This is a genomic window from Thiorhodospira sibirica ATCC 700588 (assembly GCF_000227725.2).
In the GTDB taxonomy this organism is placed as follows: Bacteria; Pseudomonadota; Gammaproteobacteria; order Ectothiorhodospirales; family Ectothiorhodospiraceae; genus Thiorhodospira; species Thiorhodospira sibirica.
On the sequence record NZ_MU255056.1, the window covers coordinates 925,043 to 981,350 of the forward strand.

A 56,308-nucleotide genomic window follows, 5' to 3' on the forward strand; every position below is an offset into this window, starting at 1 on the left:
CGGCCTCCTCGGGTGCGAACAGCTCAATGGCTTGTTGGGGATAGTCGAGGATCAGGTTTTTGAAGTTTTGATCGTGGCTCATAGGGTGATTTAGTGGTTTTTTTAGGAGCGCCGAGCTCTGGCTCGGCACTGGGGTCATGGAACTCTGGCTCCGTGTTGTTAGGGAGAGCTGGAGCTGTGCGCCTCCAGCCGGTCGAGCTGCTCAACGGGAATGCCCACCACCTCCCGGCGTTTGTCATCCACCCCCAGAATTAACAGACTGCCAGCGGCATTGCCCATCGCAGCCAGTTCATCCGACAGCCCATCCGGATGCGGCTTAGACACCTTGCAGCCTGAATCCAGCACCAAGCCTTTCAGCTCCAGGGGCGAATCCTCGCCCATATGCCAGCACCTTCTCGGCAAAGCTGATCATATCGTCGAGATAGAAATGCCAGACGCGTTCAGACATCGATCACCTCGCGCTTAATGAAAGGCTCAAGTTCTGCGCACAGCGCCTTTTCCGTCAGCAGATCCACCGGACAGCCCGGCAGATCTTCCAGATAGAACTGCACGCCGAAATAACGCACGGCACTGACCGGGCCATCAAAAGCAACGAGCACGTCCACATCGCTATCGCTGCGCGCCTCATCACGCGCCGTGGAGCCGAACAAGGCCAGTCGCGTCATGCCAAAGCGCCGCTGCAATTCCGGTTTGGCCTCGGCCAGGATTTGGGTAGCGGTGTTACGGTTCACCGCCCGCCCTCCCGATCCAGGTAAGTTCAAGTTTTTGTTTGCGCATCAAGGGAAATCCTGTATGTCAGGCTCAGGCCCGTGCCCAGACACGGACCTGTCATAATTGTTTGCATCAAAGCATCACGCGCTGTCCTGGCGGTTCCCGCTCAATGCCCGTTTATGCGGGACGTGGTTTTGTGCTGCGCATGAAAAAGGAGACCAGCAGCGCCAAAGCAAACAGGAGGATGCAAAACAGGATGGCGTTGTGCAGTCCAACGCGCATTTGCAGCAGACCGATGCCGAGCAGGCCGATGATGGCGGCCAGTTTGCTCGCCAGTCCCCAGAAACCAAAGAATTCAGCGGCTTTGTGTTTGGGTGCTAACGCACCGACCAGGGCGCGTCCGGCGGATTGGGTGGAGCCAAGGCACAATCCAGCGAGACTGCCGACGATTAAAAAGAGGTGCTGGGCCTGCAGTGTTGTGCCCAACCACTGACTTAAGAGATTAGCCAGCATAGGCGTGAGATAGATCAGGGCAATGGCGAGTATCCACAAAAGCAGGGTGAGGTTGTACATCAGGCGTCCGCCGAAGCGGTCTTGTAAAAAGCCAAACGCTAATGCCCCGGCAGCAGCGGTAAGCTGTACAATGACGAACATATACACGCGAATGTCTTCATCCCAGCCGATGACCTGCGCGCCATAGATGAAGGTGAAGGCGATGATGATATAAATCCCCGCCATCGCAAAAAAAATCGAGCACAGCAGAATAAACAGATCACGGTAGCGCAACAGCTCACGCAAGGTCTGGCCAACGCGCCGCAGGCCCATCAGGACATAGGCCCGGGGATGTTTGAGGCGACGCGGACGCCCGCGTTCGCGCAACCACAGGAAGGTCGGAATCGCAGCCAGCAGGAAAAACACCGCCGCAAAGGGGCCAACCCAGCGGATGCGCTCAAAGTTTTCGGCGCTGACCTCGCCTAAAAAGAGCAGGGCAAAGGCAGTGGCGACCAATCCACCGATATATCCCATCGCCCAGCCAAAGCCGGAAATCCCGCCAAGCTTTTCCGGCGGGCCTAATTCTGGTAAAAAGCTGGCAATAAAGGATTCGCCGATGGAATAGGCGAAGTTTGAAAGTATAATCAGCAGCATCCCCAGCCAGATGTAGCCAGGTGCGACGAAATACAGCAGGGTTGTGGTCACGACGGTCAAGAGGTAGCTGGCGAACAAAAAGCGTTTGCGCGCCGCCGAAAAATCCATTACCGCACCGGCCACCGGGCCGATCATTACAACAAAGGCATAGCTTGTCGCCAGGGCAATGCTCCATAACAGGTTGCCGAGGCGATAGTCATTGTGGGCATCGCCGACAATGACGCGGGTGAACAAATCGCCGAAAATGACGGTGATGATCAGCAGGGTGTATGCCTGATTGGCAAAATCAAACATCGCCCAGCCGAAGATTTCTTTTTTGGATGCGTGCGACATTGTTGTAGCTTAGCCTTTTATTTTTGGATTAAAAACAGATAGAGACGAATCATGACACAAGCCCTTCGTATTGAGGATCTGGCGATCCTGTTGATTGAGCCTTCCCGCACCCAGCGTCAAATCATTACCCAGCTTTTGTATGATGGCAATATCCAGAAGATTGAAACCGCAGAAGATGCCGCCTCCGCGCTGAAACTGATGGAGTCGTATCTGCCGGATCTTTTGGTGTGTAATTTTTATATGCCGGATATGGAAGCGCCCGAGCTGTTTCAGCACATGATCAATGATCCGCGCCTGGCCGAGGTGCCCAAGATGGTGATCTCCAGCGAACAAAATCATGACAATCTGGATACGGTGCGCCAGGCCGGGGTGCTGGCCTTGCTGCCCAAACCCTTTGATCGGGCTGATCTGGAGCGGGCATTGATCGTCACGCTCAATTATCTGGAAGAAGAGGAGCTGGAGCTTGAGGATCGCGATATCGCCGACGTGCGGGTGTTGATCGTGGATGATTCACGCATGGCCCGCAAACATCTGCGCCGCGTGTTGCAGCATGTGGGCATTGAATCCATTGATGAAGTGGAAAATGGCGCGCTGGCCTTGGAACAATTGGCCATGAGCAGTTATGACCTGGTGGTCACTGACTACAATATGCCGGTGATGGACGGTCAGGGCTTGATCAATGAGATGCGTAGCAATCCCGCCTATGTGCATATTCCCATCATGATGGTGACCTCTGAATCTGATGTCAGCCGCCTGTCATCGGTCAAGCAGGCCGGCGTGTCTGCGATTTGCGACAAGCCTTTTGAGGTCGATCAAGTGCGCCATCTGCTACGCAAGATCATCTGAGTAGCTTATGTCATTTCGGCTTGCGACCTGGAATGTCAACTCGCTCAAGGTGCGCCTGCCCCAGGTGCTTGATTGGCTCGCCGCCCAGCAGCCGGATATCTTGTGTTTGCAGGAAACCAAGCAAACCGATGCGGCCTTTCCTTTCGCGGCCCTGGAAGACGCCGGGTATGTGGCCTATAGCAATGGCCAGAAAACCTATAACGGCGTTGCCATTATAGCGCGCACCCCGGCACAGGCACTGGTGCACGAGATTCCTGATTTTTCCGATCCGCAACGGCGCGTGCTGGCCTTAACCCTCAACGGGCTGCGGGTGATCTGCGCGTATTTTCCCAATGGACAGGCGCTGGGCAGTGAGAAATTTACCTATAAACTGCACTGGCTTGAGGCACTGACAGCCTGGCTTGCGCAGGAGCTGGCCAAGCATCCCCGGCTGATTCTGGCCGGGGATTTCAATATTGCCCCAGCCGCCGAGGATGTACATCCGCAATGGGACGATGAAATTCATGTCTCCTTTCCTGAGCGGGCCGCCTTTACACGGCTGCTGGATTTGGGGCTGGTCGATGCCTTTCGCTGCTTCCCCCAGGCCGAGGCCCGCTTTTCCTGGTGGGATTATCGCCGGGCGGCTTTCCGGCGTAATTTAGGGCTGCGCATTGATCACATTCTCATCAGCGAAGCCCTGCGCCCACACGCTCAAGCCTGCCTCATCGACACCGCCCCCCGAGCACTGGAGCGGCCTTCGGATCATGCACCGGTGCTGCTGACCCTGGATCTTTAGCCTATGCCATCCACTGCATGCGTCTCGTTTTTACATGGTTTTTTGGGCAGCGGCGCAGACTGGCAACCGTGGCGGGAGGATTTACAGGCCCAGGGGCTGATGGTATTGGCGCCCGATATGCCCGGTCATGGTGTCACGCCGGGGCCTTTTGAAGACTGTGCCGATTTTGACAGTACCGTGGCAGCATTGGCGCAATGGCTGGAGGCGCAGCATCCCGGGCCGGTGCATCTGGTAGGCTATTCGATGGGCGGACGCCTGGCGCTGGCGCTGGCCTTGCGCTATCCGCAACAGATCCAGAGCGCGCATATTCTGTCCGCCTCGCCGGGCCTGGAGCAGCTCGATAAACAGCTGGCCCGGCAGGTACATGATGATGCCCTGGCAGAGCGCCTGGCGCGGGATTTCCCCGGCTTTATCATGGACTGGTATCGCCAGCCGCTGTTTGCCAGTTTGCGCCGCCAGCCCGAATTTACCACCCTGGAAAAGCAGCGCCGCCAGGGTGACCCCGCCCGTTTAGCGCGAGCACTGCGCCATCTGAGCCTGGGGCGTCAACCCTCATTGTGGGACGCGCTGGAACAGCATCCCCGGCCCTTGCATATCTGCGTCGGGGATCTCGACCGCAAATACCACACCCTGGGTAAAACCTTGGTGAGCCGTTGCCCCTCCGCCCGCCTGCATGTCTTTATCGGTTGTGGTCATGCCCTGCATCTGGAAGACAAGGCCGCCTTTCGCCGCTATCTCTATCGGACGCTGGGGCTGGGCTGAGCCTTACCAGCCCAGGCGCTCCGGCAACCACAGGACAATCTGCGGAAACACGATGAGCAGCCCCAGGGCCAGCAACTGAATCAGCACAAAGGGCATCGCCCCCCAGTAAATGACCGCCGTATTGAGGTTACGCGGGGCCACGCCCTTCATAAACAACAGCGACCAGCCAAAGGGCGGGGTTAAAAACGAGGTTTGCAGATTCATCGCGACCAAAATCGCCACCCACACCATGGAAAATTCCGGATGACCGACAAGGAAGGGTAAAAACATCGGCAGGGCGATGTAGGTGATCTGAATCCACTCCAGAAAAAAGCCCAGAATAAACACCAGCAGCAGCATAAACAATAAGGTGCCGTAAAAGCCTCCCGGCACCCAGTCAAACAGCGCCTCGATCAAAAACTCTCCATCCAGCCCGCGAAAGGTCAATGCAAACACCTGCGAGGCAATCAGCACAAAAAACACCATCGCCGTGATGCGCACCGAGACGCTGATCGTCTCGCGCAGGGCCTTCTTGCTCAGGCGTCCCGCCAGCGCCGCGACAATGATGGCGCCCACCGCACCCACCGAGGCCGCCTCGGTGGGTGCCGCGACTCCGCCAATAATCGCCGCCAGCACCGCCATCACCAAGGCCAGCGGCGGCAACACCGCCAGCAGCACATCCTTGAGCAACTGCGCCCGGCTCAGCTGCGCCCGTTCAGCGGCATCAATCGCCGGCACATCCGCCGCCGACCACAGCGCCACGCCTAATAAATACAGCACATACAACCCGGCCAGCATCAGCCCCGGTACCAGCGCAGCGGCAAACAGGCTGCCCACCGACAGATTCATGATATCCGCCAGCACCAGCAGCACCAGACTCGGCGGAATGATCTGGCCCAGCGTACCAGCGGCGCAAATGGTGCCACAGGCCACACTGGGCTTATAGCCCCGGCGCAATAAGGTCGGCAAGGCCATCAGGGTTAAAGTCACAATGGCCGCCCCGACAATGCCCGTGGCCGCGCCCATCAACACCCCGACCAGGATCACCGCCAGCGCCATCCCGCCCGGCAGCGCCCCGCAGGCATGACCGATCACCTCCAGCATACGTTCGGCAATGCGGGTTTTATCCAGCATCACCCCCATGAACACAAACAAAGGAATTGCCAGCAAGGTGGGGTTGGTGATGGTGCCGAAAATGCGCGCCGCCAGCAGTTCAAAAAAATCGCCCTGAAAGCCGATAAAGCCAAAGACAAAGCCCACCCCGGCAATGGCAAAGCCCACCGGCATTCCAGTCAAGACCAGCACGAAAAACGCGATGATCATCATCAGGGCATAATATTCAAGCGCCATGGAGGGCCTCGGGATCAGCGATTATGAGTAAGTTAAGTGCATGGCTAACCAGGTTTTTTCGGTCTTATGGGCTTTTGCGCAGGCTCAAACCAGACAGACGGCGCAGGCGCACGCGCTGTGGCCAGACGCGATAATGAAACCACAGACGGCGGATACATCCCAAGGCGCGCACCATGGCCTGTGTCAATACCAGAAAAAAGCCGATCAGCATCAGACCCTTGGGGATGAAACGCCAGGGCATTCCGCCAGCATTGGGGGAGGTTTCGCCACGCAGATAAGACAGCTCGACAAAGGGCCAGGTGTAATACAACAGCAGCAGCGCCACCGGAATCGCCACCCCCAGCATGGTCAGCAGATCTAGCCACAAGCGGCCCACCCGTCTCAGGCGCTGCGAGAAAATATCCACACGCACATGATCATCATGGCGCATCGCATAGCTGATCCCCAGAAGCGTCACCAGGGCCAGCAGATGCCACTCCAGTTCCTGCAGCCACATGGTGCCCATCCCGGCGCTATAGCGCGCCGCCATATTGCCAAAGACCAGCAAAACCAGCAGCAGCATGGCCACCCCGGCAAGCCCGGCCGCAAGGCCAGTCAGCCGCGCCAGTGGGCGTTCAATCCACAGAATCAGTCGATACATGAGGCCTCGCAGACGCACACGCCGGTGCAGGCGCGTTCAAGCCGATATAAATCGGCGCAAAGGGTTGATGCTGCACCAAGGCAATCAATTGCCCCTTGACCAGTTCCAGAACCGCCAGAAAGCTGACCACTACGCCCCCGCGCCCTTCCTCCAGGGTAAATAACTGCACAAAGGGGATAAAGCCCGGCGCGGTGTCCAGCAGGGCCAGAATCTGGCTCATCCGCTCACGCACGGACAGCGGCTCACGCTCAATATGATGATGGCGATACATCGCCGCCCGCTGCAACACATCCTGAAAGGCCAGCAGCACATCCGCCAGCGCCACCTCCGGATAACGTGTAATCCGCGTTAAGGGTGGCGGCTCGGCACTGGCCAGATACACATCCCGCTCCAGCCGGGGCAAGCTGTCCAGATCCTGGGCTGCTTTTTTGAAGCGCTCATATTCCAAAAGACGGCGCACCAGCTCGGCGCGTGGATCATCCTCCTCATCCGGGCTGTCACTTTGGCGCGGTAACAACATGCGTGACTTGATCTCGGCCAGCATTGCCGCCATGACCAGATATTCCGCCGCCAGCTCCAGGCGCAACTCGCTCATTAAGGCGATATAGTCCATATACTGGCGGGTGATTTCCGCAATCGGGATATTCAAAATATCCAGATTCTGCCGCTTGATCAGATACAGCAACACATCCAGCGGCCCCTCAAAGGTTTCTAAAAACACCTCCAGGGCATCCGGCGGGATATACAGGTCTTTAGGCAAGACCAGCAGCGGCTCGCCGCACACCGTCGCCAGCGGTGTTCCCGGCAACGCGGCGGCGGGCGCTTCAGCCGGGGGCGGCGCAAGCACAGGCATGGCCCAAGGGCGTGCTCAATCCAGCCAGAGATTCACCGCCACCAGATCATCCTCGGCAAGAATCCCGGCGGCTTCCTTCAGGCGCAAGGTACTCAGCAGATAATCATAGCGGGTCTGGGCATAGTCACGCTGCGCACGAAAGACTTCACGCAGCGCCAGCAACACATCAACCGCCGTCCGGGTGCCAATCTCAAAGCCAGCCTCGGCAGCCTCAGCGGCTGCCTGTGTGGATTCCAGGGCGCGATTCAATGCATGCACCGAGGAAATTCCTGATACCACCGACAGATAAGCAGCGCGGGTCTGGCGGATTACCTGACGCTCGTTAAACTGCAAATCCTCGCGCACCGCATCAAACTGCTCACGCGACTGGCGCACCAGGGCACTCGTCCGCCCCCCGGTATACACCGGGACCGTCAACTGCAAAGCAATCTGCGCATCACGGCCATCACGCAAATTACCGGCCCGCTCTGCAGGGACGCTGCTAAACTGGGTATCGGTATAACTGGCCCCCAATCCCAGCGTCGGATAATGACCGGCGCGCTGGCGCTTGATTTCCTCGGCCTGGGTTTCCACCGCCAGACGTGCCGCCAGCAGGGAAAGATTATTATCCGTAGCCGTCTCCACCCATTGCTCAATCACCGGCGGCTCCGGGTTCACCAACGGCATCTGCGCAGACAGTGGCGCCAAATGCTCATAATGGGTGTGGGTGATCACCGTCAGGGCCTCGCGGGCAATGTCGAGTTGATTGCTGGCGGCGATTTTTTGTGCCACCGCAATATCAAATTGCGCCTGCGATTCTTTGACATCGGTAATCGCAATCAGGCCCACCTCAAAACGGCGTTCGGATTGTTCCAGCTGGCGTCCGATGGCTTCCTGTTGAGCGGTGGCAAACAGCAGATTATCCTGCGCTGCCAGTATGCCGAAATAGGCCTCCGCCACCCGCAGCGCCAGACTCTGGCGCGCCGCATCCAGCTCCGCCGCCATGCGAGCAATCTCCAGATCGGCCTGCTTGAGCGCGATGCGCTGGGCCTGATTGTACAGACTCTGATTGAGATTCAGACTCAGGCGCGTCGTCCCATAATCCATGCTGGAGGCACCTTTGGGGTTAGTATCGCTATACGCCTGCTGGGCCGCGCCATCAATCTGCGGCAATAAGGCCGAACGCGCCAAGGGGCGAGCCTCCAAAACCGCACGATAACGCGCTTCCATCGCCCTAAGCTGGGCATCTTGGGCCAAGGCCACCTGATACACCGTCAGCAAATCGACCACCGCATCCGCATCGCCACCCTCTGCCGCCTGAACCGGGAGCACCGGACTACCCAGCCAGAGCACCGCCAACGCAAATCCCAACAGCGCGTACCTTTTCATCAAAAAAATCTCCAAAAAAAACCGGCATGGGCCGGAAAACCATCATATAAAACACACCAAAACCGCCGCCTTTGCCCAGCCATCCCGCTAACTTTGCGCGCCGCGATAAAGCCCCTGTGCCGCAATATAACCAAGCACCGCATCGGGTAACAGATACCGGGGACTGTCTCCCTGCGCCAGCAGACCACGAATCTCACTGGCCGAAATATCCATCTGACTCACCGCATGAAACAAGACACACCCGGCGGGGCGCTCACGCAAGCGGGCAGGCTGCTCCGTATACACCGGCTGCACCCAATCCTCAAGCTCACACGAGGCCAGATGACCGGGGCGATGCGCCACCACAATATGCGCCAGCGACAACACCTCCTCCCAGCGATACCAGGAACGCAAGCCAGCAAAGGCATCCATCCCCATCAGCAAACACACCGGTTGGCGCGGGCCACACTCGGCGCGCACACTGCGCAGCGTATCCACACTATAGGAAGGCCCGCTGCGCCCCAATTCGCGCGCATCCAGCACAAAGCCCGGCTGATCTGCAATCGCCAGCGCCACCATCGCACAGCGTTGCGCCGCACTGGCCAACGGCGTGCGCCGATGCGGCGGAATATGACACGGCATAAAGCGCACTTCGCGCAAGTCCAGATACGCCATCACCTCCAGCGCCGGGCGCAAATGCCCGAAATGAATCGGATCAAAGGTGCCGCCCAGAATCCCGATCATCCCCGGCCCATCACACTAACCGCGCACATGCCCATCGCCAAAGACCACAAATTTCAAGGTTGTCAGCCCCTCAAGCCCCACTGGCCCACGCGCATGCAGCTTATCCGTACTGATGCCAATCTCCGCCCCCAGCCCATACTCAAAACCATCGGCAAAGCGGGTCGAGGCATTCACCATCACCGAACTGGAATCCACCTCCCGCAAAAAGCGCCGCGCCATGCTGTAATCCTGCGTCAAAATACTATCCGTATGCTGCGAGCCGTACTGATGAATATGCTCCATCGCCGCCTCCAGCCCATCCACCACGCGAATACTCAGAATCGGCGCCAGATATTCGGTATACCAGTCTTCCTCGGTTGCTGCCAGCATCTGCGGGAGATGTTCACGGCATTGCGCACAGCCGCGCAGCTCCACCCCTTTTTCCTGAAATAAGGGCGCCAGTCGGGACAACAGCCTCGCCGCAACCGGCTGATCCAGCAACAAAGTCTCCAGGGTATTACACGTTCCATAGCGCTGCGTCTTGGCATTCATCACCACCGCCACGGCCTTGTCCAGATCGGCGCTGCGCTCCACAAACACATGACACACCCCGTCTAAATGCTTGATCACCGGAATCAGCGACTCCTCACTCACCCGCGCAATCAGCCCCTTACCCCCACGCGGCACAATCACATCCACATATTCCTGCATACGCAACAAGGCCCCGACCGCCGCACGATCCGTCGTCTCAACCACCTGCACCGCATCCGCCACCAAACCGCTGGCCTCAAGACCGCTGCGAATACACCGCGCCAGGGCCTGATTGGAATGAATCGCCTCCGAACCGCCGCGCAAAATCGCCGCATTGCCGGACTTTAGACATAAGGCCGCCGCATCCACCGTCACATTGGGCCGCGACTCATAAATAATCCCGATAACCCCCAACGGCACCCGCATTCGGCCCACCTGAATCCCGCTAGGGCGATAACACACATCCGACATCACCCCCACCGGATCAGGCAAAGCCGCCACCTCACGCAAGCCCTGCGCCATCGCCTCAATCCGCTGCGGATTAAAGGCCAGACGATCCAGCAAAGCCGCATCCAGACCATTGCGCTCACCCGCCGCCAAATCCCGCTGATTCTCCGCCAGCAAATCCCCCGCCTGCGCCTCAATTTCACACGCAATCTTTACCAGGGCCTGATTTTTCACGCCGGTATCCGCCCGCGCCATCACCCGCCCGGCCCGGCGTGCCGCCTGCCCCACACCCTGCATATACGCTACCAGCTCGGCATCACTCATCCCCACACCCCCACTCAAATTAAAAGAATACATGCCCGCCATTATACCCAATGGACGTGCCATGCTACCCCATATCCACCGGATCAATATCCACCGACCAGCGCACCTGCCGCGCCAACGGCAGCGCATCAAACTCACACACCCGCGCCCGCAACAAACGCTGCAACACCGAACGCGACGGTGCATGCAACAACAAATGCGCCCGAAACCACCCCGCCCGCCGCTGCATCGGCGCCGGCACCGGGCCAAGCACCGCCACCCCCTGCGCATCAGGCAAAAGATACGCACGCACCGCCGCTAAAAACTGCTCCCCCAGCGCACTATCCCGCGCCTCAGCCCGAATCAACGCAAAAGCCGCAAACGGCGGCAAGCCCGCCAAACGGCGCTGCTCCAACAAATCCTGACTCACCACCGCATAGCCCGACTGCAACAAGGTCCGCAAAAAGGGATGCTCCGGATGAAAAGTCTGGATCAACACCTCACCGGGACGCTCAGCCCGCCCGGCCCGTCCAGCCACCTGCGTAATCACCTGCGCCAGGCGCTCCTGCGCGCGAAAATCCGTACTGAACAAACCTTGATCCACGCCCAAAATCACCGCCAGCGACACCCCCGGAAAATCATGCCCCTTCGCCAACATCTGCGTCCCGATCAAAATGCGATACTGCTGCGCATGAATCGCCGCAAACACCTGCTCAAACGCCTCACGCCCCTGCGTACTATCCCGATCAATCCGCACCAGCGGCGCATCCGGAAAATGCCGCGCCAGCGCCGCCTCAATGCGTTGCGTTCCCTCCCCGCGTGGACGCAGGCGCCCCTGACACCCCGGACACACCCGCACCGGCGCCGAGCGCGTACCGCAATGATGACAACACAAAAGCCCGGCCCGCTGATGCCACGTCAAATGCGCATCACACTGCGGACACTGCGCCGACCAGCCACAGCCCTCACACACCAACGCCGGCGCAAAGCCGCGCCGATTCAAAAACAACAACACCTGCCCCCCGGCCTCCAGATGCGCACTGATCGCATCCAGCACACTGACCGACAAGCCCTCATCATGCCACTGCCGACGCATATCCACCACGCGCACACTCGGCAACCGCGCCCCCCCGGCCCGGCGCGGCAAACGCACACACTGATACGCCCCCTTCGCCACATTCGCCAGACTCTCCAGCGAAGGCGTCGCCGACCCCAGCACCACCGGAACATCCTCACGATAGCCCCGCAACACCGCCAAATCCCGCGCATGATAGCGCAAGCCCTCATGCTGCTTCAGCGACGCATCATGCTCCTCATCCACCACAATCAGGCCCGGCTGCGCCCACGGCACAAACACCGCCGAGCGCGTCCCGATAATCACCCGCGCCTGCCCGCTACGCGCCGCCAGCCACCCCTGCAAACGCACCTTCTCACTCAAGCCCGAATGCAACACCGTCATCGCCACCGGCAAGCGCGCCCGAAAACGCGCCAACAACTGCGGCGTCAACGCAATCTCCGGCACCAACACCAAACACTGCCGCTCCTGCGCCAGCGTCGCCGCCATCAAACTCAAATACACCTCCGTCTTCCCGCTCCCCGTCACCCCCTCCAACACATACACCCGATGCCCCGCCTGCCCCTGCACCGTCGCCACCGCCTGCGCCTGATCCGCATTCAACACCGGCAACGTAGCGGACGTAGCGGACGCATCCTGCCTTGTAGCGGACGTATCCTGCGTTCGCTCCCGCCTCTCCCGCACCACCCAGCCACGCTGCACCAACCCCTGCATCGCCCCGCGCCAGTTCCCCAACGCCAGCAACCGCGCATCATCCGCCGCCAGCCCCCCAGGCACCTGCTGCAACACCTGCAACACCGCCTGCTGACGCGGCGCACGACGCAACGCCGCCAAATCCGCACCCAGACCGGCAGCCGTCAACTGAAAAAACACCACAGGGGGAAAAAGAGCAGGCGCACCGCCGCGCAACAAACCGGGCAACGCCGTGGCGATCACCTCGCCGAAAGGATAATGATAATAATCCGCCGTCCACTGCAACAACCGCAACAACGCCGCCGAAAGCAACGGTACCGCATCAAGAACATCACTGACAACGCGCAAATCCTCACGCGCCGCATACGCCGCCCCAGGCTCAGGCAACGCCACCACCACCCCCACCAACGCCCGCCGCCCAAACGGCACCCGCACCCGCGCCCCCACCACCGCCACCTGACCGGGCGCCAACCGATAATCAAACACCCGATACAGCGGCACCGGCAGAGCAACACGCACCAACATAAAGCCTAACCCAAAGGCCGCAACATCAACACCCCTTCGCCAGATACCGCGCAACAATCACATCCAGCAACGCATGCGCCAAAGCCTCCTTAGACTGACGCGGCAAATCAACCCCGCCATCCCCCCACAACACAGACAAGGCATTATCCGCAACATCAAAGCCCTGCCCCTCACTCACATCATTCGCCGCAATCATATCAAGCCCCTTCCGCACCAACTTATCGCGCGCCAGTTCCACAAGCCGCCCCGTCTCCGCCGCAAAGCCCACCACAAAAGGACGCCCCACCCCCAACGCCGCCACCTCCGCCAAAATATCCGGATTCCTCACCAACGACACACACCAATCATCCGCCCCCTTCTTCAACTTCTGCGCCGCCACCGCCGCCGCCCGATAATCCGCCACCGCCGCCGCCCCAATAAACACATCACAGCCCCCCACCTCCGCCAACACCGCCTCCCGCATCTGCGCCGCCGACTCAACCGCAACATGGCGCACCCCATACGGCACCGCCAACGCACACGGCCCACTCACCAACACCACCTCCGCCCCCCGACACGCCGCCGCCTGCGCCAACGCATACCCCATCCGGCCCGAACTCCGATTCCCCACATACCGCACCGGATCAAGCGCCTCCCGCGTCGGCCCCGCCGTCAACACCACCCGCCGCCCCCGCAACGGCCACGGCCCAACACACTGCTCCAGCGCACCCAACAACACCGGAATCTCCAACAACCGGCCCTCCCCCACCTCCCCACACGCCTGCACCCCCTGCCCCGGCCCCAACACAAACACCCCCCGCCGCCGCAACGTAGACACATTCTCCTGCGTCGCCGCATTCAACCACATCCCATGATTCATCGCCGGCGCCACACACAACGGCGTCTGCACCAACCGCGCCAGACACAAAGTACTCAACAAATCATCCGCCAACCCATGCGCCAGTCTGGCGATAAAATTAGCGCTGGCCGGAGCAATCACAATCACCTCCGCCCAGCGCGCCAGACTGATATGATCCATCCCCGCCTCAGCCTGCGCATCAAACACCGCCGACCGTACTGGAAACCCCGACAACGCCTGAAAACTCAATGGCGCCACAAACTCACACGCCGCCGCCGTCATCACCACCCGCACCTCACACCCCGCCTCCTGCAAACGCCGCACAAAATCACACGCCTTATACGCCGCCACACTCCCCGTCACCCCCAACAACACCCGCCTACCGTGCAACATACCCATAACGATTATCCTGACAAAGCCTCATACGCCGCGCATACTAACATAGCCACTCCCCGGAACCGCCGGGGACCGCCGACTTGGAGCGCCGAGTTGCACTCGGCAGCGGTTAAGGAAACACTGCATAAATCCCCTCGCAGCTGCCTGACAGCCGTCGGCGGGGTAAAATCTGGCCACCCAGTCACCACCTGATCGAGCCACCCGAAGAAACAGATCTCTTGTGCCCAGGCAAAACACCAGAACAAAAAGAAGGTGACCCGCCGCGAGCGGTTCCTGGCCCAGATGGAGGCGCGGGTGCCTTGGCAACGGCTCATCGACGCGCTGTCGCCGTCTTGCTTCCCGAACGCAGCGGGCAAGCGCGGCCGTCCGCCCATCGGCCTGGAGCGCATGCTGAGGATCTACTTCCTGCAACAGGGGTATGCGCTCGCCGACGAGGCACTTGAAGATGCCATCTACGATAGCCAGGCGATGCGCGACTTCGTGGGTATCGATTTGGCCATCGAGAGCGTGCCGGACGCGACCACGCTGCTGCGCTTGCGTCATCTGCTGGAGAAGCATGCGCTGACCCAGCGGATCTTCGAGGAGATCAACGCCCACCTGACCGAGAAAGGGCTGTTCATGCGTGAGGGCACGATCGTCGACGCCACCCTCGTGGCAGCCGCCCCTTCTACCAAGAACAAGGCCAAGCAGCGCGATCCACAGATGAAGCAGACCAAGAAAGGCAACCCGTGATATTTCGGCATGAAGGCCCATATCGGCGTCGATGCCGTCACCGGACTGACTCACAGTGTCGTCGCGACCTCGGCCAACGTTGCCGATGTCACCCTGGCCGGCGCTCTGGTGCGGGAGGATGACAAACGGGTATACGGCGACGCGGTCTACACCGGCATGGGCAAGCATCTCGACGAAGAGAAGGATGCCTCGGACTCCCGGTGCTGCGTGGCCGCCAAGCGCGGTGCCATCAAGAAGATGGACGAAAGCCCGATGAAAACACGGCTGCTGGCGATCGAGAAGGCCAAAGCGAGCATCCGTTTCATGTCATCAAGAACCTCTTTTGCTACCGGAAGGTGCGCAACCAGGGGCTGGCCAAGCACCAGGCGCAACTTTTCAGCCTGTTCGGATTGGCCAACCTTGTGCTGGCGACACGATGCGAAGGCCAAGTTGATGGGGCCAGTACGCCTTGAATCTGCCCTGGCAGCCGGATAACCCGGCTGCCAGGGAAACAGGACCACATGAAGTGGTCAGAAAATGATCGCCAATGGGGTGATTGAATCACTCTGAGCCCCCTCAGCTGCGCGCAACCGAATTGATCAGTGGTTCCCTAAATGGCCAAAGTCGAGATAACAGCCTCTAACGAGTTGTTTATGAATCCATGCCCTTTATGTCAGCATCGGCACACATATCCCTTGTCGGTCGCGGCTAAATGCTATTACCGCTGCTTGCAGTGTGCGATGGTGTTTCTCGATCCGCGCTTTTATCTGGACGCCGCTGCAGAAAAGGCGATCTATGATCTGCATGAGAATCACCTTGATGATTCGGGGTATCGCGCCTTTTTGGAGCGAACCTTGGTGCAGGTCAGGCAGCACATCCCCAGCCCCGCCAGTGGCCTGGATTTTGGCTGTGGGCCGGGGCCTGTATTGATCGCCATGGCGCAGGAAGCGGGTTATCAGATGACGGCCTATGATAAGTATTATTGTGATCATCCGCAGGTATTTACGCAGTGCTATGATTTTATCACCTGCACCGAGGTGGTTGAGCACCTGGCCCAGCCGTTTATGGAGCTGCAGCGCGTATGGCAGTGCTTAAAACCAGGCGGGGTGTTGGTGATTCAGACCCAGCGGGTTCTGAACGATCAGCGTTTCATGTGCTGGCGCTACAAAGACGACCCCACTCATATCGTATTTTTTGCCGCAGAGTCCTTTGCTTACCTCGCTCATCAGTGGAGTGCAACCGTGGAATACCCGGCCCGTGATGTCGTGGTACTACACAAGGGGTCTTCATAAACATCATATTTCCTGAAAAGCCGCATTCTTTTGGTAGGAAAATAGATATCACGGTAGAGCCAATACGCGGCTTTCGGGTGGCCTCCAGTTGTGCTTATCAGGGGTGGCCGAATACTTTGGGGCGGGTGTAGTGGTCAAGCAGGGGTACGGTGCTGTTCATGAGCAGGACGGCAAAGGCGAGGGCGTCGGGGTAGCTGCCCCAGGTACGGATGATGAAGATAAAAACGCCAATGCCCAGGCCAAAGAGGAAACGTCCGAGCGGGGTGGTGCTGGCGGTGACGGGGTCAGTGGCGATAAAAAAAGCGCCGAGCAGTACCGCGCCGCTAAACAGGTGTAGCAGGGGGCTGGCGTAGTGGGCCGGATCGAGCCACCAAAATAATCCGGCGAGCAGGCTGAGGCTAAGTAACATACCCAAGGGGATGCGCCAGTCAGCCAGCCCGCGATAGATCAGCCATAGGCCGCCCAAACCAAAGGCCAGTGCCGGGCCTACAAAGGCGTAGGCATGCGGTTGCCAGAGTTCATGGGCTAAGGCCAGCGTCTGGCCCTGGCTGCGCAGGGTGCGTAATTGATCGAGAATGGTGGCCCCGGAAAGGCTGTCCCAGCCAAGCCCCGGCGGCCATTGGCCCAGCAATTTCAGGCGCAGGGTGTCCATGAAGTCCAGCGGGCTGGCACCCAAGGGCAGCGGCACGGGCCATAAAGTGACCTCACGCGGGAAGGAGAGCAAAACCACGACATAGCCGACCATCGCCGGGTTAAACAGGTTATGTCCCAGGCCACCGTAGAGTTGTTTGGCAAAAACGATGGCAAACACCAGGGCGACCGCAATCACCCACCATGACACCAGCGGCGGCAGGCACAGGGCCAGCAACCAGCCGCAAACCACCGCTGATCCGTCACCGAGTACAATCCCCAGCGGTTTGCGCCGCAAAAGCACGATGATGGCCTCAAAACAGAGGGCCAAAATCACCGCCAGCAAGACATTGAGCAAAACGCCCCAGCCCCAGAAAAACACCAGCAAAGCGGTGCCGGGGCACAGGGCATAGAGCACCTGGCGCATGATCCGGTCGGTACGGGCCACGGCGGCCAGATGGGGCGAGGAACGCAGACTGGCGGTCATCACTGGGCGATGATGGGGATTACGGGACCGGGGGTGGGTGCGGCAGCGGGGACGTTGCGCCAGGCATGGCCGTAGAGGATTTCATAGGTGGCGGGCAGGCGTCCGTCGCTGTGGGCAAAGCGTTGATACTGTTCACCCAGGGCGGCGAGACGGGCACGTCCCATCAGGCCGCTGGCGCGTCCTTGGGTGGCATTGGTGGCGCCGATGCCTTTGAGGTCTTTAAGCAGCGCGCTGAGATCGGCATAAGTGACAGTGAGGGTTTCACGCGCCATCACCGGGTCGGCAAAACCGGCCTGCAGCAGCATATCCCCCAGATCGTGCATGTCCCAAAAGGCGCTGACGTGCGTGTGAGGGTCTAGTGCGGCGAAGGCGCTGCGCAATTCGTGCAGGGTATCCGGCCCAAAGGTGCTAAACATCAATACTCCATCAGCGCGCATGACACGATGCAGGGCTGTGAAGGTGTCTGCAGGGGCATTGCACCATTGCAGGGCGAGATTGGAAAAAACCAGATCGAAGCTGTCTGGCTTGAAGGGCAGCGCCTCCAGATCGGCATTGAGCAGGCTGAGTTGCGGATTTGCCGGGTGGTGCCGGGAGACACCGCGCAACATGCCAACGGCCAAGTCCAGAGCGATGATCTGCGCCTGGGGATAATCGTGGTGCAGGGTGGTGATGGCATGACCCGTGCCACAGCCCGCATCAAGGATGCGGTGCGGCTGTTTTTTGATCAGGCGCAGGTGTTCCAGCAAACGCCCGGCGATTTCGCGCTGCAGGAAGGCGGCGTGGTCGTAGTGGGGGGCGGCGCGTTCGAAGTGGTGTCTTACGAGGCGTTTATCCAGATGGTAGGGGTTTTGGGTCATAAAGCAATAAGTCGTTGAAGGCGTGATCAAACGCGTCGCTATGGGTCAAAAAGGGAATATGACCCGCCCCGGCTATGCGCCGGATCGCCAGGTGCGGGCTGTGTGCCTGCAAAAGATCTGCACTGGCGATGGGTACGAGGCGGTCATATTCGCCGAAAATCAGGCCCACCGGCATCGGCAGGTGGTGCAGGATAGCACGGGCGTCGCTGTGTGACAGCCAATGCAGGCCGATTTCCAGGATGGCCGGATCGGCGGGCGGGGTGTCAAGCTGTGCCCTAAGACGGCGCATCTGCGTGGCAGCATCGGCAATGCCGTGAAATTGCAAGGCGAGAAAACGCTTGAGGGTGAGGGCGTAGCCGTGTTGCAGATCGTTGGCAAAGGCCGCCAGGGCTTCTGGTTGCAGGGCACAGGGCCAATCCGGGCGAGTCACGAAGCAGGGGCTGGAGGCCAGCAGGATCAGGCGTTGTACGCTGCCAGGATGCTGTTGGGCAATGTGTAAGGCTACCAGCCCACCCATTGACCAGCCCACTACGGTGCCCGCCGGTGGCAGGCTGGGCGCAATGACGGCGGCAAGCTGGGAAAGTGTGGCCGGGCTGGGGTGGTGACGGTTCAGACCATAGCCGGGTAAATCCAGGGCACGGAGGTGATAGCGGTGTTTGAGGCGCTGGGCCAAGGGCGCAAAGATAGTGGCCTGCATACCCCAGCCGTGTAGCAGGGTCACTGGCGGACCGCGACCGCAGTCAATGGCATACTCAAGTGGATGATACATGGGATAGATTCAGAAAGCGCCTTGTGACGGCAGCTTCTCGCCGTCGCTTTTTTCAGTGGCATCAAGATGATGCCGCTACGTGAAGCGGCTTGCCAGCCCGGTAAAAGTGTCAGGCTGGCAAGGATGGCGCGTACTTAGTTAATGCGGGGGTCTAGCTCGCCGCTTTTGTAGCGGGCGGCCATATCGTCAAGTGAGACGGGTTTGATCTTGGAAGCCATGCCGGCACAGCCGAAGGCTTCGTAGCGCGCCTTGCAGATGTCTTTCATGGCAGCCGTGGAAGCCTTGAGGAATTTGCGCGGGTCAAATTCTTTGGGCTGTTCTGCCAGGATTTTGCGAATCGCCCCGGTGGAGGCTAGGCGCAGGTCGGTGTCGATGTTGACCTTGCGCACCCCGTGTTTGATGCCTTCCTGGATTTCTTCCACTGGTACGCCATAGGTCTCGCCCATATCGCCACCATATTTATTGATGATCTCCAACCATTCCTGCGGCACCGAGGACGAGCCGTGCATTACCAGGTGGGTGTTGGGGATGCGCGCATGAATCGCCTTGATGCGCTCAATGGCGAGGATGTCGCCGGTGGGCGGGCGGGTGAATTTATAGGCGCCGTGACTGGTGCCAATGGCAATCGCCAGAGCATCTACGCCGGTTTGCTTGACAAAATCAGCGGCTTCGTCAGGGTCGGTGAGCAGCATGGAGTGATCCAGCACACCTTCGGCCCCGGAGCCATCTTCTTCTCCGGCCATGCCGGTTTCCAGACTGCCCAGGCAGCCCAGCTCGCCTTCCACCGACACGCCGATGGCATGAGACAATTGCGTGACCGTGCGGGTCACATCGACGTTGTATTCATAGGTGGAGGGGGTTTTCATATCCGCCATCAGTGAACCGTCCATCATCACCGAGGTAAAGCCGGAGCGAATCGAGCTAAAGCACACCGCCGGTTCTGAGCCGTGATCCTGGTGCAGCACAATCGGGATATGCGGATACATCTCCACGGCGGCCAGGATGTTGTGGCGCAGGAAGGGTTCGCCGGCGTATTTACGCGCCCCGGCAGAGGCCTGGATGATCACCGGGGCATCAACGGCATCGGCGGCCTGCATGATCGCGTGTACCTGTTCCATGTTGTTGGCATTAAAGGCGGGCATACCGTAGCCATGTTCAGCGGCGTGATCCAGTAGTTGTCTCAAGGAAATAAGGGCCATGCAAAAAACCTCCTGAATATATTGTTGTGATAACGACTAAGCAAAACGTACTATTTTTTAGAAAGACTCCCCTCCTTTTCAAGGAGGGGTGCCGCGTAGCGGCGGGATGGTTCTTGACCCCCTCCCCGCCTTCGGCGGGACTCCCCCTTAACAGGGGGAGAGTATTATTACTGCTTGGCATTGATCAAATCACCGACACGGATGATTTTCATCGCGTTGGTGCCGCCCATCACCCCGTCCAGATCGCCTTTGGTGATGATCACCCGGTCATCATGCTCCACGATGCCTTCACGCAGCAAAAACTCCACCACCTGGCGGTTATTTTCTGTGTGACAGGTGGGATCAGGTTCAAAGTGTACCGGATAAACCCCGCGATACAGGGTCAGACGGCGGCTGGTGCGGATATGCCGGGTCAGGGCATAAATCGGGATGCCGGAGCTGATCCGTGACATCCACAAAGGCGTTGAACCGGATTCGGTCAGGGCGGCAATGGCGGCGACATCCAGATGGTTGGCGGTATACATCGCCGCCATCGCAATGGCCTCATCAACGCGGTGAAAATAGCTGTCAATGCGATGCGTCGAAACCCGCGCAATGCGCTGGCGTTCAGCGGCCTCGCAGATGCGCCCCATGGCCGCAATGGCCTTGGCCGGATAGCGCCCGGTGGCGGTTTCACCGGAAAGCATCACCGCATCCGTGCCATCCAGGACCGCATTGGCTACGTCAAACACCTCAGCGCGCGTGGGGATGGGGTTTTGAATCATTGACTCCATCATCTGGGTGGCGGTGATGACCACGCGGTTTTGGGTGCGCGCCTTGTGGATCATCGCCTTTTGCACCCCCGGCAGCTCGGCATCGCCGATCTCTACCCCCAGATCACCTCGGGCAATCATGATGGCATCGGAGGCTTCCAGGATTTCATCAATCGCCGTAACCGCCTCGCTGCGTTCGATCTTGGCGCAGATGCGCCCCTGTCCGCCCGCTTCCTGCAGCAGGCGGCGCGCCAGATGCACATCCTCGGCACAGCGAGGAAAGGACAGCGCCAGATAATCCACATCCAGCGCCGCCGCCAGCCGGATATCCTCGCGGTCTTTGTCAGAAACAGCCGCCGCTGACAGCCCGCCACCCTGACGATTGATGCCCTTGCTGTTAGAGAGTACCCCGCCGACCACCACGCGGCTGTGAATCCGCGTGCCGTCGATGCGTTCGACCTCAAACACCAGGCGGCCATCATCCAGCAGCAGGATATCGCCAGGGCTGACATCACGCGGCAAATCCGCATAGGTCAGCCCCACACCTTCACGGTTGCCAGCCTCTTTGGGCAGTTGTGCGTCAAAGAAAAAGGCATCGCCTTCATTAAGCTCCACCGCGCCTTGTTCAAAGCGGGCAATGCGGATTTTAGGGCCTTGCAGATCGCCCAACACCCCAACGCAGCGGCCTATTTGAATCGACAGCTCGCGAACCATCTGCACCCGCTTGCGGTGATCGTCGGCATGACCGTGGGAAAAGTTGATCCGCGCCACATCCAGCCCGGCCTCAATCAGGGCGCGCATGACCTTGGGGTCATCCGTGGCTGGCCCAAGGGTCGCCACGATTTTGGTTCGTCTCATTGGTCATTTCTCTCAAAGACTCCCCTCCTTGATTCACGGAGAGGTGCCCCGTAGGGGCGGGGTGGTTGCTTTAAAAACCTAGGCCCCTCCACGCCTGCAGCGGGCCTCCCCCTTAACAGGGGGAGCGTTTTCGTGCGCTGGGGTTCAGGTTTTAGCGCGTTCTTCCAGAATCGCCACGGCGGGCAGTTTTTTGCCTTCCAGAAATTCCAGAAAGGCCCCGCCGCCGGTGGAGATATAGGAAATGCGCTCGGCCAGCCCATATTGGTCAATGGCCGCCAGGGTATCGCCGCCACCGGCAATGGAAAAAGCCTCGCTGGCAGCAATGGCTTCCCCGAGCGCCTGGGTACCGCTAGCAAACTGGGCAAATTCAAACACCCCGACCGGGCCGTTCCAGACAATGGTCCCGGCCTTTTGCAGCAACTGTGCATAGGTCGCCTCGGTCTGCGGACCGACATCGAAAATCATATCCTCGGCGCTGACCTCGCTGACCGTTTTCGTGGTAGCCGGGGTGCTGGCCGAAAATTCACTACCCACACGCACATCCACCGGTACCGGAATCACGCCATCTTTGGCCTGAGCAGCTTCCATCAGGCGTTTGGCCTCGGGGATGAGGTCATGTTCACACAAGGATTTGCCCACGGGATGGCCCTGGGCGGCGATGAAGGTATTGGCAATCCCGCCACCGACAATGAGCTGATCTACCACCTTGGACAAAGATTCCAGCACGGTTAGCTTGGTGGACACCTTGGAGCCACCCACAATGGCCACCAGGGGCCGCTTGGGATTATCTAGGGCCTTGCCCAGCGCTTCCAGTTCTGCCGCCAGCAAAGGCCCGGCGCAGGCGATGGTGGCAAACTTGGCCACGCCGTGGGTTGATGCCTGTGCCCGATGGGCGGTGCCAAAGGCATCCATCACATAAATATCACACAAGGCAGCATATTGCCGGGACAAGGCATCGTCGTTTTTGCCCTCACCGGGATTAAAACGCACGTTTTCCAACAACACCACCTCACCGGCGGCCATGTCTACGCCGTTGAGATAATCAGCCACCAGGCGTACCGGCTGACCGAGCAACTGCCCCAGATGCGCAGCCACCGGCGCCAGTGAATCCTCTGGCGAAAAAACGCCCTCCTTGGGGCGTCCTAAATGCGACATCAGCATCACCTTCGCACCCGCCTGCAGGGCATGCTGAATGGTCGGCAGACTGGCACGAATGCGGGCATCGGAGGTGACCTGGCCATCTTTGACCGGGACGTTGAGATCTTCACGGATTAACACCCGTTGATCCTTTAGATCAAGATCAATCATCTTGATAACGGACATAGCAAGAGTCCTCAAATAAGCTAAATCATTGGCCTGTGGCGAGCCTTCAGTGCGGCAGCCGCTAAAAAAGACACCCCTCCCTAAATCAGGAGGGGTGCCTGCCCCGTCGGGGGCGGGGATGCAGCTTACTTGGCGTTGATCAATGCCAGGGTGGTATCCAGCATCCGGTTGCTAAAACCCCATTCATTGTCATACCAGGCCAGCACTTTGACCAGCTTGCCGTTCATGACCTTGGTCAGTGAGGCGTCGTAGGTCGAGGAGGCCGGATCGTGATTGAAGTCCATGGACACCAGCGGCGCATTGGAGAAATTCAGAATGCCTTTGAGTTCATTTTCCGAGGCCGCCTTGAGGATGGCGTCGATCTCGTCTTTGCTGGTGGGGCGGGCGGCCTCAAAGGTCAGATCCACCACCGAGACATTGATGGTGGGTACGCGCATGGCAAAGCCATCCAGCTTGCCGTTGAGTTCCGGCATGACCAGGCCCACCGCAGCAGCGGCGCCGGTCTTGGTGGGGATCATGGACTGCGTGGCCGAACGGGCGCGGCGCAGATCAGTGTGATACACGTCGGTGAGCACCTGATCGTTGGTATAGCTGTGTACGGTGGTCATCAGGCCGCCAACAATGCCGATTTTTTCCTGCAGCGGCTTGACCAGCGGGGCCAGGCAGTTGGTGGTGCAGGAGGCATTGGAGATCACCGTGTCGCTGGCCTTGAGAATCTGATGATTCACGCCATAGACAACGGTGGCATCCACATCATTGCCGCCGGGAGCAGAAATCACCACCTTCTTGGCCCCGGCACGCAGATGCGCGCTGGCCTTTTCCTTGCTGGTGAAAAAACCGGTGCATTCATGCACCACATCCACGCCCAATTCACCCCAAGGCAGTTGCGCAGGATCGCGCTGCGCCAGCACACGAATTTTGTCACCGTTGACAATCATGTAGTCGCCTTCGACACTGACCTCGCCGTTGAAACGGCCATGCACCGTGTCGTATTTAGTGAGATGGGCATTGGTTTCGGCGTTGCCCAGATCATTGATGGCAACGATCTGGATTTCATTGGTGCGGCCTGATTCATACAGCGCACGCAACACATTACGCCCGATGCGACCATACCCATTGATTGCGACTTTTACTGCCATAATGAACTATCTCCTTGGGAGAACAATTTTAAATTAAGAGAAACGCGGCGGCCCAACGGCAGTATTGCCGCTTGGGGCCGTGGTATCAGAAGCGGCGCCTAACGCCCCAGGGTGGCCAGTACCGCCTTGGCGACGTTGTCGGCATTAAAGCCAAACAGCTGCATCAGGGTATCACCGGGGGCAGATTCACCAAAGCGGTCAATCCCCACCACGCGCCCATCCAGCCCGGTGTATTTCAGCCAGCCGATGCTCACGCCCGCCTCGACCGCCACCCGCGCCCGCACACTGGCCGGCAGAACGGCTTCGCGATAGGCCGCATCCTGGGCATCAAAGACATCGGTGCTGGGCATGGATACCACGCGCACCTGCACCCCTTGGGCCTCAAGGCTTTGGGCGGCCTGCATGGCCAGCATCACCTCTGAACCGGTGGCTATGATAATGGCATCGGGGGTTTTTGGGGTATCACGCAACACATATCCGCCACGCGCAATGTCGGCGATCTGCGCTGGACTGCGCGCTTGGTGTGCCAGTCCCTGACGTGACAAAATCAAGGCGCTGGGGCCATTGTGCCGCTCAATCGCGGCTTTCCAGGCCACGGCGGTTTCCACCGCATCACAGGGCCGCCACAGCGACATATTGGGGATCAGGCGCAGGCTGGTGACCTGTTCAATGGGCTGATGCGTGGGGCCATCTTCGCCCAGACCGATGGAGTCATGGGTGAGCACATAAATCGCCCGCTGCTTCATCAATGCCGCCATGCGCAGGCCATTGCGCGCATAATCCGAGAAAATCAGGAAGGTGCCGCCATAGGGAATAAAACCGCCATGCAGAGACAAGCCGTTCATGATGGCGGCCATACCAAACTCACGCACGCCATAATAGATATAGTTGCCGCTGGCGTCTTCTTTGCTGCAACCCTTGGCCCCTTTCCATAAGGTGAGATTGGAGCCCGCCAGGTCAGCAGAACCGCCCAATAGCTCCGGTAAGTGCGGGGCATAGCCGTCGATGGCATTTTGCGAGGCCTTGCGCGAGGCAATTTTTTCGCCCTTGCTGTCTGTTTGCTCAATAAAGGCACCGGCTTTTTGCAGCCAGTCCTTGGGCAGATCGCCATTGATCCGGCGGCTGAATTCTGCGGCCAACTCAGGATGTGCGGCCTGATATTTGGCAAAATTCGCCTGCCAGGTGCTCTCTGCCGCTTCGCCCCGCTTGCGCGCATCCCACGGGGCGCGGATTTCTTGGGGAATCTCAAAGGGCGGATGCGGCCAGTTGATGGTTTGACGCACCAAGGCGATTTCCTCAGCCCCCAGCGGCGCACCGTGGCATTCCTCTTTGCCCTGCTTATTGGGCGAACCCCAGCCAATAATGGTCTTGCAGCAGATCAGGGTCGGACGATCGCTGACACTGCGGGCGGTGTCAATGGCCTGCTTGATCGCCTGGGCATCGTGTCCATCCACCCCGGGAACCACATGCCAGCCATAGGCCTCAAAGCGCTTCGGGGTGTCATCGGTAAACCAGCCATGCACCTCACCGTCAATGGAGATGCCATTATCATCATAAAAGGCAATCAGCTTGCCCAGCCCCAAGGTCCCGGCCAGTGAGCAGGCCTCATGGGAGATCCCTTCCATCAGGCAGCCATCGCCCAAAAAGACATAGGTGTAGTGATCAACGATGGTGTGTCCGGGGCGATTGAACTGAGCACCGAGAATCTTTTCCGCCAGGGCCATGCCCACGGCATTGGTGATGCCCTGACCCAGCGGACCGGTGGTGGTCTCAACCCCTGGGGTGTAGCCATATTCAGGATGGCCGGGGGTTTTGGAGTGCAGCTGGCGGAATTTTTTCAGCTCATCCATGGGCAACTCATAGCCGGACAGATGCAGCAGGGCATATACCAGCATGGAGCCATGACCGTTGGACATCACAAAGCGGTCACGATCCGCCCAGGTGGGATTGCTCGGATTATGTTTGAGGTAGTCGTTCCATAAGACCTCGGCGATATCAGCCATCCCCATCGGCGCACCGGGGTGTCCTGAATTGGCTTGTTGCACCGCGTCCATGGCAAGGGCGCGCACCGCGTTGGCTATTTCTCTACGGGAAGGCATGTAATGGATTCTCCTGTTGTATACGTTGTTTTGGGATGGCGAGACCCCCCAAGATTATAGTGTGTTGTCGCGCTGCTGTGACATGCGCCGGGACTTAAGCTACCGCGACCTGCCTGTTTGCATTGGCAAAGGAGGCCCCGGCGCAATGTGTCTGCCCCCACAGGGCAGGCGTCTCTCGCTCAAGCATGGCCAGAAAACCCCGAGGAGATACACACTTTATTTTATATTTTTATAACTTTCTAATAGTAAAGCGAGGCATTTTTAGCAGAACTGGCGCAATATCTCAACCAGTGCTTGCATTTTCTGTGCTATGTAGCGGCATCATCCTGATGCCGCTTGAAAACATGCGGCACCTGGAAGCCGCCGCCACAAGGCTTGCGCCTGTAGTACAATCTTTTCCCTTCTCCCCGCGCTGGCTTGGGGATTTTTTGCGGAGGTTTTGATGATTTTTTTCTGGTTTATTGGCGTGATGCTGGTACTTGCAGCCCTGGCGTTTATCCTGCTTCCCCTGTTACGCCCTGCACGACACACCGCGACCCGCCCGGCGCTGCCGCAAACAGGGCTGGCCATCTATCAAACCCAGCTGGCCGAGCTGGAGCGTGACCGCAAGGCCGATCTGATTTCCGAGGCGCACTACCAAAGCGCCAAAGTCGACCTGCAGCGCAATCTGCTCGAAATCAGCGCCCACGAAAGCCAGGCCGCCGCTGTCATGGCGCAGCCGGTAACATCCTGGCGCCTGCCTGCAAGCGTGATCTCAGGGCTGCTGGTACCGATACTGGCGCTGTGGTTGTATGCCTCACTGGGGACGGCGGCGATTATCAGTGGTGGCACTGGGCAAAGCAGTATGCATGAACTGGAAGCGGTTATCGCCAATTTATATGCCCGTCTGGAAGCAGCCCCTGAGAATCCGGCCGGTTGGGCAATGCTGGCACGCTCCTATCAGGTCATTGGGCGAGACGGTCAAGCCATTGCCGCTTATGAACGCGCCTTGCAACACGGTGGCGAGGCCAGTGCAGATTTATTGCTGGAATATGCCGATCTGATGGGCGCCACCCGCCCTGAAGGCTTAAGCGGTCAGTCCATGCGCCTGATTGAACAAGCCCTGGCACTGGAGCCGCGCCACCCCAAAGGCCTTTGGCTGGCGGGTAGCGGGTATTTTTACGAAGGGGATTATGCCACAGCACTCACCTACTGGGAGCCGCTGCTTGAGCTTTTGCCGCCCACCTCCGAAGAGGCGCGGATGATGCGCGCCAATCTGGACGATCTGCGCACCCGCATACAATCGGCCTCTGAAGCCACCCCGGCAGAGTAAGCATTAGCCCACAAAAAAGCCCGCAGACCGTGTATATATTCGGACTGCGGGCTCATGGAACCGGCGCTGGTTTAACGCCATCCACTACCAATCAAGATCATTGAGTGAACTGGCATTCTCATCGAAGGTATCTTCAAGCTGGCGTTTGAGGGCCTTGCGCTCCAGATAGAGCTCCAGGGAGCGGCGGGCATCGCGCCGTTGATTGATGGATGTGTCCTGCTTCCATTCAAAATTCTCCTCATCTTCATATATCAGGCTATCTGCAGCCCTTGCCATGGTGTCACCTCGTGGATACATCACAACTACACAGTGGAATGGATTAACCCCGCACAGCCTTTGCGTTAAGCGCTGCTGCAAATCCTGCGCGGCGGTGAAAACATTAAGGTCTTGATCCCCAAGGCGGCGCATCTTGCAGACAATGGGGTTTATTTTTTATGGAACTCTAGCTTCCCAAGTGAGCTTTGGGGCTTTGACCGCAGTGCGGCGCGTGCGTTGCAAAACCTGGAAGAGACTTTGCGCACCAGCACGATGCGCATCACCACCGCAAAAACCAAGGCTTAAAGAAGCGTAAAGCGTAAACAATGCTATATACATTGCTTTAAAAAAACTGCAACAAAAATTTTCAGCCAGCGCGTAGATTCAAGCTGACGTGATCTATGCCAAATGGCGGCGGATTTTCCCAGGACAAGGCCTTGAGGATATGCCACACTTAGGCAAACGCACACGCTTTTTGGAGTCTTTAAATCATGAGCATGTTTGGCACGGTACCGATTACCCACGTCACCTTTCAACTCCTGTCCGAGGATGCCAACGAGCTGTCCCTGGCGCTGGCAGAATGGGGACGCTTTTTGCCCCAGGGCAACGCCGAGTTAAGCGAACATCTGCCACAAGACCCGGCACAGCGCTATCGTGCCGAGCTTGCGGTGGCCGAATCGCGCCTGCAAAAACTCTTGCAGCATTACGCCATCCCGCCCGCCGAGACACTGGAACCGTTCAAACCGGTGAGTCTGGACACCTTGCTGGAACTGCAAGGCTGGCTGGGAGAGCAATGGGCCCATGCCTCACAAACCCAGGAAGCGGCGCGTAAGCTGCATGAATCTATCCGTAATCTGGATACCCAGCTCGCGACTCTGGAAAATTTCCGGGCCCTGGATATTGATCTGGGCATGCTGCAGGAAAACGGTTCGCGCTTTCTGGATCTGCGGGTTGGCACCCTGGCCTCGGAAAATGTGCAACGCCTCACCCAGGCTGCTGAACTGTCAGGCTATGTGGTCAGCGAGTTTTTGCAGACCAAGGGACAATCCTATGTCGTTGTCGCGGGCAGAAAAGGCGAGGAAGCGACGCTGGAAAGCGTACTGCGCGCAGCCGGCTGGCGCAGTCTGCGCATTCCTGATGAATTCAAGGATCACCCGGAAAGTATCCATGCGCGCCTGACCCAGACCCGCGAAGCCCAGCAAGCCGAATTCGATGCCCTGCAACACGACATCGCCCAGCAGGGACACGCGCTGGCCCTGCGCCTGCGGCAGGCCTCACAAACCCTGATACTGGCAGCGCCCTTTAGTGAAATGGGCGAGGCTTTGCGGGCGCGCAACACCTTGACCGTGGTCAGCGGCTGGGTGCCTGCCGAGGACATCACACCGCTGTATCGCCGTCTGCGCCGCCGCATCAAGGCCCCCGTGGCGATGCTGACCCGCGAACCGCGTCGCGGAGAGGCCGTCCCCTCCATGCTCAAACATCCGCGCTGGATCAAGCCCTTTGTCACCTTGGTCAACAACTTCGGCACCCCGCGCTATGGCGAATTCAACCCCACTTGGCTCTTTGTCATCACCTACCTGCTGATGTTTGGCACCATGTTTGGCGATGTCGGCCACGGCTTGGTGATTGCCGGGCTGGGCGTTGTCCTGCGCCGCCATCTGTTCGGTTTTGCCCCGTTCATGATTCTGGCGGGGCTCTCGGCAACCCTGTTCGGTTTTGTGTATGGCAGCTTTTTTGGCTACAAAACCGTCATCCCGGCGCTGTGGATGTCGCCCATGTACAACCCCAACCTGCTGCTCAAGCTGGCGCTCTATTGGGGGATTGCCTTCATCACCCTGGCGATTTCTTTAAGCATCTATAACCGCGTGCGTGCCGGGCAGCTCAAGGCCGCATTATTTGACGGACGCGGCGTTGCCGGGGTTGTGCTCTATGCCGGCCTGATTCTCACCGCCTACCAATGGCTCAGCCACGGCGCAGTGCATCCGCTGAGCTGGCTGGCGATCCTCATTCCGCTCGCCACCATCATGAGCTATCACTGGCAACATGCCGACTCAGCCTATGGCGAGCGCGCCATCACCGTCTTGATCGAAGGGCTGGAAAACATCATCGGCCTGTTCTCCAGCACCCTGTCTTTTCTGCGCGTCGCCGCCTTCAGCCTCAACCACGTCGCCCTCGCCCTGGCGGTCTTTGCCCTGGCCAACATGATGGACACCACCGGCTACTGGCTCATGGTCATCGCCGGGAACATCTTCATCATCGTCCTGGAAGGCGCCATTGTCGCCATCCAGACCTTACGTCTGGAATATTACGAAGGCTTCTCGCGCTTCTTTTCCGGCGATGGCCGCCCCTTCAAACCCCTGCGCCTGCGCACCCAACCGCCGCAATAAGCGCCGCTGGCAACACCTGCGGCTGAAAAGCCTCAAAGCAAAAGGTTGTTGCCTGGTCGGACATCCACAATACTATCGACAATTTGGATTTAGCAATGTTAAAGAATTATCCATGGAGGTGTTCCTCAGGAAGAGTTCTTCGCGCTTTCATTTGACGGCAATATTCCGCAAGGAATGTATCTTTTCTGGCTAACAAGGCGCCCCAGCGGACGGCTAACCGTCACCGTTGAGCTTTATCGTTCATCTCTATAAAGAATGTAAGGAAAAGCGATGGATTATTACTGATCGATGGATGATTACTGATTACGGACTCTTGATCGATCTACATAAACAAGGCCATCGTCAAGGACCGGGCAGGGAGGCCGAGACGGAAAAAGCAATCAATCTGGCTACAATCGACCGGACTGCGCCTGTGAAAATCGCAGATATCGGGTGCGGTACAGGGGCATCTGCCCTCGTGCTTGCCAAATGCTTAAATGCCAAAATCATGATGGTGGACTTTCTTCAGGATTTTCTGAGCGTGCTCAAGGAAAAAGCTGAAAACATGGAGGTGGCAGATAGAATCTCGACCTATAACATCGGATTTGAAAAGGGCGTCGCGGACTGGCGCCGTTACTTGAAAACGGGTGGTCTGTTGGTTGTATCCGAGATCACATGGATGACCGACTCTCTACCATGGGAACTTCAAGACCATTGGATAGCGAATATCCCGAAATTGATGTCGCCTCTGCCAAAGGATCGTTGCTGATGTTGCGAGCAGCAGCTTATGCCGTGCGGGTGCAGTGGATGTTGTCGCGTTGGGCGCGGGCGCAGTAGCCTTGACGGGCAGCTTCACCGCGTATAAACAGGGGGAGGATGTGTGCGAGGGGTTGGCTGGGGCGTACTTGGGCAATCCAGGCGCCGTAGGGGTCGGCATTGAGCAGGCTGGGGTTGTCGAGGACCGCTTGATTGGCGGCGACGATGTCGCAGTCGATGAAGTTGGGGATGGGGCCGGCCCATTTGCCGCTTTCTATGGTGGCTACGGGTTTGCCCGGTGGGCGATGGGTGCCGATACGCCGCACCCGCACATGCAGGATATGTCCGGCAATGCTTTGGGAGAGGTCGGTCATGCCTACGGTCAGCAGGCCGTTTTCCTCTGGGCGCAGCCAGATTTGGTAGTCTGCATCGTAGTATAAATCCGGGTGAAATTCACAGCCGTTACAGTCATCCATCGCGTTGTCACTCGTCAGGCAGGATGGCAGGCCAGCCTGTCATCCTGCCGTACATTGAGAAGCTAAAGGCTAGAGAATGGCCCGCTCATGCAGTAACCCAAAGGCATCACTGACGTTTTCATGGATGCCCAGGGCACGCGGGGCAAGGCCCATAGCCAGCCCTAAAAGCTGGGTGAAGTACAATACCTTAACCGAGGTGGTGATGCCAAATTCTGTTTCGGCGCGAATCTGGTGCATCTCCAGGCCGGAATGACAGGTCGGGCATTCGGTAGCAATGACCTCAGCCCCGTTGTCCTCGGCAGCCTGCAAGACCTGCAAAACCAGCTGGGTTGAGGTGTCGGCATCCGAGAGGGTATGCGCGCCGCCGCAGCAGGCGGTTTTCAGGGGAAAATCCACATTCACCGCGCCCGCCGCAGCGAGCAGATCATCCATAAAATGGGGCCGGTAGGTGGACTCTGACCCCGGCCCTTTGTCTTTTTCCGGGAAGATATGGCGCGGTCGGGTATACATGCAGCCGTAGTAGTTGGCCACCTTGATGCCGTTAAGCGAGCGTTTTACCCGCTGACGGATGCCATCGGGGCCGAGTTCTTCCATCAGCCATTCCAGCAGGTGCAGGGTGCGCACGTCGCCCTGATATACCGGGCTGTGTGATTCCGCAGCCAGCTTTTGTACGGTGGCCAGCGTCTGGGCGCTGTGGGCAGTCTCGTATTCGGCCTGCTTTAGATTGCGGTAACAGCCATTGCATGGCGCCATCACGGCATCCACGCCCATTTTCTCCCTCGCTATCGCCAGATTGCGCGCAGATAAATAGGTTTGCAGCATCGGGTCGATGTTTTTGACTTCCATCGCCCCGCAGCAGGTAAAATCTTCCAGATCCGCCATCTCCAGTCCCAGCGATTTGACCAGGGCGCGCGTGGAGCGATCATAAGGCCCGCCAGAGCCTTCCAGGGCACAGCCCGGATAATAGGCGACTTTAGTCACGGTGGCTCTCCTTTTGTTGGCTGACGTAACGGCTTAACACCTCGCCGGTATTGCCCCAGGATTTGGTTTTGGGGCGCAACACCGCATTCAGGCCCATGCGCAGGCTGTGTTTGACCGGCAGGCGCTTGCTCATGCGTTTGCTGAATTCCAACAGCCACGGCTGAAACAAGGACTGCTTGGTTTTATGAAAAAAGCCCAAAAGCACATGGGTATCTTCGATGCGTCCGCGTTTATAGATCTGCGCGGTAAATTCCTCATCAAAGATCGTGGAAGGCGATTTGGGGGTAATGCCCTGATCTTCCATCCAGTGTAACAGTGCTTTCATCACCCCCTCCGGGCGTACATCACGCGGGCAGATATGGGTGCATTTATTACAGGATACGCATTGCCAGATGATGTCCTTATCCTTGATAAGCTCGTCGGTGAGTCCCAAACGGCTGAGATAAATCCAGTAACGCGGGTTGAATTGCAGGTTTTGTGCATACATCGTGCAGGAATTGGTACACGAGCCGCATTGCCAGCAGCGATGCACATTCTCCGCGCCGGGGTAGCGTTGCAGGGTTTTTTCAAAATCTTCGTGATAATTGCGCAGGGTGCGCGGGCGGATCATGGTATTCCAGTGACCCGAGACATCAACCCCTTCCAGGGTCAGGCTGTCGTGCTGGCGCAAGCGCTCTGCTTCGATCAGTGCTTTTTCGTGTATGGCCATTAAAAACTCTCCAAAACAGCGTCCCAGCGTATTGGTGATAATCCGTTCTGTGTGTGCCCTTAAGGATCAAGACGGGGTGGCAGGGTGTGCAGCACCGCCTTGATGCCCAGCAGGGTGCAGATGAACTCCAGCGGATGCTGGCGGCTGGCAAAGTCGGCTTCAATCATGCCGATGCTGCCAGACATGGCGCTGACATAATCGGCATAAGCCTGCGCCAGCAGCAGATCCACCAGCCACGGCAAATCATGATAAAACCCCTGCGCCTTGAGGGTTGCGCTGAGCCAGTGACGCACGCTTTCCATCTGTTCGGGTGAGGATTGCAAGGCAATGCGATCCACACTCGGATGCACGCGGATAAATTCGCGCACCGCACCGCTCATGGTGCCTTCATCAAACACCCAGCGACTGAGCAGCGGGATCAGCTGCGGACGATAAAAATGCACCAGCTCAGCGGCAAAATCCCAGGCGGCCCGACGGGTTTTGGGCTGCGCCGGATCTGCCAGCATCTCGGCAAAGGCTTGCATACGCTCATCCAGCGGTGCTGCACCGTGCAACAGCATGGCCGTTGCCGTGTGCAGGGTATCCTCGGCGATAAGCTCCAGCTGCGGCAACAATTTGCGCCGGGCGGTGAAGACCTCGGCCAGCAGGGTCTGCAATGTCTCGCGCCGGAGCACACCATCGGCCTGATCCAGATGCTGCACAAAACGTAGGTGTTTATCGTGCAGAGCCTTGAGCAACGGCGCCAGGCCCTCCGGTCCGCCGACATGACTTTGCAAACGGGCCAGCCGCTCCAGGGTCAGCGCCTGGTCCAGTTCCACCGCCAGCGGCTGACGCGCTAGCGCCGGATGTCTGGCGTTAACCGGCTTTGGCCAGCGCATGCAGATCTGCCATGGCGCGACTGGCGGCGGCCGCCCCTTGCGCAATGGAATCATCAATGGTTTCCGGGCCATAAGCTGCCCCGCAGGCGTAAACGCCGGGGCGCGTGGTGCCACAGGGATTGGTGTAAAACTCGGCACGCTCAAGGTAGCCGTGATGTTGCAGGGTGATCCCGAAGGTTTGCGCCAGCCGGGGATTATCCAGATTAGGGTCCATACCGATGGCGTGGACGACCAAATCAAAGGGAATCATGATGGGTCGCTTGACCAGGGTGTCTTCGCCTTTGAGCAAGAGGCGTCCATCTCCGGATGCGGTAATTTCTGCAATGCGCGCCTTGACGAATTTGGTCTTGAATTCCTCTTGTGACTTCCAGTAGAAGCGGTCTTCGTACAGGCCGAAGGTGCGGATATCCATGTAATAGATAAACACTTCGGTTTGCGGCGAGAGCTCTTTGATTTCAATCGCCAGATTGGCCGACACGGTGCAGCAGATTTTCGAGCACCATTCCCGGCCGATCTGGCGGTCACGCGAACCGACGCACAATAAAATCGCCACCCGTTCGGGAACCCGCCCATCGGATGGACAGGTGATCTTGCCGCTGGCGACCATCTGCTCCATCTGCGAGGTGGTGATGACATCCTCAAAGGTACCAAAGCCCCATTCCGGCTTGTTGACGGAATCAAAATGGGTAAATCCGGTTGCCAGAATGGTCGCCCCCGCCGACACGGTCTGGCCGGTGCTTAAGGTGGCGCTGAACTGCCCCGGTTCGCCGCCAAAGCGCTCCACCTGAGCGCCTTTGTGTACGCTAATGCGCGGATGCGCCTCGACGTTGTGGATCATGCGCCCGATGGCCTCTTTGGCCCATTCCCCGGAGGGCACCAGCTTGGCATAGCCCGATAAAATGGGCGCCCCGCCCAATACCGTCTCTTTTTCCACCAAGACCGCCTGATAGCCTGCATTGGCCACGCTGGCCGCAGCGGATAATCCCGCCGGACCTGCGCCTACCACTAAAACCGTGTCCTGCATTTATGCCTTCCCCCCGTATGCCAGTGTGGGATCGTACAGGTATTCAATATTCCCCTGTTCGACCTCCTTTATATAGTTTTCAAAGTTTGCCTTGGCCTGTGCCCAGGAAATGCCCATTTTTTCCACCAGCTCCTCGCAGGGTGAGGCATGCCACTGTAACTGCACGATTTTAAATGGATCCGCCCCGCAGGCCAGCGCCGCAAACTGGATTTCCGCCATGATCGGCACCGCAAAGGGCTGCTCATGGGCGCGGCCAATCCACTGATTTTTATCCATCGTGGTGACACAGCCGGTGTCGTTGGCAAGCATCACATCGGAGTTGGCCTCCTCGCGCACCACGCGAATCTTGCGATCCATGGTAAAGGAGCGGGTGAATTCGCGCTCCGAGATGATGTGCCTAAAGCCAAAACCGCAGCAGTCATACCAGGTGGAATAATCCATCACCTGCGCGCCCAGCGCCTGCGCCATCGAGGTAATAATCGCGGTGCGGTTGCCATCCAGAATCTCGCTGTCATAAATCGCGTCTTCATGAATCATCTTGTAATAATGACAGGCCACATGCGCGGTGACGCGAATATGTGAGACATCAATGGTCTGCAATTCCGAGGCGATGCGCTGGCGCATCACATGCGCCCATTCAGAATAATGCACGATCTCTTCGGGGATCACCGGCTTGCCGTCCACCAGACGCCCCAATTTTCCGAGGATTTTGGTGACTTTTTCGCGCAGCGTGGAGGATTCCACCAGGTATTTGCGCACCTCTTTATAATTGCCAAAGGAGGTACCGCAGTGAATCAAGGGGTAAAAATGCCCGGCCTGATGACCGTGCTGCATTCCAGAAACATAGGCCTGGTGCATATTGCGCAAAAACACCGCCGCCAGTGATTCCATATTGCCAATACCGGAACCGTGATAATTCCAGGCGGTACACGAGGTTTGATCGGTCTCATCCAGATAATCCTTGCCCGGCACAAAACCAAAACGGTTCATAAACCACAGCAAGGCGGTGGGATAACCGGGGATATTGCCGCACTGGCCGCAGGATTTGTGATGCCATAGCTGGCGGGTGGGGATGCGCTTTTCCCAGCCAAACAGGGTCTTGGCGCTTATCGGGGCGTGTTCGTCGGCAATCCGATGGATAATGATCTGGCCATCTTTTTCCAGCTCATAGAGGTGTTCGCGCACATCATCCATGCGCTCCCCCAGATCCAGATTGCGCCGATCAATGCGCTGGCGTACCCAATCGGTAGCCTGCGTCGCTTGATCTGGCGCCAGTCCAGCCCGCGCAAAGGCCGCGCTATGAGCACCCCCTTTGCCATCCGGCGGTTTGCCGGCATGTTTTGCGCCGCTGGCCGTTGCGCTTTGTTGATCGTCTTGCATTTCGCTGTCTCCTCACTGCTTTTTTATGTGGGCCTTGATGGCCCTTAAATGTCGTTATTCGGCCTGCTCCTCAAGCCATTCTTCGTATTCTTCACGCTTTTCGTCGATGAAATCCTCAATCACATCAAAGAGGTTTTCATCCATCAATTGCAAGGACTTCAATACCCCGGTCATTTCCCAGATGGTGTACATCTCCACCGAGGTCTTCAACGAAACCTCCCAGGCGGTGTCCACGGTTTGCAGGGTTTTGACGGGAATCGCCTTGCGCAGGGTGCGCAGATTGCCTTCGACTTTCTGGATATTGGGACCCCAGTCAGGGAAGTGATCCGGCTGGATCATATCGGGCGAGAGCTGGTTACCGGTGGTAATCAGCTTCAGCATCACCCGTCCAAAGGGGCGCAACACATCTTTGGCTGACTGCATCTCATGCGCAATGGCAATCTCGCGCATGATGGCCACCAATCCCCCTGGCGAGTTTTTGAAGGGACAGCGTGCGGCGCAGGTCATACACTGCGCGCACGCCCAGATTTTTTCCTGCATTGCATCGTAGATTTGCTCGACGTTACCGGTCCACAAAAGCTGCACAATTTCACGCGGACTGTAGTCATAAAACTGTGCGGACGGGCAGGTCGCGGTACAAATCCCGCAATTCAGACAACCGTATAACTCGTGCTCATAGCGAAAATCTGCACGAATATCGGCATAGATCTGCTGCATTTTGGCGTAGTTCGCCATCGCTCATTACCTCTGCGTTGATTCAGACCAAGCGAATATAGGTATATTTTGATTTTTTAATTAAACACCGAAAATAAAAGCCATCTTCGGCATTTTTCGCTTGGCGATTGACGGTATGGCCGCCCCGGCAACTAGATAAACAGACAGATATCCGATTCGCCGGCAAACTCAAAAAAGGTCGCCGCACCGCCATATTCAATGCCATCAATGAAGGCATCGGTGGACATATCAAACAAATCCACGGTCATCTGACAGGCCACCATCTTGACTTCTGCCTCAATGCACAGCTCACGCAGCTCCTCAAGCGGGGCCACGCCCTTGGACTTCATCTTGGCCTTCATCATGGAGGTCATCATCGCCTCCATCCCCGGCAAGGCCTGCACCAATACCGGCATCGGCATGGGCATCGGCATCCCCGGATTACCAATCGAGGTGACTTTCAGATCCAGCTTCTTTTTCAGCAGTTGCAGGCCATAAAAGGTAAAAAAGATCTGTGTCTCATAACCCAAAGCCGCCGCCGTGGAGGCCAGAATGAAAGGGGGATAGGCCCAATCCAGGGTGCCTTTGGTGGCGATAATCGCCAGTTTTTTCTCAGACATAGCGCAATCGGCTCCAGGGTCGTCGTTAGCTCTTGCGGATCAGAAAATAAAATTTGCCGCCATCTTCATGAGACTCGATCAGCTCATTTCCGGTTTGCTTGGCAAAGGCTTGAAAATCTTTTACGGAACCCGGATCGGTGGCAATGATGCGCAGCACCTGACCGCTTTCCAGCGTGGCCAGAGACTTTTTGGCGCGCAGAATGGGTAAAGGACAGTTCAAACCCGATGCATCAAGTTCTAGGTCAAAATTTGCCATAGTCGTGTGTGCCAACAGACGCGCAGCCTCTAAAAGTGGCTGCTCACCTGAAGGTATCCTCCTTATAAATAAAGCATTATTGCGTGAATGGATAAGGCAGCCTGTGCTGCGATTTAAACAACATAAAGCATAAAGCAGAACCGCTAGCGTTGATCCGGCAAGACAACGGGATAACGGTTCATCGCCCAGGCCATAATGCCACCGCGCAGATTATGCGCATTGCTCAAGCCATGCTGCGCCAAAAAAGCACAGGCCTGACCCGAGCGCGCGCCCGTGCGGCAATAAATCACCAAAGACTCATTGGCCTTGAAGTGATCCAGGCTCAACGGCAACAGATGCAAGGGCAAAAGCTCTGCCCCCTCAATAATACCCTGCGCCGTCTCGGCGGGCGTACGCACATCAATCAGGCGAAATGACTGGCCGGACTCACGCCATTGTAACAACGTCGCCGCGTCAATTTCCTTGATACCAAACATGGACTGAGCCACCTCTTTTAATTGCTTTTGATTATATTCAAATATCTTTATGTTTGTCCAACAGACTTTTGCCCGGCCCAAGTGCTGGTGTAATCACATCTCAGCCTCGATTTCCAATCCCAGTCACCCGCCTAAGACAAAGCCCCCGACAAGCAGCCGGATCATACACATCCCAGCCCATTTGAGCATCAACACACCTCCCAGCGCCCGCTCCCGCTACGCTTATGGAACCCATGCCCCGGCACGGCATCATGGATTACCAGAGCGGCACGAGACCGTAAACCTCGCGCCAGGAACGCGCAGCACTGACTGCGCAAAATCAGAGTGGTGCGGTAAAATTCTGCGTAGCGGCTGCGCCGTGGCGCGATTTGCCCACGGATGACGGTGACTGGAAAAACATCCACCCACGCTCTGGGTTCGTATCTTGTGAGGACAGTATCTGCAATGAGTGGGCGATTAAATCAGTTTTGCCCTAACCCTTGAGGCTGGCTTTGAGGGCGAGGCGTAGGCATTCCTCGGGGCTTTGGGCCTGGGAGGCGACGGCGTTGATCAGGCGGCTGGCTTCCTGGGGTTTATAGCCCAGTGAAACCAATGCGGCGATGGCGTCTTGCTGGGGGTCGGGGGTGGTGCTGGGGGCGTCAATCCCCAAGGCGCCGGCCAGGCTTTTTCCGCCGCTGTCGAGTCCATCGAGCGCCTTGAGGCGGTCGCGTAGTTCTACAATCAGGCGTTCTGCAGTTTTGCGGCCAATGCCCGGCAGACGGATCAGGGTGGCGGTGTCGCCTTCGGTGATGCAGCGGCTGAATTGTTCGGCAGTCATGCCCGAAAGAATGGCTAAGGCCATTTTTGCCCCGATGCCGTTGACCCGGATGAGGCTGCGAAACAGGGTGCGTTGGGCCTCGCTGCTGAAACCATAGAGAATCTGGGCATCTTCGCGCACCTGTAAATGGGTGTACAGGGTGATCTGGGTGCCGACCTCGGGGAGTTCATAAAATACCGGCAGTGGGGCTTCAATTTCGTAGCCGACACCGTTGACATCCAGCACCAGATGGGGCGGTTTGCTGCTGAGGATTTCTCCGCGTAAGCGTCCGATCATCGCCACCTCGCTTTGCCAGGAATACGCTGTGTCAAGGGGGCCAGGCGCTGCAAGGTGGCCTGGCTGTAGGCATGACACAAGGCTGCTGCGAGCGCATCGCAAGCATCGGCAGCGGGGGCTTTGGAGAGTCTGAGCAGTCGGCAGATCATGTGTTGTACCTGTGCTTTGTTGGCGGCGCCGCTGCCGGTGACGGCCTGTTTGATGGCGCGGGGGGCATATTCTGCCACGCCTACGCCGTGTTGTACGGCGGCACAAATCGCCGCTCCACGCGCCTGACCCAGCTTGAGTGCGGAGGCGGCATTGCGTGCGACAAATACCTGTTCGATGGAGATCATTTCGGGCTGCTGTTCCTGGATGATCTGGCTAAGTTGGCTAAAGATCACACCCAGACGGCTTGGCATCTCGGCATCGCCTAAACGGATGCAGCCGCTGAGCAGATGGTGATGCTGGCTGCCGTGCTGTTCAATGATGCCATATCCGGTGACCTGGAGCCGGGGTCGATGCCCATGATGCGCATGAGATTAGCCCTGCTGCTGGTGCCAGTGGGCGATAAACTCGGCAATCACCGGCGGCTGATTGAGTGGCAGCAGCGGCACGCCGGTTGCCAGATTGGCGAGGTCGCTGGCCACGGCGATGATATGCGGATCGTCAGGCTGGAGCAGCGGCTTGCCCAGGCTAGGCCGATGCAGTTCGAGTTTGGCAAAGGGCTGGTCTTTGAGTCCTTCCACCAGTACCAGATCACAGGCCGTATGCTCCAGACCGTTGAGCAGGCTGGCCAGTGTCAGGCTTTGGGGCTGCGGATATTGCACCATCAGCGCCCGTTGCGTGGGCGAGGCCAGCAGGGTTTGCGTGGCCCCGGCCTGATGCAGGCGGTGGCTGTCTTTGCCGGGGGTGTCGATGTCAAAGGCATGGTGCGTGGTTTTGATCACCGCCACCCGCAGATGACGCGCTGCCAGCAGGGGAATCAGGGCCTGCAGCAGGGTGGTTTTGCCCGCCCCGCTAAAGGCCGCCAGACCGAGCACCGGCACAGCGGCGCTCAACGCTCCCCCTTTTTCGCGGTGCTCTTGCGTTTGGCGCCAGCAGCACTCAGCTGCACCCCTTGTTTTTTGCGCGATTTGGCCCGCTCCCAGTCAAACAGCGGCAACTCGGCAAAGGCCTTTTTAATGTTCTCATCCCAGCCTTTTTTGAGTTCTATCAGGTAGGGGTGATCGGTTTCCAGACACAGATAATGCTCAAAGGAGAAGCTGTCTTTGGCATAGACCAGCACCTCAATGGGCGGGCCGACGGTGACGTTGGAGCGCATGGTCGAATCAATGGACACCAATGCGCAGCGTGTGGCATCGCCCAAGCTGGTTTCATGCGAGATGATGCGATCCAGAATCGGCTTGCCGTATTTGCTCTCGCCAATCTGCAAAAAAGGCGTCTGCGCGGAGGAGGTGATGAAATTTCCCTGCGGATAGATCATGAAAATCGCCGGAGCTTCGCCGTCAATCTGCCCGCCAAGGATGAATGAGGCATCCGCCTTAAAGCCGGAGCGACTTAAGGCCTCGTCGTGCTTTTCCTGCTCGGTGCGGTTCACCCGCCCAAGGTATTCAGCGGCCTCAGACATGTGTTTGACGGTGTGCAGGCTCTCCTCGGCAGAATCTTCAATATCCCGCTTGAGCTGATTGATCACCGCCTGGGTGGTGGCCAGATTGCCTGCCGTGAGCAAGACAAACACGCGCTCGGCGCTGACCTCAAAAAGATGCATTTTGCTGTAGGTGCTGATTTGATCAACCCCGGCATTGGTACGGGAATCCGAGGCAAATACCAATCCGCCATCTAATTCAACGGCAACACAATAAGTCATAAGCCTAAATGTCTGTGAAGGGTTAGTGGATGTGTATGGCTGGTACCGGGTCGGCACGGCATTTGCCACACGGGCGTATTGAGGACATGGGTTTATGTTGCCAGCATAGCAAAGTCAGCGGCCTGATCCCATCATCTTGATACCGGATAGCGTGCGGAGAGCGCCGTCATGGCGGTGTGCGGGCACGGGACTAAGGGGTGAGGGCAGCGGCAAAATGTACCCGTCTTTTAGCTGCCATTGGCTTTGGGTGACGCGGCGCAAAAAGCGGGCATCATGGGAAATAATCACCAGGGTTTGCGGGAGGTGATTGAGAATTTCAATCAGGCGTTCGCAGGTGGCCTCATCCAGGGCATTGGTCGGTTCATCCAGCAATAATATCTCCGGCTGCATGGCCAGCACGCAAGCCAGACTGACCAGGCGCTTTTCGCCGCCAGAGAGCTGATAGGTCACGCGCTCTTTGAGGTGCAACAAATTAAGCTGGCTCAGGGTCTGTTCAACCAGCGCCAGCGCCTCGGCCAGCGTTTTGCCCTGATTGAGCGGCCCAAAGGCGATGTCTTCTTGCACCGTCGGGCAAAACAGCTGATCATCCGGGTCTTGGAATACCAGGCCGATGCGGGCGCGCACTTCGCGAAAATCGGCCTCACGCTGCCGCAGCTGCCCAAAGGCGCGAATCTGGCCATGCGTGGGTTTGAGCAGGCCAACACACAACAGCAGCAAGGTGCTTTTGCCGGTGCCATTAGGGCCGGTCAGAGCGATGCGCTCCCCGGCGCGCAGGGTTAAATCCACGCCCTTGAGCACCGGCGGCTGCCCCGGATAGCCAAAATGCACAGCAGATAATTCGAGCAGTTCGTTCAACGGTTCGGGATTCCTGATATAGAGGGCTTTACAGCGGCGGTGCCCAGCCGCCCGGCGTGGCGACACCGTCTGGGTGTCGCTTTTTTATGCGGTATCTGGAAGATGCCATCATGTCTTTAGCGTTCTTTGCGAAAAATCAGGTCCATGCTTTGCGCATCCTGGCCGGAGCGCGTTTCCAGGCTTAGCGTGGGCGTGAGGGTGTAGCGCAGCAGCAGGTTGGTGCCTTGTTCGACCAGCCCGACGGTGTAGCGCAAATACAGCCGGGGGGAGAGCTGTTTGCCCATCATCAGGGCGGTTTCTTCCAGGCCGCCGTCGGCATCAATGCTCAGCTCATCCAGCCCCAGCTGGGAGGCCAGATGTTCGGTGATAAAGGCACCGCGCTCAATGCCGTATAAGGTGATGGCCTCGGCAATCAGATTGCCTTCGCCGGCGGAGGCACCTGATAAAGGCCGGCCGGTGAGCAGATAGGCCATCGCGTCACTTTCTTCCATCGGCGGTGTGGCATAGACCCGTGAGCGCGGTTCTGCCAGTGTGCCGCCGATCTCCAGACCAGCCACCACGTCATGCACCGGGATACGGCGCTCGGCACGCACATCCAGGCCGGGATTATCCGGCGGCCCCTGAAAAATCAGGCGGCCTTGCGCCACGCGCAGATCCTGCCCATAGGATTTGTAGCGTCCCTCACGAATCTGGATCTCACCGACCACCCGCGTCGGGCGCTCCGGCAGGCTTTCCACGCGCACATCCCCGGCAAGCATTGCTTGCAGGCCATAGCCACTGAGGCTGACCTGATCCCCTAAGAACACCTGCACCCGCGCCTCGACCCGTACCGGCAAGGGCGCTTCTTCTATTTCCTGATCGATGATCACCTCATCGCCGGAAACCCTCACCGCTTGCGGCGGTAAGTCCATCAGTGCCAGCGTGGCTTGCGGGATGCGCACCTGCCCATCAATCTGCAGGCGTTGCTGGGCCAGGTGCAGGGTCAGTTGCGGGCTGAGCTGTGCCTGAATATCCGGGCGATTGAGGATGGTGAAGTTTTCCCCGTGTAGTTGCAGATCCAGCAGGCGCTCTGCCTGTGCCTGAAGATTAACAACCCCCTCCCAGTGCAGCTGGCCATCCCCAGAGACGGTACTGCCGGAGATGGCCAGGGAATCGCCATTATCAGCACGGATCAGGGTATGCAGTTCGCTGAGCGCAATCCCCGCCTCGGGAATCATCAGTTGTCCATCATCCAGACGCAAGGCACCGCGCAGACTGGGCTGGCGTAGCGGGCCTTGCAGCTGCAGATCGCCCGCCAGACGCCCTTGCAAGCCTTCGGTTTGCGGCACAAAGGCCTGTAACCAATGCAGATCGGGCAGCGCCAGATTGAGCTGGGCATCCAGCATCGGGCTGGCCTGGAATACCTGCGTGGCCACCAGTCCGGCGCGGATCGTCCCTTGCTCAAGAAAATCCATAACCAGGGTTGCATCCAGGCGTTCTCCCTGCAGGCTGGCGTTCAGGGCGGTGTCACGATAGGCAATCTGCAGGCGTTCGCCTTCCTGGGCACCGGGTACATGCAGCTTGCCCGGCTCCAGCTCAAGCCGTGCGGTCACTGCCAACGGGTTGAGGCTTTGCAGACGGGCCTGGGCACTCAGGGCGCCTTCCACCTCGATGGTCTCGCCCAGCCACGGCTTGAGTCGTTGCAAATCCACGCCGCTGAGCTGCATTTGGGCCTGGGTGCTGCCATCGTTTTGCCACTGGCCTTCCAGGCACAGACGCGCTGCGTCCTGACGCAGGCAGGCGGTGCGCAGCTGCACCGCCTCTGCCGCCAGCGCCAGGGCCGCAGGTTCGAGCAATTGCCAGCGCCCGGCCTGGGCTTGCTCCAGATTCAGGCGGGTTAGCTGTCCTTGCCAGCGCAAAGACGCATCCAGCCCGCCCGCCAGGCTCAGGCCCAGCTGACCCTCGGGGCTGTGCAAATCGAGCTGGATGCGGTGCTGCTGTTGCTGTCCTTGTCCCTGCAAGGTGGCCTCGGTGATGCTCAACCCTTCACCCAGCGCCACACCGCGCAGACTGAGCTGTACATCCAGCGGTTGTTGCGCCCCCAGGCCGCCATTGAAATTCAAGGCCAGCGTCTCTACGCGGTGGTCTTGATAGCCTAAAGCCGTGGCATTGGCACGCAGTTGCACCGTTGGGCTTAGGGCGGTGCCCTGTATCTGTCCGCGTGCCTGCAACTGGCCGCTGAGTTCCGGCCACAGCGCCGCCAAGTCAGGGGCATTGAGGTCCAGATCAAGCTGCACGGGTGCGTTATCCAGCGTCCCCAGGCCCAGCGTCCCTGCCAGGCGTAACCGGTTGCGGCCTACGCCCGCCTCAATGTCTTGAAATTGCACCCGCTGCGCATCCAGCTCGGCCTTGCCCTGCAACTGCACCGGATAGCTGCGCAGCTCGCCCTGCAATTGCTCGATGTCCAGCAGCGCCTGCAACGCCCCAGCTTCATTCATGCGCCCGTGGGTACGCAAACGGGTGCGCAAATCGCCGGGAAATTCCGGGGCCAGGGCGGCGGGATTGAGTTGTTCTCCTTGCAGGGCCAGTTCCCAACGCAGGCTTGGCTGCCAATGAACGACCCCATCAAGCTGGATGCGGCCCGGCTCGCCAACGGCAAGCAAATGCGCAATACGAAATTGATCCTGTTGCCCTTGTCCGCTTAGCTCCAGCGCCAGGGTGGGCCATAGCCCATAACGCGCCTGGGTTGAAAGGCTGAGCTGATATGCCGCCAGATCGCCGCGCAGATGCAGGCTTCCAGGCGCCAGCTGCAGGTTTTCCTGCTCCGTGGCGCCGTGCCATTGCACCATTTGCCAATGGTGCTGCAGATCCACAAACAGCTGCTCCAGCGGATCATTGATCTGGCCGTGCCCACTGAGCGTTAGCGGTGCAGTGACCTGATGTGCGAGATTAAGGCCGCGCAGATCGCCGTCTAGCGTGATATTGCCCTGCGCTTCAGTGGCTGCCAGGCCGTGTTGCAGTGCCTCTGGCAAGGCCAGCTGCCACTGGGCCTGCAGGCTCAGCGGATAGGGGTAACTCGGCAATACCTGCCCCTGCAGCGCCAGCGTACCTTCATCGGCGTGAGCCTCAAGCCTGGATATATGCAGACCTGTTTCATCCCAGCGGGCCTGCCCCTGAATCTGTGCCAGTGAAATCACGGTGGCATCGGCCTCGGGACTCAAGACCAGCCGGAATTGCTCAACCGCCAGCGTGTCCAGCGTGATCGTGATGGGCAAACGGATATCCCAGACCGGCAAGGTCAGCGGCTCGGGTGGCTGGGGTTTGGGTGCCGGAGTCAGCAGCACTTCCAGCTCGCGGGCTTCCAGGCTTAAAACGTGCAGGTTGCGCTCACGCAGCGCCAGCCAGGCCGGTGTGAGTGACAAGGATTCGGCCTTGACGGTGACGGCATCATGGCGATAATGCGCCTGCTCAAGGGTCAGGCCGCGCCATAAACTGCCGCGAATCTGCATCGCGCCCGCGTCAATGCCCGCCCATTGCAGGCCCTGTTGCAAAGCCCATTGGCTGCCGCTTTGGGTGGTCACCAGCCAGACCGGGATCAGCAGTAGCAACAGCGTTAAAATGACCAAAGCCGTCAGCCATTTTGCTATGATGCGCACCATCATGAATTCTCCATCGCTTTGCGTCGGGGTGTCGTGTCCAGGGGCAGATGAGGACCGTATACATATATGGCGGGATCATCGTGATGCCGCTGCAAAAAGCGACCGCTGGAAGATACCACTACGTACTGCGAACGCAAGCTGCGTCCGCTACGGCCTATCATTTTCTGAAAAAATTGCATGACTCTTTCTTTATTGCTCGCCTTTACCCGGCAGGACTTTGTGGACCGGTATTCCGGCTCTGCCTTTGGGGCTTTGTGGGCCTTTATTCATCCGCTGGTGATGATCTTTATCTTCACCGTGATTTTTGCCAATGTGATGGGTGCCCGTCTGCCGGGGGTGTCGTCGGTTTATAGCTACAGCATCTATCTGGTAGCTGGCCTGTTGCCCTGGCTGGCCTTTGCCAACACCCTCACGCGCAGCGCCAGCGTCTTTCTCGACAAACGCCATATTATCAGCAAGGTGCATATTGGCCTGCCCTATCTGCCGATCTATATCGTGCTGTCAGAAACCCTGACCTTTCTTATCTCGCTCGCCATTTTTATGGTTTTTTTGTTGCTCAGCGGTACCGTGCCCGGCAAAACCCTGCTGCTGGTGCCGTTTATCTTTCTAAGCCAGCAGATTCTGGCCTTTGCCCTGGGCTTGCTGCTGGGCATTCTCAATGTCTTTTTGCGCGATATTAAAGAAATGGTCACGGTACTGCTCACCTTTTGGTTCTGGCTGACCCCAATTGTCTGGGTGCCCAGCATTGCGCCGCAATGGGTGCAATATCTGCAGGACTATTTCAACCCGGCCTACCAGTTCATTCATGCCTATCAGGCGATTTTTGCCTATGGACAGCTGCCTGATTTTGCCGGGCTGACACGCCTGGTGATTCTGGCGCATGTTGTGCTGCTGGGCGCCTGGCTATTGTTCAAGGCCCTGGAAAAAGACATCCGAGACTTTATATGATCCTTTATCTGGTTGTCTTGACGCTGCTGTCGCTGCTCTTGCTGGGCCTGGTGCGCCTTGTTCTGCGCCGTCCGGGCAGCCATCATAACACCCTGATATTGATCGGGCTGTCCTGTCTTTATCTGGTGCTGGTTTTTCAGCTCAGCCACTTTTTTGCCGCCAGTTTACAATGATTCGCGTTCACCAACTCAGCAAACGCTTTCGCCTGTACCGCACCCCCGCTGATCGTCTCAAAGAGATCATCCTGCGCCGTCCCTATCATCTGGAGCATCAGGCGCTGGAGGATGTCAGTTTCACCGTCGCAGAAGGACAAACGGTGGGCATTATCGGACAAAATGGGGCGGGTAAGTCTACCTTGCTTAAAATTTTGAGCGGGGTGTTACTGCCGGATCAAGGATATGTTGAATTATCCGGGCGCGTCACCGGGCTGCTGGAGCTCGGCACCGGCTTTAATCAGGAGATGACCGGCCTGGATAATATCACCGCCAATGCGATGTTGCTGGGGATGGATCGGGCCAGCATTGAGGCGCGTCGCGAGGCCATTGTGCAGTTTGCGGAATTGGGCGAATTCATCGCCGAGCCTCTCAAAACCTATTCCTCCGGGATGGTGATGCGTCTGGCCTTTGCGATTGCAATACATGCCGATCCTAGCTGCTTTGTGGTCGATGAGGCCTTATCCGTGGGGGATGCCTATTTCCAGCAAAAATGTATGCGGGCGATCAGTCAGTTTCGCGATCAGGGCGGGAGCATCCTGTTTGTCTCCCACGATATGAGCGCGGTGCGTTCTTTGTGTGATCATGCCATCCTGCTGGAGGCCGGGCGGGTGCTGGCCCAGGGCACACCGAAGCAGATTGTCGACCAATACCAGGCGATGATCCTGCACAAAAGCCATGTAGGCGATACGCCGCTAAGCGTCAACGCTCCGCAGATACAAAGCGGCGACAGCCCGCTGTTGGGCACCGGCGAGGTGCGTCTGTGTGGCTTGCAGTTATACGATGCCCAGCAACAGCCGATCACCCAGCTACAAAGCGAGCAGCCTGTGTGGATTGAGGCCCGTTTGCAGGCACTGCGCGACCTTGACAGCCCGCATTATGGCATGGGCATTCGCAACCGCTTCGGGCATTCGGTGTTTGAAACCAACACCTATTGCATGGGTCAAAGCCCCGCGCCTTTGCCCAAAGGCCAGACGGTCTGCATTCGCTGGCGGGTCAATGCCAATCTGGTGGCCGGGGATTATTCCATCACCGTGGGCGTGGGTAATCGTCCCTATGGCACCGGCAGTTTTGAGGAAATTTTATTTTTCTCGCACGATCTGGCGATGCTGACGATCTATAAAAACCCCGACGCCATCCACTATGATGGCTATTTTAACATGCACCCGGAGGTCTGTATTGAGCCTGCATAGCCCCCCTGCACCGTCACTGACCAGCGAACAAATCCGCACCGCCTACACTAAAAGCTATTATCTGACGGACTGTGGCGGCTATGAGACTTATGACCTGTATCAAGGCAAGCAACTGGATTTGCGGCTGGACTGGATTGCCCGCCTGGCCTCCTTTTATCAGGCGCCGGGGCGCTGGCGGGTGCTGGATCTGGGCTGCGGACGCGGGGAGATGGCGCGTTATTTTGCTGCGCAGGGGCATCAGGTCGATGCGCTTGACTACGCCCCCGATGCCATTGCGCTTGCGGAGGGCTGCTTTGCCGGAGAACCGGCATTGCGCCAACAGGTACGCCTACTGTGTGCCTCTGTGACCGATCCTGCAGTGTATCAGGGCCCCTATGATCTGGCGCTGGCCTCCGATCTGATTGAGCATCTGGCGCCGACGGAGCTGGATATTTTATATCATCAGGTGGCCAGCCACTTAACGCCGGGCGGGGCCTTTATCATTCACACCTACCCCAACCTCTGGTATTACCGCTATGGTTATCCCAAGCGACGACGCCGGGCGAGCGCCCTGGGTGAGCACCTGCCTGCCGAGCCGCGCTCGGCGTTTGAGTTACAGATGCATATCAATGAACAATCACCACGCATCATGCGCCGTCAATTAGCCCGGTATTTTCCCCATGTCGTGCTGTGGGCCGGGGATCATGTCGATCCGGCGCGTGCCCTGCGTGAACGCTTTAATAAAACGGACTGGCATGAGGCGCCGTCGCTTTTTGCCATTGCCGCACATCAGCCGGTTGCACTTGAGCACATCATCAAGGCCCTGCAAACCCCGATAACCCTGATAAAATCAGACGAAACTGCCGCACCAATGCAGAATTTATCGACGCGTTGGCAAAAAATCCGGCACATCTTTGCTAAGCTTGTCTTACGGACTCGCTAGCGCCCTGCTTCCCGTCCGAGCGCGGGGTGTTGCTCAGGCCCCAAACCATCACCACACAATAAATGCAACCACTTATTACTAAAGGATTGTTTTAGGTATGAACTAGTTTTGAGCCGATGAACGAAACCATGCAACGCAATCTGCAAGCGCTGGCGCGCCGCTGGCCTGTCCTGCTCTTGATCGTTTTGGTGGCCTTGTTTTCCCGCTGCGATACCCGTACCAGCCGGGATTACACGGTCGAAACCGGCGACTTGCACGCCCTGCGCGAGCTAGGGCGTTTGCGCGTGGTGGTTCCAGGCACGGTCTTTGGCGAACCGGCGCTGCCGCGTCAAGGCTCGCCGATGATTTTGCAACATGAGTTGGCGCGCAGCTTTGCAACGTCGCTGGGGCTGGAACTGGAACTGGTGCCGGTGTTTCAGCTCAAGCACATGTTCATGCTGCTGGCACAGGGTAAAGGCGATATTATCGCCGCCAATCTGACCATCACGGCGCAGCGGCGTCAATGGATTGATTTTTCCTACCCCATCGACCATGTGACCGAGCAGATTCTGGTGGTGGCCCGCGATGAAGGCATCAATGAACCCAAAGATCTGATCGGGCGCACGGTGATGGTGGATCGAACCAGTTCCTTTTGGCAGACGCTCACCGAGTTGCAGGAAAAATACCCCGGTATTGAGCTTGTGCCGCGCCCTGACAAACTTGATGATGAGGCGGTCCTGGATTTGGTCGCACAGGGTAAGGTTGATGCCACGGTGCGTGACAGCAATATCGTGGAGATGTATCTGGGCTATCGTAAAGACCTGCGCGTTGCCTTTGCCATCAAGGAAGCCCAACCGATTGCCTGGGGGGTGCGCCCGGATGCCCCGCAATTACTGGCAGAGCTCAATCGTTTTCTCACCCTGGAGCAAATGACTCGCCCGCATGAGACCCACTACATTGATGATCTTGAGGGTCTTAAAGCCCGCCGCGTCTTGCGTATTTTGCTCCCCAATACGGCGGCTTCGTATTTTTTATGGCGCGGCGAGCTGGTCGGCTTTGAATATGAGCTGGCACAGCGTTTTGCCAAACAACACGGGATGCGTCTGGAGGTGGTCGTGCCACCGGTCGATCTGGAGCAGCCACTGGACTGGCTGCATGAGGGCATCGTCGATATTGCCGCCGGTTTTCTCAAGGCCTGCGATGCTGCAGAGCATCCTCAGCTGCAGGCAACCCATCCCTTCCATTACGCCCAACCTTATCTGCTCAGCCGCAGCGATGCCGATGCGCTGACAGACTGGGATGACTTGAACGGACGGCGAATTGCCGTACTGGAAAACAGTGCCAGCCTGGATAACCTCAGCCAGCTGGCCTCCATCCATGCGCTGTCATTACATCGCTTCCCGCCGCCGGAAGATGCCTCAACTCTGGTTGATCTGCTGGCCGCCGGTGAGTATGACTACGCGGTGCTCGATGAGCACCTGCTGTCGATGGAACTGGCGCGCCGCGATGACCTCAAACGCCAGTTCAGTGTGGGAGAGCCTACGGCCCATGTCTGGCTGGTACATACAGAGAACACGCAGCTGCTGGAGGCATTAAACGAATTTTTCCTGCAAGAATACCGGGGAACCTTTTACAATCTGCTCCACCGCAAATACTTTAACAATCCGCCCCGCCTGCGGCAGATGCACGATGAGGGCCTGGCCTTTGGCGAGGGGCGTTTTTCACCCTGGGATGAGTTGATCCGTAGCTACGCCCGGGAATATGATTTTGATTGGCGCTTGATCGTGGCACAGATGTATCAGGAAAGTCGCTTTGACCCGGTTGCGCGCTCCCCTATGGGAGCGGTAGGATTGATGCAGCTGATGCCCGCCACCGCCCGACAAGTGGGCCTGACACGCATGGAAGACCCGGAAGAAAACATCAAGGCCGGGATTCGCTATATGGACTGGATTCGCCAGCGCTTCCCAGAGGATCTGCCGGTGGCTGATCGCATGTGGTTTACCCTGGCGGCCTATAATGCCGGCACCGGGCATGTCATGGATGCGCGCCGCCTAGCAGAGGCCAAGGGATGGGATCGTAACCGCTGGTTTGATCATGTGGAAAAAGCCATCTTATTGCTGGCGCAACCACAGTATGCCGCCCAGGCGCGCTATGGCTATGTGCGCGGCACCGAACCGGTGAACTATGTCGCCGACATCCGGGCGCGCTATAGCGCCTATGTCCGCCTGACCGAAGAACCCTTGGTGCAGGTGAATGCCGCACAATAGCCACACCGGCCTTGGGATGGCCATCAGCGTATGGATCGCGCACGGCCCGCAAGGCGTTGTCATGAGAGCCCCCGTAAGGACTCTGGGCGCTTGATACCTTTAACGTAAACTGCAAACCGATACAGGAGGGTGCGAAGGAGTTTCTCGCGCAAACCAATGAACGAAGCGAAATGGGGTTCCAGTCTTGAATCAAATCGCGCCGCAGGTACGCGCTTAGAACTCCTCTTGTTTCAATTGGAAAGCCCTCACCTGTACGGCATTAATGTGTTCAAGGTACAAGAGGTCATTCCCTCTCAGCAGCTGACCCGCTTGGCCGGGGCACACCCCTTGGTCAGCGGCATCGCCACGCTGCGCGGAGTGACCATGTCCATCATTGACCTTTCCAGAGCGATTGGTGGCCCACCGATGCGCAACCCGGAACAGGGCTATATCATCATTACCGAATACAACCGCTCAGTGCATGGTTTTTTGATCCGTCGCATGGATCGCATCATCAATACCCAATGGGACAAGGTACAACCCTCGCCGCCCGCTGCCGGGCACAATGCCTATGTCACCGCCATTACCCTGGTTGACAAGCAGATTGTCGAGATTCTCGATGTGGAAAAAGTGCTTGATCAGGTGGTTCGCGCCAAAACCGAGGTCTCGGAACAATACAGCTCGCAGATCCAGCCAGGACATTATGAGGTGCTGGTCGTGGATGATTCCTCCGTGGCGCGCAATCAGATTCGCCGCTCCCTGGAACAGCTCGGCATCAAATGCACCCTGGCCACCGATGGGCGCGACGCACTCAAGCTCATCGAGCGCCTCACCAAGGAAGGCGAAGATCTCAGCACCCGCTTTGACATGATCGTCTCAGACATTGAAATGCCGGAAATCGACGGCTATCAGCTCACCATGCACCTGCGCAGTGACCCGCGCTTCAAAACCGTCTATATCCTGCTGCACTCCTCCATCAGCGGCGTGTTTAACGTCGATATGGTCAAGCGTACCGGTGCCAACAAATTCATCCAGAAATACCATCCCGATGACCTGGCCAAGGCCGTCCTGGAAAGTATCAGCGCCAAAACCGCCAGTCGCGGATGAGCCGACCCCGCGCAGACACCCCATTTTACGATTCGGCCAAGCCATCACCCCATCGCCCGCGTCATGCCATTGAATTCCCTAACCCTGCGGGTTAGCCTGATCGCCCTGGTGGTCGTGATGGTATTTACCATCCTCACCGCGCTGGCCTTGGAGCGCGCCTTTCATGAAAGTGCGCAGCAGGCGTTGCAGGAACGGCTGCAGGCGCAAATTTACCTGTTGATGGGCATCAGCGATGTCGAAAGCGACGGCAGCGTGCGCCTGCCTGAACGCCTGCCCGAGGCCCGCCTCATGCTCCCTGGTTCAGGTCTGTATGCGCAAATCCGCACCCCCGATGAACACATCCTCTGGCGCTCCCCCTCCTCGCTGGGACAAGCACTGGATTTTAGCGAACGCGGCGGCTTCAAGATGCGCCTCACCGTGGACTGGGAAATCGCACCCGGCCACACCCACCCGCTGAGCTTTCTGGTCCTGGAAGACCCGCGTGCCTTCACCGCACAAATCCAGCAATACCGCCAAAGTCTGCGCATCTGGCTGGGGAGTCTGGGATTTTTATTACTCTTGGCGCAGGGCGTTGCGCTGTATCTGGGTCTGCGCCCCTTACGCACTGTCGCCCATGAAGTCCAGGCCATGGAACGCGGCAAACAAAGCGAGCTAGAAGGCCGCTACCCGCTGGAATTGCGCAGTCTGACCGACAACCTCAACAATCTGATGCGCCATGAGCGGGCGCAGATTCGTCGCTACCGCGATGCCCTGGGCGATCTTGCCCACAGCCTGAAAACCCCGCTGGCGGTACTGCGCTCAACCCTGCACGGCAAAGATCCCGATCACGCCCTGATGCTGGAACACGTCGAGCGCATGGATCGCATCGTCGCCTACCAGCTCCAGCGCGCCGCCACCTCCGGGCGCAGCGTGTTTAGCACCCCCGTCCCGGTGGCTCCGCTGGTGCAGCGCCTCAGCAACACCTTACAAAAAGTACACCCCGGCAAGACCATGGTCGTACAGCTGGATATCCCGTCAGATATCTGCTTTCGCGGCAATGAAGGCGACCTGATGGAACTCTTGGGCAATGTGCTGGATAACGCCTGGAAATACGGCCATCAACGGGTGTTAATCCGCGCTGCCATTGACCATGACAGCCTGCAACTACGCATCGAAGACGACGGCCCCGGCATCCCCGCCGCCAAAGCTCAGGCCATGCTCAGGCGCGGCACCCGCCTGGATGAAGCCATCCCCGGCCAAGGCATCGGCCTTGCCGTCGTCAACGACATCGTACACGCCTACGAAGGACAGCTCACCATCAGCCGCGCCAGGTGGGGCGGCGCCGCCATCATCCTCAAACTCCCCGGCAGCCTCATCCCGCCAGCGAAATCCTGAAACACGCACATTCATTTCCTTGAAGCGCGGGCGTCGTTGAGCGTTTAACGCACCGCGCTCTGCTAACAGTCATGAACTCAGCGCCCGCAGCCCGATCCGGGAAGCAGGCGCTGGAATTCCCGGCGGACCACCTCATAGCACTCGCACACTCGCGCTTCCAATCCTGGCCGGTCAAGAACCGTGATATGTCCTCGGCTGTAACGGATCAAGCCGGCGCTTTGCAACTGCCCGGCAGCTTCCGTCACGCCCTCGCGGCGCACACCGAGCATATTAGCGATCAACTCCTGGGTCATGTGCAGCTCGTTTGCGGGCAGACGATCAAGGCTAAGCAGCAGCCAGCGGCAAAGCTGCTGGTCAATCGTGTGGTGGCGATTGCATACCGCCGTCTGTGCCATCTGGGTTAGCAATGCCATGGTGTAGCGCAACAGCAAGGGCTGCAGGGTACTATCGTCTCGTCCGTCCAGGCGCGCAAATTCTCGTTTAAGCACGGCCTCCTTGAGCTGATAGGCATGACCTGCGCTTTGCACCACGGCCCGATTTGGCACGGTTTCCCCGCCCATAAACAGCGCGATGCCGACAATGCCCTCATTGCCGACCACGGCGATTTCAGCCGAGGCGCCGTTCTCCATCACATACAGCAGCGACACGATGGCATCAATCGGAAAATAAACATGGCTTAAACTCTCGCCTGGCTCATACAGCGCCATGCCCAACGGCAGTGGAACCAGTTCCAGATGAGGACGCAGACGCTCGAACTCTGCCTTGGGCAATACATTCAGCAAATGATTCTGGTGCGGAGATGGGGGGATGGGCATGGGATGGGGCATCTGATTCAATTTCGTTAAACAAACCTGTAGAAACCTACCGATTTACTAACGCGCACCCTCAATGAGGATGGGCGAATCCACCAAAGCCAGATGAATAAACATCTGGCGCTAAGTTCTTGAGTACGCTTTAGGTTTTACATCTGAGACTTGCCCAGATAACCGCAAACCTAAACTCATTAAAGAACTAGAACAGCCCTTGGTTCTCAGGCTAAGGCCATAGTAGGGTATGCTAAAGCGTATGTAAACCCTATTTCTAACTGAACTGTCTAGGAGGGTTTGTATGTAAATGTTAGCGAATCGAAACCTAGGTGTAAGCTCTGTGCGCCAGCGAACAGACTGTGATCACTGTAAGGACTATTGTAAAGCCTCAATTTAAAACCCTCTCAACGGGAGAAGCAACATGCCTTTAATCACATTGATCGTCACCATTGCCCTCGCTGGGCTGCTCCTGTGGGCCATCAATACCTATTTGCCGATGGACGGTAAAATCAAGAAGATATTGAATGTCGTCGTCGTGATTGTCGTCATTCTCTGGATATTGTCCGTCTTTGGACTCCTGGCGCCGTTATCCTCAATGCGAATCGGTTAATCAACCCGCAGGTTTTTCTTAATGTCCTCCCCACGGCCAAAGCCGGGGGGGGCTTTCTTGCACAATGTTCGTGAGCACAGCGCAGAATGCAGATAAAAGTCATAAAAATCGCCGCGATTGCACTGATTATCGTGGGTGGAATCGGCCTGGCGTATGGCGGTTTCAGTTACATCGGTGAATCTCGCCAGGTCAACGTAGGTCCGATTGAGCTGACGATGAATGACCGTCATTGGTTCAGTATACCAATATGGGTGGGCGTGGCGACAATCACCACGGGCGTTTTGCTGCTCGGCGCGTCGATAAGAAGCTAGGTGCGGTGATCTCAGCATGTGCAGATCATCCGCGCTCAGTGCGCTTTATCAAAAAACGTCGTGACCTAAAGCCGATCAGACGGTTTTAACGCAGTAAAAAAGGCGCATCCCCTTCCAGCCCTCCGTTAAACGCTTCATCATTTTATTATGTGCGCTGTCGTACCGACTAAGCGCCATAATAAGCATACGATGGTCATTCGAGTAATGGTAAATGTCACCAAGAACTCGACCCAAGTCAACAAATATTTAAGGAAAACATCATGAACAAAAATCAAGCAAAAGGCCGTTTTGAGGAAGCAAAAGGCAAGGTAAAGGAAGTCACCGGAAAAATGGTCGGCAATAAAAAGCTGGAAGTTCGTGGAAAAACCCAAAAAAACGCTGGTAAAATCCAGTCAGGCGTGGGAAATGTTCAAGAAGAAATTAAAAATGAAAGCTAATCTATTCACACATTCCACCATGCTGAATATGACATCCATTCAGCATGATCAACCGAGAGCGAAGCGCCATCCGCTGACAACAGCAGCGATTGTTTCGCTGCTTGCCATGAGTGGTCAAGTGCTTGCCGCCACGGCC

56 protein-coding genes and 1 pseudogene (1 of these 57 only partly in view) are annotated in these 56,308 nt (G+C 58.0%); 20 read left to right on the forward strand and 37 right to left on the reverse strand.

Going from position 1 to position 56,308, the window contains the following annotated elements:
* Nucleotides 1-159 precede the first annotated feature (159 nt).
* The 3 genes from THISIDRAFT_RS04445 to THISIDRAFT_RS04455 form a co-directional block, all read right to left on the reverse strand.
* On the reverse strand, nt 160-381 hold the full coding sequence (locus THISIDRAFT_RS04445) for an AlbA family DNA-binding domain-containing protein (protein WP_006786810.1): 222 nt from the start codon (nt 379-381) through the stop codon (nt 160-162).
* Nucleotides 382-440: 59 nt separating this feature from the next.
* Nucleotides 441-731 (reverse strand): nucleotidyltransferase family protein, encoded by a 291-nt coding sequence (locus THISIDRAFT_RS04450; protein WP_006786811.1) that lies wholly within the window; start codon nt 729-731, stop codon nt 441-443.
* Between the two features lie 157 nt (nt 732-888).
* Nucleotides 889-2,190, reverse strand: a complete 1,302-nt coding sequence (locus THISIDRAFT_RS04455) for an MFS transporter (RefSeq protein WP_006786812.1) — start codon at nt 2,188-2,190, stop codon at nt 889-891.
* Nucleotides 2,191-2,241: 51 nt separating this feature from the next.
* Here THISIDRAFT_RS04455 and THISIDRAFT_RS04460 point away from each other — a divergent pair, with 51 nt between their 5' ends.
* The 3 genes from THISIDRAFT_RS04460 to menH are packed head-to-tail and all read left to right on the forward strand — an operon-like array spanning nt 2,242 to nt 4,573.
* Entirely contained in the window at nt 2,242-3,036 is a 795-nt protein-coding gene (locus THISIDRAFT_RS04460) for a response regulator (RefSeq protein ID WP_006786813.1), read from the forward strand.
* 7 nt (nt 3,037-3,043) lie between these two features.
* Nucleotides 3,044-3,811, forward strand: a complete 768-nt coding sequence (xth, locus tag THISIDRAFT_RS04465; protein ID WP_006786814.1) for an exodeoxyribonuclease III — start codon at nt 3,044-3,046, stop codon at nt 3,809-3,811.
* A gap of 3 nt (nt 3,812-3,814) precedes the next feature.
* Nucleotides 3,815-4,573: a 2-succinyl-6-hydroxy-2,4-cyclohexadiene-1-carboxylate synthase gene (menH, locus tag THISIDRAFT_RS04470; RefSeq protein ID WP_006786815.1), complete on the forward strand. Its 759-nt coding sequence runs from the start codon at nt 3,815-3,817 to the stop codon at nt 4,571-4,573.
* Between the two features lie 3 nt (nt 4,574-4,576).
* On the opposite strand, the gene THISIDRAFT_RS04475 is transcribed toward menH, so the two are convergent.
* The 8 genes from THISIDRAFT_RS04475 to coaBC form a co-directional block, all read right to left on the reverse strand.
* Nucleotides 4,577-5,902 (reverse strand): TRAP transporter large permease, encoded by a 1,326-nt coding sequence (locus tag THISIDRAFT_RS04475; protein ID WP_006786816.1) that lies wholly within the window; start codon nt 5,900-5,902, stop codon nt 4,577-4,579.
* A gap of 64 nt (nt 5,903-5,966) precedes the next feature.
* Nucleotides 5,967-6,542, reverse strand: a complete 576-nt coding sequence (locus tag THISIDRAFT_RS04480; protein WP_006786817.1) for a TRAP transporter small permease subunit — start codon at nt 6,540-6,542, stop codon at nt 5,967-5,969.
* The gene (locus THISIDRAFT_RS04485; protein ID WP_006786818.1) at nt 6,517-7,395 is read right to left on the reverse strand and encodes a segregation and condensation protein A; all 879 of its coding nucleotides are present in this window, start codon (nt 7,393-7,395) and stop codon (nt 6,517-6,519) included. The genes THISIDRAFT_RS04480 and THISIDRAFT_RS04485 overlap by 26 nt, the downstream gene beginning before the upstream one ends.
* Before the next feature lie 15 nt (nt 7,396-7,410).
* Complete coding sequence (locus THISIDRAFT_RS04490) at nt 7,411-8,763, reverse strand: TolC family outer membrane protein (protein ID WP_006786819.1); 1,353 nt, start codon at nt 8,761-8,763, stop codon at nt 7,411-7,413.
* A gap of 87 nt (nt 8,764-8,850) precedes the next feature.
* Nucleotides 8,851-9,486: a nicotinate-nucleotide adenylyltransferase gene (gene nadD, locus THISIDRAFT_RS04495; RefSeq protein WP_006786820.1), complete on the reverse strand. Its 636-nt coding sequence runs from the start codon at nt 9,484-9,486 to the stop codon at nt 8,851-8,853.
* A gap of 15 nt (nt 9,487-9,501) precedes the next feature.
* Nucleotides 9,502-10,800: a glutamate-5-semialdehyde dehydrogenase gene (locus THISIDRAFT_RS04500; RefSeq protein WP_418896140.1), complete on the reverse strand. Its 1,299-nt coding sequence runs from the start codon at nt 10,798-10,800 to the stop codon at nt 9,502-9,504.
* A gap of 31 nt (nt 10,801-10,831) precedes the next feature.
* On the reverse strand, nt 10,832-13,039 hold the full coding sequence (locus tag THISIDRAFT_RS04505; RefSeq protein WP_040851768.1) for a primosomal protein N': 2,208 nt from the start codon (nt 13,037-13,039) through the stop codon (nt 10,832-10,834).
* A 25-nt stretch (nt 13,040-13,064) separates the two neighbouring features.
* Nucleotides 13,065-14,276, reverse strand: a complete 1,212-nt coding sequence (coaBC, locus tag THISIDRAFT_RS04510) for a bifunctional phosphopantothenoylcysteine decarboxylase/phosphopantothenate--cysteine ligase CoaBC (RefSeq protein WP_006786823.1) — start codon at nt 14,274-14,276, stop codon at nt 13,065-13,067.
* Between the two features lie 210 nt (nt 14,277-14,486).
* Here coaBC and THISIDRAFT_RS04515 point away from each other — a divergent pair.
* Both THISIDRAFT_RS04515 and THISIDRAFT_RS04520 read left to right on the forward strand, forming a co-directional pair.
* A pseudogene (locus THISIDRAFT_RS04515) lies at nt 14,487-15,457 on the forward strand (IS5 family transposase).
* 180 nt (nt 15,458-15,637) lie between these two features.
* The gene (locus THISIDRAFT_RS04520) at nt 15,638-16,276 is read left to right on the forward strand and encodes a class I SAM-dependent methyltransferase (RefSeq protein ID WP_040852362.1); all 639 of its coding nucleotides are present in this window, start codon (nt 15,638-15,640) and stop codon (nt 16,274-16,276) included.
* A gap of 97 nt (nt 16,277-16,373) precedes the next feature.
* Here THISIDRAFT_RS04520 and THISIDRAFT_RS04525 read toward each other — a convergent pair whose 3' ends face one another.
* The 8 genes from THISIDRAFT_RS04525 to tkt all read right to left on the reverse strand — a co-directional run bounded on the left by THISIDRAFT_RS04525 (nt 16,374) and on the right by tkt (nt 26,389).
* Complete coding sequence (locus tag THISIDRAFT_RS04525; RefSeq protein ID WP_006787535.1) at nt 16,374-17,393, reverse strand: RnfABCDGE type electron transport complex subunit D; 1,020 nt, start codon at nt 17,391-17,393, stop codon at nt 16,374-16,376.
* The gene (bioC, locus tag THISIDRAFT_RS04530) at nt 17,393-18,250 is read right to left on the reverse strand and encodes a malonyl-ACP O-methyltransferase BioC (RefSeq protein ID WP_006787536.1); all 858 of its coding nucleotides are present in this window, start codon (nt 18,248-18,250) and stop codon (nt 17,393-17,395) included. Before bioC ends, THISIDRAFT_RS04525 begins: the two co-directional genes overlap by 1 nt.
* Entirely contained in the window at nt 18,222-19,019 is a 798-nt protein-coding gene (gene bioH, locus THISIDRAFT_RS04535; RefSeq protein WP_006787537.1) for a pimeloyl-ACP methyl ester esterase BioH, read from the reverse strand. The genes bioC and bioH overlap by 29 nt, the downstream gene beginning before the upstream one ends.
* A gap of 134 nt (nt 19,020-19,153) precedes the next feature.
* Nucleotides 19,154-20,218 carry a class II fructose-bisphosphate aldolase gene (fba, locus tag THISIDRAFT_RS04540; protein ID WP_006787538.1) on the reverse strand — a complete coding sequence of 355 codons (1,065 nt, stop codon included), beginning with the start codon at nt 20,216-20,218 and terminating at the stop codon, nt 19,154-19,156.
* 167 nt (nt 20,219-20,385) lie between these two features.
* Nucleotides 20,386-21,828 (reverse strand): pyruvate kinase, encoded by a 1,443-nt coding sequence (gene pyk, locus THISIDRAFT_RS04545; protein WP_006787539.1) that lies wholly within the window; start codon nt 21,826-21,828, stop codon nt 20,386-20,388.
* Between the two features lie 144 nt (nt 21,829-21,972).
* Complete coding sequence (locus THISIDRAFT_RS04550; RefSeq protein WP_006787540.1) at nt 21,973-23,151, reverse strand: phosphoglycerate kinase; 1,179 nt, start codon at nt 23,149-23,151, stop codon at nt 21,973-21,975.
* 125 nt (nt 23,152-23,276) lie between these two features.
* Nucleotides 23,277-24,290 carry a type I glyceraldehyde-3-phosphate dehydrogenase gene (gene gap / locus THISIDRAFT_RS04555; RefSeq protein WP_006787541.1) on the reverse strand — a complete coding sequence of 338 codons (1,014 nt, stop codon included), beginning with the start codon at nt 24,288-24,290 and terminating at the stop codon, nt 23,277-23,279.
* Between the two features lie 98 nt (nt 24,291-24,388).
* A complete protein-coding gene (tkt, locus tag THISIDRAFT_RS04560; protein ID WP_006787542.1) occupies nt 24,389-26,389 on the reverse strand; it encodes a transketolase in 2,001 nt (666 codons plus the stop codon).
* Between the two features lie 442 nt (nt 26,390-26,831).
* On the opposite strand from tkt, the gene ccmI reads away from it, so the two are divergent.
* A complete protein-coding gene (ccmI, locus tag THISIDRAFT_RS04565; protein ID WP_006787543.1) occupies nt 26,832-27,701 on the forward strand; it encodes a c-type cytochrome biogenesis protein CcmI in 870 nt (289 codons plus the stop codon).
* 84 nt (nt 27,702-27,785) lie between these two features.
* On the opposite strand, the gene THISIDRAFT_RS04570 is transcribed toward ccmI, so the two are convergent.
* Entirely contained in the window at nt 27,786-27,977 is a 192-nt protein-coding gene (locus tag THISIDRAFT_RS04570; protein WP_006787544.1) for a PA3496 family putative envelope integrity protein, read from the reverse strand.
* A 111-nt stretch (nt 27,978-28,088) separates the two neighbouring features.
* On the opposite strand from THISIDRAFT_RS04570, the gene THISIDRAFT_RS04575 reads away from it, so the two are divergent.
* The 3 genes from THISIDRAFT_RS04575 to THISIDRAFT_RS04585 all read left to right on the forward strand — a co-directional run bounded on the left by THISIDRAFT_RS04575 (nt 28,089) and on the right by THISIDRAFT_RS04585 (nt 31,091).
* Entirely contained in the window at nt 28,089-28,262 is a 174-nt protein-coding gene (locus tag THISIDRAFT_RS04575) for a hypothetical protein (protein ID WP_159098522.1), read from the forward strand.
* Nucleotides 28,263-28,447: 185 nt separating this feature from the next.
* The gene (locus tag THISIDRAFT_RS04580) at nt 28,448-30,343 is read left to right on the forward strand and encodes a V-type ATP synthase subunit I (protein WP_006787545.1); all 1,896 of its coding nucleotides are present in this window, start codon (nt 28,448-28,450) and stop codon (nt 30,341-30,343) included.
* A gap of 226 nt (nt 30,344-30,569) precedes the next feature.
* The gene (locus THISIDRAFT_RS04585; protein WP_217159213.1) at nt 30,570-31,091 is read left to right on the forward strand and encodes a class I SAM-dependent methyltransferase; all 522 of its coding nucleotides are present in this window, start codon (nt 30,570-30,572) and stop codon (nt 31,089-31,091) included.
* A gap of 16 nt (nt 31,092-31,107) precedes the next feature.
* Here the strand turns inward: THISIDRAFT_RS04585 and THISIDRAFT_RS04590 are convergent, their stop codons facing one another.
* The 16 genes from THISIDRAFT_RS04590 to THISIDRAFT_RS04665 form a co-directional block, all read right to left on the reverse strand.
* Entirely contained in the window at nt 31,108-31,554 is a 447-nt protein-coding gene (locus THISIDRAFT_RS04590) for a biotin/lipoyl attachment domain-containing protein (RefSeq protein ID WP_006787547.1), read from the reverse strand.
* Between the two features lie 69 nt (nt 31,555-31,623).
* Nucleotides 31,624-32,535 carry a CoB--CoM heterodisulfide reductase iron-sulfur subunit B family protein gene (locus THISIDRAFT_RS04595; RefSeq protein ID WP_006787548.1) on the reverse strand — a complete coding sequence of 304 codons (912 nt, stop codon included), beginning with the start codon at nt 32,533-32,535 and terminating at the stop codon, nt 31,624-31,626.
* Nucleotides 32,528-33,244 (reverse strand): 4Fe-4S dicluster domain-containing protein, encoded by a 717-nt coding sequence (locus THISIDRAFT_RS04600; RefSeq protein WP_006787549.1) that lies wholly within the window; start codon nt 33,242-33,244, stop codon nt 32,528-32,530. Before THISIDRAFT_RS04600 ends, THISIDRAFT_RS04595 begins: the two co-directional genes overlap by 8 nt.
* 59 nt (nt 33,245-33,303) lie before the next feature.
* On the reverse strand, nt 33,304-34,122 hold the full coding sequence (locus THISIDRAFT_RS04605) for a hypothetical protein (RefSeq protein ID WP_006787550.1): 819 nt from the start codon (nt 34,120-34,122) through the stop codon (nt 33,304-33,306).
* On the reverse strand, nt 34,100-35,146 hold the full coding sequence (locus THISIDRAFT_RS04610) for a CoB--CoM heterodisulfide reductase iron-sulfur subunit A family protein (protein WP_006787551.1): 1,047 nt from the start codon (nt 35,144-35,146) through the stop codon (nt 34,100-34,102). Before THISIDRAFT_RS04610 ends, THISIDRAFT_RS04605 begins: the two co-directional genes overlap by 23 nt.
* Complete coding sequence (locus tag THISIDRAFT_RS04615; RefSeq protein WP_006787552.1) at nt 35,147-36,526, reverse strand: heterodisulfide reductase-related iron-sulfur binding cluster; 1,380 nt, start codon at nt 36,524-36,526, stop codon at nt 35,147-35,149. It abuts the gene before it with no gap.
* Between the two features lie 54 nt (nt 36,527-36,580).
* The gene (locus tag THISIDRAFT_RS04620) at nt 36,581-37,243 is read right to left on the reverse strand and encodes a 4Fe-4S dicluster domain-containing protein (protein WP_040852376.1); all 663 of its coding nucleotides are present in this window, start codon (nt 37,241-37,243) and stop codon (nt 36,581-36,583) included.
* A gap of 149 nt (nt 37,244-37,392) precedes the next feature.
* Nucleotides 37,393-37,860: a sulfur carrier protein DsrE2 gene (gene dsrE2 / locus THISIDRAFT_RS04625; protein WP_006787554.1), complete on the reverse strand. Its 468-nt coding sequence runs from the start codon at nt 37,858-37,860 to the stop codon at nt 37,393-37,395.
* Nucleotides 37,861-37,885: 25 nt separating this feature from the next.
* Nucleotides 37,886-38,116 (reverse strand): sulfurtransferase TusA family protein, encoded by a 231-nt coding sequence (locus tag THISIDRAFT_RS04630; protein ID WP_006787555.1) that lies wholly within the window; start codon nt 38,114-38,116, stop codon nt 37,886-37,888.
* Between the two features lie 143 nt (nt 38,117-38,259).
* Nucleotides 38,260-38,592 (reverse strand): rhodanese-like domain-containing protein, encoded by a 333-nt coding sequence (locus THISIDRAFT_RS04635; protein ID WP_006787556.1) that lies wholly within the window; start codon nt 38,590-38,592, stop codon nt 38,260-38,262.
* 472 nt (nt 38,593-39,064) lie between these two features.
* On the reverse strand, nt 39,065-39,685 hold the full coding sequence (ruvA, locus tag THISIDRAFT_RS04640; RefSeq protein ID WP_006787557.1) for a Holliday junction branch migration protein RuvA: 621 nt from the start codon (nt 39,683-39,685) through the stop codon (nt 39,065-39,067).
* The gene (ruvC, locus tag THISIDRAFT_RS04645) at nt 39,682-40,155 is read right to left on the reverse strand and encodes a crossover junction endodeoxyribonuclease RuvC (protein WP_083824612.1); all 474 of its coding nucleotides are present in this window, start codon (nt 40,153-40,155) and stop codon (nt 39,682-39,684) included. The genes ruvA and ruvC overlap by 4 nt, the downstream gene beginning before the upstream one ends.
* 51 nt (nt 40,156-40,206) lie before the next feature.
* The gene (gene mobB / locus THISIDRAFT_RS04650) at nt 40,207-40,725 is read right to left on the reverse strand and encodes a molybdopterin-guanine dinucleotide biosynthesis protein B (protein WP_006787559.1); all 519 of its coding nucleotides are present in this window, start codon (nt 40,723-40,725) and stop codon (nt 40,207-40,209) included.
* Nucleotides 40,722-41,534 carry a proteasome-type protease gene (locus THISIDRAFT_RS04655; protein ID WP_006787560.1) on the reverse strand — a complete coding sequence of 271 codons (813 nt, stop codon included), beginning with the start codon at nt 41,532-41,534 and terminating at the stop codon, nt 40,722-40,724. Before THISIDRAFT_RS04655 ends, mobB begins: the two co-directional genes overlap by 4 nt.
* A gap of 114 nt (nt 41,535-41,648) precedes the next feature.
* On the reverse strand, nt 41,649-42,389 hold the full coding sequence (locus THISIDRAFT_RS04660; protein WP_006787561.1) for an energy-coupling factor ABC transporter ATP-binding protein: 741 nt from the start codon (nt 42,387-42,389) through the stop codon (nt 41,649-41,651).
* A gap of 116 nt (nt 42,390-42,505) precedes the next feature.
* Complete coding sequence (locus THISIDRAFT_RS04665) at nt 42,506-46,030, reverse strand: translocation/assembly module TamB domain-containing protein (RefSeq protein WP_006787562.1); 3,525 nt, start codon at nt 46,028-46,030, stop codon at nt 42,506-42,508.
* A gap of 174 nt (nt 46,031-46,204) precedes the next feature.
* Between THISIDRAFT_RS04665 and THISIDRAFT_RS04670 the strand changes: the two genes are divergently transcribed.
* The 7 genes from THISIDRAFT_RS04670 (at nt 46,205) to THISIDRAFT_RS04700 (ending at nt 54,008) form a co-directional block, all read left to right on the forward strand.
* Entirely contained in the window at nt 46,205-46,975 is a 771-nt protein-coding gene (locus THISIDRAFT_RS04670; RefSeq protein WP_006787563.1) for an ABC transporter permease, read from the forward strand.
* Nucleotides 46,972-47,148, forward strand: coding sequence for a hypothetical protein (locus THISIDRAFT_RS04675; RefSeq protein WP_006787564.1), 177 nt, complete (start codon nt 46,972-46,974; stop codon nt 47,146-47,148). The genes THISIDRAFT_RS04670 and THISIDRAFT_RS04675 overlap by 4 nt, the downstream gene beginning before the upstream one ends.
* Nucleotides 47,145-48,380, forward strand: a complete 1,236-nt coding sequence (locus THISIDRAFT_RS04680; RefSeq protein ID WP_006787565.1) for an ABC transporter ATP-binding protein — start codon at nt 47,145-47,147, stop codon at nt 48,378-48,380. Before THISIDRAFT_RS04675 ends, THISIDRAFT_RS04680 begins: the two co-directional genes overlap by 4 nt.
* Nucleotides 48,367-49,302 carry a class I SAM-dependent methyltransferase gene (locus THISIDRAFT_RS04685; protein WP_006787566.1) on the forward strand — a complete coding sequence of 312 codons (936 nt, stop codon included), beginning with the start codon at nt 48,367-48,369 and terminating at the stop codon, nt 49,300-49,302. Before THISIDRAFT_RS04680 ends, THISIDRAFT_RS04685 begins: the two co-directional genes overlap by 14 nt.
* A 116-nt stretch (nt 49,303-49,418) precedes the next feature.
* Entirely contained in the window at nt 49,419-51,548 is a 2,130-nt protein-coding gene (locus tag THISIDRAFT_RS04690; protein WP_246585324.1) for an MltF family protein, read from the forward strand.
* A 156-nt stretch (nt 51,549-51,704) separates the two neighbouring features.
* On the forward strand, nt 51,705-52,634 hold the full coding sequence (locus THISIDRAFT_RS04695) for a chemotaxis protein CheV (RefSeq protein WP_006787568.1): 930 nt from the start codon (nt 51,705-51,707) through the stop codon (nt 52,632-52,634).
* A gap of 63 nt (nt 52,635-52,697) precedes the next feature.
* Nucleotides 52,698-54,008 (forward strand): ATP-binding protein, encoded by a 1,311-nt coding sequence (locus tag THISIDRAFT_RS04700; protein WP_006787569.1) that lies wholly within the window; start codon nt 52,698-52,700, stop codon nt 54,006-54,008.
* 77 nt (nt 54,009-54,085) lie between these two features.
* Here the strand turns inward: THISIDRAFT_RS04700 and THISIDRAFT_RS04705 are convergent, their stop codons facing one another.
* On the reverse strand, nt 54,086-54,823 hold the full coding sequence (locus THISIDRAFT_RS04705) for a Crp/Fnr family transcriptional regulator (protein WP_006787570.1): 738 nt from the start codon (nt 54,821-54,823) through the stop codon (nt 54,086-54,088).
* Nucleotides 54,824-55,235: 412 nt separating this feature from the next.
* Here THISIDRAFT_RS04705 and THISIDRAFT_RS04710 point away from each other — a divergent pair, with 412 nt between their 5' ends.
* The 4 genes from THISIDRAFT_RS04710 to THISIDRAFT_RS04725 form a co-directional block, all read left to right on the forward strand.
* Nucleotides 55,236-55,424 (forward strand): Thivi_2564 family membrane protein, encoded by a 189-nt coding sequence (locus THISIDRAFT_RS04710; RefSeq protein ID WP_006787571.1) that lies wholly within the window; start codon nt 55,236-55,238, stop codon nt 55,422-55,424.
* An 86-nt stretch (nt 55,425-55,510) separates the two neighbouring features.
* Nucleotides 55,511-55,735, forward strand: coding sequence for a hypothetical protein (locus tag THISIDRAFT_RS04715; protein ID WP_083824613.1), 225 nt, complete (start codon nt 55,511-55,513; stop codon nt 55,733-55,735).
* Nucleotides 55,736-55,995: 260 nt separating this feature from the next.
* Nucleotides 55,996-56,172, forward strand: a complete 177-nt coding sequence (locus tag THISIDRAFT_RS04720; RefSeq protein WP_006787573.1) for a CsbD family protein — start codon at nt 55,996-55,998, stop codon at nt 56,170-56,172.
* Nucleotides 56,141-56,308: the beginning of a lipid-binding SYLF domain-containing protein gene (locus tag THISIDRAFT_RS04725; protein ID WP_006787574.1), read on the forward strand. It continues 465 nt past the right edge of the window; 168 of the gene's 633 nt are visible here — the first part of the coding sequence; it begins with the start codon at nt 56,141-56,143; its stop codon lies off the right edge, out of view. The genes THISIDRAFT_RS04720 and THISIDRAFT_RS04725 overlap by 32 nt, the downstream gene beginning before the upstream one ends.

Bases quoted from the DNA above. Each gene is read 5' to 3' on its own strand.
- THISIDRAFT_RS04700 (WP_006787569.1), top strand. From the start codon at position 52,698: ATGCCATTGAATTCCCTAACCCTGCGGGTTAGCCTGATCGCCCTGGTG.
- pyk (WP_006787539.1), bottom strand. From the start codon at position 21,828: ATGAGACGAACCAAAATCGTGGCGACCCTTGGGCCAGCCACGGATGAC.
- THISIDRAFT_RS04600 (WP_006787549.1), bottom strand. From the start codon at position 33,244: ATGGCCATACACGAAAAAGCACTGATCGAAGCAGAGCGCTTGCGCCAG.
- THISIDRAFT_RS04605 (WP_006787550.1), bottom strand. From the start codon at position 34,122: ATGCGCTGGCCAAAGCCGGTTAACGCCAGACATCCGGCGCTAGCGCGT.
- THISIDRAFT_RS04520 (WP_040852362.1), top strand. From the start codon at position 15,638: ATGAATCCATGCCCTTTATGTCAGCATCGGCACACATATCCCTTGTCG.
- THISIDRAFT_RS04525 (WP_006787535.1), bottom strand. From the start codon at position 17,393: ATGACCGCCAGTCTGCGTTCCTCGCCCCATCTGGCCGCCGTGGCCCGT.
- THISIDRAFT_RS04705 (WP_006787570.1), bottom strand. From the start codon at position 54,823: ATGCCCATCCCCCCATCTCCGCACCAGAATCATTTGCTGAATGTATTG.
- THISIDRAFT_RS04695 (WP_006787568.1), top strand. From the start codon at position 51,705: ATGAACGAAGCGAAATGGGGTTCCAGTCTTGAATCAAATCGCGCCGCA.
- THISIDRAFT_RS04490 (WP_006786819.1), bottom strand. From the start codon at position 8,763: ATGAAAAGGTACGCGCTGTTGGGATTTGCGTTGGCGGTGCTCTGGCTG.
- THISIDRAFT_RS04620 (WP_040852376.1), bottom strand. From the start codon at position 37,243: ATGCAGCAGATCTATGCCGATATTCGTGCAGATTTTCGCTATGAGCAC.
- THISIDRAFT_RS04710 (WP_006787571.1), top strand. From the start codon at position 55,236: ATGCCTTTAATCACATTGATCGTCACCATTGCCCTCGCTGGGCTGCTC.
- ccmI (WP_006787543.1), top strand. From the start codon at position 26,832: ATGATTTTTTTCTGGTTTATTGGCGTGATGCTGGTACTTGCAGCCCTG.
- THISIDRAFT_RS04580 (WP_006787545.1), top strand. From the start codon at position 28,448: ATGAGCATGTTTGGCACGGTACCGATTACCCACGTCACCTTTCAACTC.
- xth (WP_006786814.1), top strand. From the start codon at position 3,044: ATGTCATTTCGGCTTGCGACCTGGAATGTCAACTCGCTCAAGGTGCGC.
- tkt (WP_006787542.1), bottom strand. From the start codon at position 26,389: ATGCCTTCCCGTAGAGAAATAGCCAACGCGGTGCGCGCCCTTGCCATG.
- THISIDRAFT_RS04445 (WP_006786810.1), bottom strand. From the start codon at position 381: ATGGGCGAGGATTCGCCCCTGGAGCTGAAAGGCTTGGTGCTGGATTCA.
- fba (WP_006787538.1), bottom strand. From the start codon at position 20,218: ATGGCCCTTATTTCCTTGAGACAACTACTGGATCACGCCGCTGAACAT.
- THISIDRAFT_RS04680 (WP_006787565.1), top strand. From the start codon at position 47,145: ATGATTCGCGTTCACCAACTCAGCAAACGCTTTCGCCTGTACCGCACC.
- THISIDRAFT_RS04455 (WP_006786812.1), bottom strand. From the start codon at position 2,190: ATGTCGCACGCATCCAAAAAAGAAATCTTCGGCTGGGCGATGTTTGAT.
- bioH (WP_006787537.1), bottom strand. From the start codon at position 19,019: ATGTATCATCCACTTGAGTATGCCATTGACTGCGGTCGCGGTCCGCCA.
- THISIDRAFT_RS04675 (WP_006787564.1), top strand. From the start codon at position 46,972: ATGATCCTTTATCTGGTTGTCTTGACGCTGCTGTCGCTGCTCTTGCTG.
- THISIDRAFT_RS04460 (WP_006786813.1), top strand. From the start codon at position 2,242: ATGACACAAGCCCTTCGTATTGAGGATCTGGCGATCCTGTTGATTGAG.
- THISIDRAFT_RS04655 (WP_006787560.1), bottom strand. From the start codon at position 41,534: ATGACTTATTGTGTTGCCGTTGAATTAGATGGCGGATTGGTATTTGCC.
- THISIDRAFT_RS04720 (WP_006787573.1), top strand. From the start codon at position 55,996: ATGAACAAAAATCAAGCAAAAGGCCGTTTTGAGGAAGCAAAAGGCAAG.
- THISIDRAFT_RS04665 (WP_006787562.1), bottom strand. From the start codon at position 46,030: ATGATGGTGCGCATCATAGCAAAATGGCTGACGGCTTTGGTCATTTTA.
- bioC (WP_006787536.1), bottom strand. From the start codon at position 18,250: ATGACCCAAAACCCCTACCATCTGGATAAACGCCTCGTAAGACACCAC.
- THISIDRAFT_RS04550 (WP_006787540.1), bottom strand. From the start codon at position 23,151: ATGTCCGTTATCAAGATGATTGATCTTGATCTAAAGGATCAACGGGTG.
- THISIDRAFT_RS04610 (WP_006787551.1), bottom strand. From the start codon at position 35,146: ATGCAGGACACGGTTTTAGTGGTAGGCGCAGGTCCGGCGGGATTATCC.
- ruvA (WP_006787557.1), bottom strand. From the start codon at position 39,685: ATGATCGGACGCTTACGCGGAGAAATCCTCAGCAGCAAACCGCCCCAT.
- THISIDRAFT_RS04570 (WP_006787544.1), bottom strand. From the start codon at position 27,977: ATGGCAAGGGCTGCAGATAGCCTGATATATGAAGATGAGGAGAATTTT.
- THISIDRAFT_RS04505 (WP_040851768.1), bottom strand. From the start codon at position 13,039: ATGTTGGTGCGTGTTGCTCTGCCGGTGCCGCTGTATCGGGTGTTTGAT.
- THISIDRAFT_RS04500 (WP_418896140.1), bottom strand. From the start codon at position 10,800: ATGTATTCTTTTAATTTGAGTGGGGGTGTGGGGATGAGTGATGCCGAG.
- coaBC (WP_006786823.1), bottom strand. From the start codon at position 14,276: ATGGGTATGTTGCACGGTAGGCGGGTGTTGTTGGGGGTGACGGGGAGT.
- THISIDRAFT_RS04590 (WP_006787547.1), bottom strand. From the start codon at position 31,554: ATGGATGACTGTAACGGCTGTGAATTTCACCCGGATTTATACTACGAT.
- THISIDRAFT_RS04615 (WP_006787552.1), bottom strand. From the start codon at position 36,526: ATGCAAGACGATCAACAAAGCGCAACGGCCAGCGGCGCAAAACATGCC.
- gap (WP_006787541.1), bottom strand. From the start codon at position 24,290: ATGGCAGTAAAAGTCGCAATCAATGGGTATGGTCGCATCGGGCGTAAT.
- THISIDRAFT_RS04475 (WP_006786816.1), bottom strand. From the start codon at position 5,902: ATGGCGCTTGAATATTATGCCCTGATGATGATCATCGCGTTTTTCGTG.
- THISIDRAFT_RS04670 (WP_006787563.1), top strand. From the start codon at position 46,205: ATGACTCTTTCTTTATTGCTCGCCTTTACCCGGCAGGACTTTGTGGAC.
- THISIDRAFT_RS04485 (WP_006786818.1), bottom strand. From the start codon at position 7,395: ATGCCTGTGCTTGCGCCGCCCCCGGCTGAAGCGCCCGCCGCCGCGTTG.
- THISIDRAFT_RS04630 (WP_006787555.1), bottom strand. From the start codon at position 38,116: ATGGCAAATTTTGACCTAGAACTTGATGCATCGGGTTTGAACTGTCCT.
- dsrE2 (WP_006787554.1), bottom strand. From the start codon at position 37,860: ATGTCTGAGAAAAAACTGGCGATTATCGCCACCAAAGGCACCCTGGAT.
- THISIDRAFT_RS04635 (WP_006787556.1), bottom strand. From the start codon at position 38,592: ATGTTTGGTATCAAGGAAATTGACGCGGCGACGTTGTTACAATGGCGT.
- THISIDRAFT_RS04690 (WP_246585324.1), top strand. From the start codon at position 49,419: ATGAACGAAACCATGCAACGCAATCTGCAAGCGCTGGCGCGCCGCTGG.
- THISIDRAFT_RS04715 (WP_083824613.1), top strand. From the start codon at position 55,511: ATGCAGATAAAAGTCATAAAAATCGCCGCGATTGCACTGATTATCGTG.
- THISIDRAFT_RS04480 (WP_006786817.1), bottom strand. From the start codon at position 6,542: ATGTATCGACTGATTCTGTGGATTGAACGCCCACTGGCGCGGCTGACT.
- nadD (WP_006786820.1), bottom strand. From the start codon at position 9,486: ATGATCGGGATTCTGGGCGGCACCTTTGATCCGATTCATTTCGGGCAT.
- menH (WP_006786815.1), top strand. From the start codon at position 3,815: ATGCCATCCACTGCATGCGTCTCGTTTTTACATGGTTTTTTGGGCAGC.